Source organism: Oceanimonas marisflavi (genome assembly GCF_003049725.1).
GTDB lineage: Bacteria > Pseudomonadota > Gammaproteobacteria > Enterobacterales > Aeromonadaceae > Oceanimonas > Oceanimonas marisflavi.
Window position 1 is genome coordinate 56901 of sequence record NZ_QAGM01000010.1, and the last position, 57671, is coordinate 114571.

The 57671-nt window shown below is 61.0% G+C and carries 46 protein-coding genes, 1 tRNA gene and 1 pseudogene (1 of these 48 only partly in view); 17 read left to right on the forward strand and 31 right to left on the reverse strand.

Annotated elements, in window-relative coordinates; genetic code table 11:
• The first annotated feature begins 216 nt into the window (after positions 1-216).
• The 3 genes from puuE to DA373_RS08255 all read left to right on the forward strand — a co-directional run bounded on the left by puuE (position 217) and on the right by DA373_RS08255 (position 2220).
• A complete protein-coding gene (gene puuE / locus DA373_RS08245) occupies positions 217-1137 on the forward strand; it encodes an allantoinase PuuE (RefSeq protein ID WP_107851835.1) in 921 nt (306 codons plus the stop codon).
• On the forward strand, positions 1137-1652 hold the full coding sequence (gene uraD / locus DA373_RS08250; RefSeq protein WP_107851836.1) for a 2-oxo-4-hydroxy-4-carboxy-5-ureidoimidazoline decarboxylase: 516 nt from the start codon (positions 1137-1139) through the stop codon (positions 1650-1652). The genes puuE and uraD overlap by 1 nt, the downstream gene beginning before the upstream one ends.
• 61 nt (positions 1653-1713) lie before the next feature.
• Positions 1714-2220, forward strand: coding sequence for an ureidoglycolate lyase (locus DA373_RS08255; RefSeq protein ID WP_107851837.1), 507 nt, complete (start codon positions 1714-1716; stop codon positions 2218-2220).
• A gap of 54 nt (positions 2221-2274) precedes the next feature.
• Here the strand turns inward: DA373_RS08255 and DA373_RS08260 are convergent, their stop codons facing one another.
• Positions 2275-3318 carry an AI-2E family transporter gene (locus tag DA373_RS08260; protein ID WP_107851838.1) on the reverse strand — a complete coding sequence of 348 codons (1044 nt, stop codon included), beginning with the start codon at positions 3316-3318 and terminating at the stop codon, positions 2275-2277.
• A gap of 180 nt (positions 3319-3498) precedes the next feature.
• Between DA373_RS08260 and DA373_RS08265 the strand changes: the two genes are divergently transcribed.
• On the forward strand, positions 3499-5427 hold the full coding sequence (locus DA373_RS08265) for a metallophosphoesterase family protein (RefSeq protein ID WP_107851839.1): 1929 nt from the start codon (positions 3499-3501) through the stop codon (positions 5425-5427).
• Here DA373_RS08265 and DA373_RS08270 read toward each other — a convergent pair.
• The gene (locus DA373_RS08270) at positions 5390-5809 is read right to left on the reverse strand and encodes a VOC family protein (RefSeq protein ID WP_107851889.1); all 420 of its coding nucleotides are present in this window, start codon (positions 5807-5809) and stop codon (positions 5390-5392) included. The two genes, DA373_RS08265 and DA373_RS08270, sit on opposite strands and share 38 nt — an antisense overlap.
• 118 nt (positions 5810-5927) lie before the next feature.
• Between DA373_RS08270 and DA373_RS08275 the strand changes: the two genes are divergently transcribed.
• Entirely contained in the window at positions 5928-6746 is an 819-nt protein-coding gene (locus DA373_RS08275; RefSeq protein WP_107851840.1) for a DUF2797 domain-containing protein, read from the forward strand.
• Positions 6747-6807: 61 nt separating this feature from the next.
• Here DA373_RS08275 and DA373_RS08280 read toward each other — a convergent pair whose 3' ends face one another.
• The 4 genes from DA373_RS08280 to DA373_RS08295 form a co-directional block, all read right to left on the reverse strand.
• Complete coding sequence (locus tag DA373_RS08280; protein ID WP_107851841.1) at positions 6808-8244, reverse strand: carbon starvation CstA family protein; 1437 nt, start codon at positions 8242-8244, stop codon at positions 6808-6810.
• 133 nt (positions 8245-8377) lie between these two features.
• Complete coding sequence (gene btsR / locus DA373_RS08285; RefSeq protein ID WP_107851842.1) at positions 8378-9088, reverse strand: two-component system response regulator BtsR; 711 nt, start codon at positions 9086-9088, stop codon at positions 8378-8380.
• Positions 9085-10761, reverse strand: coding sequence for a sensor histidine kinase (locus DA373_RS08290; protein ID WP_107851843.1), 1677 nt, complete (start codon positions 10759-10761; stop codon positions 9085-9087). Before DA373_RS08290 ends, btsR begins: the two co-directional genes overlap by 4 nt.
• A gap of 95 nt (positions 10762-10856) precedes the next feature.
• Positions 10857-11690, reverse strand: a complete 834-nt coding sequence (locus DA373_RS08295) for an NAD-dependent protein deacetylase (protein WP_107851844.1) — start codon at positions 11688-11690, stop codon at positions 10857-10859.
• A gap of 177 nt (positions 11691-11867) precedes the next feature.
• Between DA373_RS08295 and DA373_RS08300 the strand changes: the two genes are divergently transcribed.
• From DA373_RS08300 to DA373_RS08315, 4 genes are all read left to right on the forward strand, one after another.
• The gene (locus DA373_RS08300) at positions 11868-13844 is read left to right on the forward strand and encodes a type I restriction-modification system subunit M (RefSeq protein WP_107851845.1); all 1977 of its coding nucleotides are present in this window, start codon (positions 11868-11870) and stop codon (positions 13842-13844) included.
• Complete coding sequence (locus DA373_RS08305; RefSeq protein WP_107851846.1) at positions 13841-14857, forward strand: PDDEXK nuclease domain-containing protein; 1017 nt, start codon at positions 13841-13843, stop codon at positions 14855-14857. Before DA373_RS08300 ends, DA373_RS08305 begins: the two co-directional genes overlap by 4 nt.
• On the forward strand, positions 14847-16352 hold the full coding sequence (locus DA373_RS08310; protein WP_107851890.1) for a restriction endonuclease subunit S: 1506 nt from the start codon (positions 14847-14849) through the stop codon (positions 16350-16352). The genes DA373_RS08305 and DA373_RS08310 overlap by 11 nt, the downstream gene beginning before the upstream one ends.
• A 131-nt stretch (positions 16353-16483) precedes the next feature.
• The gene (locus tag DA373_RS08315) at positions 16484-19651 is read left to right on the forward strand and encodes a type I restriction endonuclease subunit R (protein ID WP_107851847.1); all 3168 of its coding nucleotides are present in this window, start codon (positions 16484-16486) and stop codon (positions 19649-19651) included.
• A gap of 87 nt (positions 19652-19738) precedes the next feature.
• Here the strand turns inward: DA373_RS08315 and DA373_RS08320 are convergent.
• The 5 genes from DA373_RS08320 to rpsU all read right to left on the reverse strand — a co-directional run bounded on the left by DA373_RS08320 (position 19739) and on the right by rpsU (position 24648).
• Positions 19739-19815: transfer RNA gene (locus DA373_RS08320), tRNA-Ile, on the reverse strand.
• 237 nt (positions 19816-20052) lie between these two features.
• Positions 20053-21948 (reverse strand): RNA polymerase sigma factor RpoD, encoded by a 1896-nt coding sequence (rpoD, locus tag DA373_RS08325; RefSeq protein WP_107851848.1) that lies wholly within the window; start codon positions 21946-21948, stop codon positions 20053-20055.
• A gap of 170 nt (positions 21949-22118) precedes the next feature.
• A complete protein-coding gene (dnaG, locus tag DA373_RS08330) occupies positions 22119-23897 on the reverse strand; it encodes a DNA primase (RefSeq protein WP_107851849.1) in 1779 nt (592 codons plus the stop codon).
• 76 nt (positions 23898-23973) lie between these two features.
• Positions 23974-24417, reverse strand: coding sequence for a GatB/YqeY domain-containing protein (locus DA373_RS08335; protein ID WP_107851850.1), 444 nt, complete (start codon positions 24415-24417; stop codon positions 23974-23976).
• 15 nt (positions 24418-24432) lie between these two features.
• On the reverse strand, positions 24433-24648 hold the full coding sequence (gene rpsU, locus DA373_RS08340; protein ID WP_014293599.1) for a 30S ribosomal protein S21: 216 nt from the start codon (positions 24646-24648) through the stop codon (positions 24433-24435).
• A gap of 174 nt (positions 24649-24822) precedes the next feature.
• Here rpsU and tsaD point away from each other — a divergent pair, with 174 nt between their 5' ends.
• Complete coding sequence (gene tsaD, locus DA373_RS08345) at positions 24823-25839, forward strand: tRNA (adenosine(37)-N6)-threonylcarbamoyltransferase complex transferase subunit TsaD (protein ID WP_107851851.1); 1017 nt, start codon at positions 24823-24825, stop codon at positions 25837-25839.
• Positions 25840-25923: 84 nt separating this feature from the next.
• On the opposite strand, the gene plsY is transcribed toward tsaD, so the two are convergent.
• Positions 25924-26532, reverse strand: coding sequence for a glycerol-3-phosphate 1-O-acyltransferase PlsY (plsY, locus tag DA373_RS08350; RefSeq protein ID WP_107851852.1), 609 nt, complete (start codon positions 26530-26532; stop codon positions 25924-25926).
• Between the two features lie 103 nt (positions 26533-26635).
• On the opposite strand from plsY, the gene folB reads away from it, so the two are divergent.
• Together folB and DA373_RS08360 are read left to right on the forward strand one after the other, a co-directional pair.
• Positions 26636-27004, forward strand: a complete 369-nt coding sequence (gene folB / locus DA373_RS08355; RefSeq protein ID WP_107851853.1) for a dihydroneopterin aldolase — start codon at positions 26636-26638, stop codon at positions 27002-27004.
• Between the two features lie 63 nt (positions 27005-27067).
• A complete protein-coding gene (locus DA373_RS08360; RefSeq protein WP_107851854.1) occupies positions 27068-27868 on the forward strand; it encodes an undecaprenyl-diphosphate phosphatase in 801 nt (266 codons plus the stop codon).
• Here the strand turns inward: DA373_RS08360 and DA373_RS08365 are convergent.
• Together DA373_RS08365 and putA are read right to left on the reverse strand one after the other, a co-directional pair.
• A complete protein-coding gene (locus DA373_RS08365) occupies positions 27859-29088 on the reverse strand; it encodes a multifunctional CCA addition/repair protein (protein ID WP_107851855.1) in 1230 nt (409 codons plus the stop codon). The two genes, DA373_RS08360 and DA373_RS08365, sit on opposite strands and share 10 nt — an antisense overlap.
• Positions 29089-29211: 123 nt before the next feature.
• A complete protein-coding gene (gene putA / locus DA373_RS08370) occupies positions 29212-32379 on the reverse strand; it encodes a bifunctional proline dehydrogenase/L-glutamate gamma-semialdehyde dehydrogenase PutA (protein ID WP_107851856.1) in 3168 nt (1055 codons plus the stop codon).
• A gap of 234 nt (positions 32380-32613) precedes the next feature.
• Between putA and DA373_RS08375 the strand changes: the two genes are divergently transcribed.
• Positions 32614-33588: a hypothetical protein gene (locus DA373_RS08375; protein ID WP_107851891.1), complete on the forward strand. Its 975-nt coding sequence runs from the start codon at positions 32614-32616 to the stop codon at positions 33586-33588.
• A 223-nt stretch (positions 33589-33811) separates the two neighbouring features.
• Here the strand turns inward: DA373_RS08375 and DA373_RS08380 are convergent, their stop codons facing one another.
• From DA373_RS08380 to DA373_RS08390, 3 genes are all read right to left on the reverse strand, one after another.
• A complete protein-coding gene (locus DA373_RS08380; protein ID WP_107851857.1) occupies positions 33812-34429 on the reverse strand; it encodes a TIGR04211 family SH3 domain-containing protein in 618 nt (205 codons plus the stop codon).
• Positions 34430-34528: 99 nt separating this feature from the next.
• Positions 34529-35794 carry an inorganic phosphate transporter gene (locus DA373_RS08385; protein ID WP_107851858.1) on the reverse strand — a complete coding sequence of 422 codons (1266 nt, stop codon included), beginning with the start codon at positions 35792-35794 and terminating at the stop codon, positions 34529-34531.
• A gap of 22 nt (positions 35795-35816) precedes the next feature.
• Complete coding sequence (locus tag DA373_RS08390) at positions 35817-36497, reverse strand: TIGR00153 family protein (RefSeq protein WP_107851859.1); 681 nt, start codon at positions 36495-36497, stop codon at positions 35817-35819.
• A 168-nt stretch (positions 36498-36665) separates the two neighbouring features.
• Here DA373_RS08390 and DA373_RS08395 point away from each other — a divergent pair, with 168 nt between their 5' ends.
• The gene (locus DA373_RS08395; protein ID WP_107851860.1) at positions 36666-38177 is read left to right on the forward strand and encodes a CYTH and CHAD domain-containing protein; all 1512 of its coding nucleotides are present in this window, start codon (positions 36666-36668) and stop codon (positions 38175-38177) included.
• A gap of 52 nt (positions 38178-38229) precedes the next feature.
• On the opposite strand, the gene DA373_RS08400 is transcribed toward DA373_RS08395, so the two are convergent.
• The 3 genes from DA373_RS08400 to DA373_RS08410 are packed head-to-tail and all read right to left on the reverse strand — an operon-like array spanning position 38230 to position 39600.
• Positions 38230-38556, reverse strand: a complete 327-nt coding sequence (locus DA373_RS08400; protein ID WP_107851861.1) for a hypothetical protein — start codon at positions 38554-38556, stop codon at positions 38230-38232.
• Positions 38553-39176 carry a hypothetical protein gene (locus DA373_RS08405; RefSeq protein ID WP_198650274.1) on the reverse strand — a complete coding sequence of 208 codons (624 nt, stop codon included), beginning with the start codon at positions 39174-39176 and terminating at the stop codon, positions 38553-38555. The genes DA373_RS08400 and DA373_RS08405 overlap by 4 nt, the downstream gene beginning before the upstream one ends.
• Before the next feature lie 10 nt (positions 39177-39186).
• On the reverse strand, positions 39187-39600 hold the full coding sequence (locus tag DA373_RS08410) for a YjfI family protein (protein ID WP_107851862.1): 414 nt from the start codon (positions 39598-39600) through the stop codon (positions 39187-39189).
• Positions 39601-39744: 144 nt separating this feature from the next.
• On the opposite strand from DA373_RS08410, the gene glnE reads away from it, so the two are divergent.
• Complete coding sequence (gene glnE, locus DA373_RS08415) at positions 39745-42615, forward strand: bifunctional [glutamate--ammonia ligase]-adenylyl-L-tyrosine phosphorylase/[glutamate--ammonia-ligase] adenylyltransferase (protein WP_107851863.1); 2871 nt, start codon at positions 39745-39747, stop codon at positions 42613-42615.
• Between the two features lie 30 nt (positions 42616-42645).
• Entirely contained in the window at positions 42646-43005 is a 360-nt protein-coding gene (locus DA373_RS08420) for a four helix bundle protein (RefSeq protein ID WP_107851864.1), read from the forward strand.
• 47 nt (positions 43006-43052) lie between these two features.
• Here DA373_RS08420 and lpxL read toward each other — a convergent pair whose 3' ends face one another.
• Entirely contained in the window at positions 43053-43979 is a 927-nt protein-coding gene (gene lpxL, locus DA373_RS08425) for an LpxL/LpxP family Kdo(2)-lipid IV(A) lauroyl/palmitoleoyl acyltransferase (protein ID WP_107851865.1), read from the reverse strand.
• A 129-nt stretch (positions 43980-44108) separates the two neighbouring features.
• Here lpxL and hldE point away from each other — a divergent pair, with 129 nt between their 5' ends.
• A complete protein-coding gene (hldE, locus tag DA373_RS08430) occupies positions 44109-45533 on the forward strand; it encodes a bifunctional D-glycero-beta-D-manno-heptose-7-phosphate kinase/D-glycero-beta-D-manno-heptose 1-phosphate adenylyltransferase HldE (RefSeq protein WP_107851866.1) in 1425 nt (474 codons plus the stop codon).
• A 40-nt stretch (positions 45534-45573) separates the two neighbouring features.
• Here hldE and nirD read toward each other — a convergent pair whose 3' ends face one another.
• The 10 genes and pseudogenes from nirD to DA373_RS08480 form a co-directional block, all read right to left on the reverse strand.
• Positions 45574-45909: a nitrite reductase small subunit NirD gene (gene nirD, locus DA373_RS08435; RefSeq protein ID WP_107851867.1), complete on the reverse strand. Its 336-nt coding sequence runs from the start codon at positions 45907-45909 to the stop codon at positions 45574-45576.
• A pseudogene (locus DA373_RS08440) lies at positions 45906-48309 on the reverse strand (FAD-dependent oxidoreductase). The gene nirD and the pseudogene DA373_RS08440 overlap by 4 nt, the downstream one beginning before the upstream one ends.
• A 222-nt stretch (positions 48310-48531) precedes the next feature.
• Positions 48532-49293: a uroporphyrinogen-III C-methyltransferase gene (gene cobA, locus DA373_RS08445; RefSeq protein WP_232821231.1), complete on the reverse strand. Its 762-nt coding sequence runs from the start codon at positions 49291-49293 to the stop codon at positions 48532-48534.
• Positions 49294-49339: 46 nt separating this feature from the next.
• Positions 49340-50155, reverse strand: coding sequence for an ABC transporter ATP-binding protein (locus DA373_RS08450; RefSeq protein ID WP_198650275.1), 816 nt, complete (start codon positions 50153-50155; stop codon positions 49340-49342).
• 11 nt (positions 50156-50166) lie between these two features.
• Complete coding sequence (locus DA373_RS08455; protein WP_107851870.1) at positions 50167-51138, reverse strand: ABC transporter permease; 972 nt, start codon at positions 51136-51138, stop codon at positions 50167-50169.
• Positions 51139-51155: 17 nt separating this feature from the next.
• Positions 51156-52523 (reverse strand): CmpA/NrtA family ABC transporter substrate-binding protein, encoded by a 1368-nt coding sequence (locus DA373_RS08460; protein WP_107851871.1) that lies wholly within the window; start codon positions 52521-52523, stop codon positions 51156-51158.
• A 282-nt stretch (positions 52524-52805) separates the two neighbouring features.
• Entirely contained in the window at positions 52806-55415 is a 2610-nt protein-coding gene (locus DA373_RS08465) for a nitrate reductase (RefSeq protein WP_107851893.1), read from the reverse strand.
• 152 nt (positions 55416-55567) lie between these two features.
• On the reverse strand, positions 55568-56431 hold the full coding sequence (locus DA373_RS08470) for an MBL fold metallo-hydrolase (RefSeq protein ID WP_107851872.1): 864 nt from the start codon (positions 56429-56431) through the stop codon (positions 55568-55570).
• Between the two features lie 138 nt (positions 56432-56569).
• A complete protein-coding gene (locus DA373_RS08475; protein WP_107851873.1) occupies positions 56570-57598 on the reverse strand; it encodes an ABC transporter substrate-binding protein in 1029 nt (342 codons plus the stop codon).
• On the reverse strand, positions 57595-57671 hold the final stretch of the coding sequence (locus DA373_RS08480; RefSeq protein WP_107851874.1) for a sensor histidine kinase. 1327 nt of this gene lie beyond the right edge of the window; the window shows 77 of its 1404 coding nt (coding positions 1328-1404); its start codon lies off the right edge, out of view — the gene reads right to left on this strand; its stop codon occupies positions 57595-57597. The genes DA373_RS08475 and DA373_RS08480 overlap by 4 nt, the downstream gene beginning before the upstream one ends.

The window sequence follows — 57671 nt, forward strand, 5'->3', positions numbered from 1 at the left end:
CACTTTTCAATGTGGAGGTCTTGATTCATTGCCGATTGTCTTTCCTTTGGCGCCGCAAAGCAAGAATTCCGGACCGCTCCCGATACAAAAACTAAACCAGTCATTTACATAAGTTGATTTTATTGTATACAATGGGAAGATTGTGACGACCGTCAAACTCTCTCTTCCGGCTGTTCTCGGTCGGTATATAACCCGTTGTTTTTTAGGAGTTTTCCGATGAGCCAAAACAAAGACTACCCGCGCGACCTGGTCGGGTATGGTGCCAACCCTCCTCATCCCAAGTGGCCCGGTGATGCCCGTATCGCCATCAACTTTGTACTGAACTACGAAGAGGGCGGTGAGCGTAACGTGTTGCACGGCGACGGTGAGTCTGAAGCCTTCCTGTCCGAAATGCCGGCAGCCGTAGCTTTCCCCGATGCTCGTCACATGAGCATGGAGTCCATCTACGAATACGGCAGCCGCGCCGGTGTATGGCGCCTGCTGCGTCTGTTCAAGCGCTACGACATTCCGCTGACCATCTTCGCCGTGGCTACTGCCATCGAGCGTTATCCGGAAATCGCCAAGGTATTTATGGATGAAGGTCATGAGATCTGCTCTCACGCCTACAAGTGGATTACCTACCAGTTCATGAGCGAAGAAGAAGAGCGCGAGCATTACCATAAAGCGATGGAAATCTTCGAACGCGTCTGCGGCCAGCGCCCGCAGGGCTGGTATACCGGTCGTGACAGCCCCAACACCCGCAAGATTGTGATGGAAGACGAAGGCATTCTGTATGACTCCGATTCCTACGGCGACGACCTGCCTTACTGGGTAGACAACAATGGCAAAGGCCACCTGGTGATCCCCTATGTAATGGACACCAACGACATGCGCTTTGGCCAGGGTTGCTACAACAACGGTGAAGAGTTCTATCAGTACCTGAAAGACGCCTTTGACGTACTGTATGAAGAAGGCGCCGAAGCGCCCAAGATGCTGTCCATCGGCATGCACTGCCGCCTGCTGGGCCGTCCGGGCCGTATGGCCGGTCTGGAGCGTTTCATCAAGTACGCCCGCAGCCATGACAAGGTGTGGTTCACCCGCCGCATCGACATCGCCAAGCACTGGCACGAGCACCATCCCTACAAAGGAAACAAGTAATGAGCCTGTTCAAAACCTGCAAGCCCAGTGCCATGGGCCGCGACGAATTCGTCAAGACGTTCGCCGACATCTATGAGCACTCCCCCTGGGTGGCCGAGCAGACCTTTGACCAGGGCCTGACCGAGGCCGACAACGAGATCGAAAAACTGCACGCCCGCATGAGTGGTGTGCTGCTGAACGCCGACAAGCAGGCCCAGCTCGATCTGATCAATGCTCACCCGGATCTGGCCGGCAAGGCCGCTCAGCGCGGCGAGCTGACCGAAGCCTCCACCAACGAGCAGGCCGGCGCCGGCATCAGCGAATGCACCGCGGAAGAGTTTGAGCGCTTCACTTACCTGAACAACGCCTACAAGGAAAAATTCCAGTTTCCTTTCATCATGGCGGTAAAAGGTTCCAACCGTCACCAGATCCTGGCGGCGTTTGAAGAGCGTATTCACAACGACTACGACACCGAGTTTGATCGCGCCGTTAAAGAGATCAACAAGATTGCCATGTTCCGCCTGAGCGACATGTAATCCAACCGGCGGGGCGCGTTCGTGCCTCGCCTTTCTTTCTTCTTCTCTGCAGGAGGCAGCAATGATCAAAACTCTCCAGATCGAGCCGCTGACCAAGGAAGCCTTTGCTCCCTTTGGTGATGTGATCGAATCCGAAGGTCGTGATTATTTCATGATCAACAACGGCTCCACTCAGCGTTATCACAAGCTGGGTGAGGTGCAGCTGGACGAACAGGGCCAGGGCATTATCAATATCTTCCGTGCCGAGACGCTGGAATACCCGCTGCAGATCAAAATGCTGGAGCGTCATCCGTTCGGCTCCCAGTCTTTTATTCCGCTGTTTGGTCACGATTTCCTGCTGGTGGTTGCCCCGGTTGGCGACGGCAGCCTGAACATAGACCCGTCTACCGTGCGCGCCTTCCGCGCCACCGGTCGCCAGGGCGTGAACTACCACAGAGGCGTATGGCACCATCCGATCATGGCGCTGCGCGACAACGACGAGTTTCTGGTGGTGGATCGCAGCGGTCCGGGCAACAACTGTGACGAGTTCTACTTCGACGAGTCCATTCAGCTGACCGTTGAGCTCTGATAAATAAAAGGGGTCGGAGTCATTTTTTAAAAATGACTCCGACCCCTTTTTTATTCACTCGCCGTTAAATTCCCGCATAAAGATATCCCAGAACACCAGAAACAGGGCCGCCACCAGCGGGCCGATGACAAAGCCGTTGACTCCCATCAGGCTGATGCCGCCAAGGGTGGAAAACAGCACCAGATAGTCGGGCAGCTTGGTGTCCCGGCCCACCAGCAGTGGCCGCAGCACGTTGTCGGCCAGGCCGATCACCAGGGCGCCAAAGGCCACCAGCACAGTGCCCGAAATCCACTCCCCGGTGGCAAACAGGTAGATGGCTACCGGCAGCCACACCAGGGCCGCCCCGATGGCCGGGATCAGCGACAGAAACGCCATTACCACACCCCACAGCAGCGGGCCGGGAATGCCCAGTGCCCAGAAAATAAAGCCGCCCAGGGCCCCCTGGGCCATGGCCACCAGAATATTGCCCTTCACCGTGGCCCGGGTGACTTCCGAAAATTTGGCAAACAGCTTGCGTTCGCGATCGTCGCCCAGGGGCAGTGCCCGCACCATCAGCTCGGTCAGCTGGTGGCCGTCGCGCAGCAGAAAAAACGCCAGATACAGCATCAGCGCCACGTCCACCACAAAGGTAAAGGTGCTCTGGCCGGCGGTGAGCGCCTTGCCCGCCAGCAGCTTGCTGGCGGCCACCGCTGTTTCTGACAGCCGGGCGCGTACGCTTTCCAGATCGATACCCAGCCGTCCAAGCAGATCGGGCAGCAGTGGAAAGGCGGTGCGTACCTGCTCCAGCAAATCACCCGGGCTGATCTCGCCCTTGTCGATACGCTGATACAGCAGTAACCCCTCCTGCACGAAAGAGCCGGCGATAAACAGCACCGGCAGCACCACGATCACCGCACAGATCAGCAGCGTCAGCAGGGCGGCCCGGTTGGGCTTGGGACCAATGCGTTTCAGTATGCGCTGCTGCAGGGGCGAGAAAATCACGGTAATGGCGCAGGCCCAGAAAATGGCCCCCCAGAAAGGCTTGAGCACCAGTCCGAACAGCAGACTGACCAGCAGCAGGGTAAACAGAAAGGAGCGTTGTTCGAGTTTTTCGCGCATGGCGGAGACTTCCTCAATCGGGACTGCCACCAGTCTAAAGAAGGGGACTGTCACTGACCAGAGCTGAATGCCGAAGGGCAGTTTACAGCGGCAGTCTGCGACCGGCTCCGTGCCCGCCGGCTTTCAAGGCAAGACGGCAGTGGTTATCATGGCCGTGTTGATTTAACCACCGGATTTTTCATGGATTCCACCATTATCGCCGGCCCTTTGCTGCGCCGCGCCAGCAGCGAACGCCTGGTATTCTGGCTGGCCAGCCGCGAAGCGCTGAGCTTTCGGTTGTGCCTGCCCGGGCGCGACCCCCTGCCGTTTTCCGGTGACGGGCACCGGCAACTACGGGTGGGTGAGTCGTGCTTTATTCAGCTGCTTGACCTGCGGCTGGATCAGCCCCTGCCCACCGACACGCGGTTGCCCTACGATCTGCAGTGGCAGCGCCCGGGCGAGCCGCACTGGCAGGGCATGGCCGAGTGGGGCAGTGAACTGTGCTATCCGGGCGAATCCCTGCCCAGCCTGGTGATTCAAGGCAAGCTCGATGCCATGCTGCACGGCTCCTGCAGAAAGCCGCACCACGCTGCCCCCGATGGTCTGGTGGCGGCCGATAGCTGGCTGAGTGAACGGCACCAGCAGCCGGCCCAGCGGCCGGCGCTGCTGATGATGAGTGGTGATCAGATCTACGCCGACGACGTGGCCGGCCCCATGCTCACCGCCATACACCAGCTGATCCGCGAGCTGGGACTTTATGACGAACAGCTGGAAGGGGCCACGGTGGCCAACAGCGACGAGCTCTTTGCCAGCCCGCTCAATTATTACCGGCGCAATGAGCTGCTGCCCGACACTCGTGCCAACGTGCCGCTGCAGAAGCGCTTTTTTGAAGGGGCGCGCAAGCCCATCTTTACCACCAGCAGTGCCGCCAACCACCTGATCACCCTGGCCGAGGTGCTGGCCATGTATCTGCTGGTGTGGTCGCCGGTGCCCTGGCGGCTGCTGCCCGATGACAGACCGAAGCTGGAAGGAGAGCTGGCCGAGTGTTACCAGCGCGAGCGGGAGCGGCTGGCCGCCTTTGTGGATGGTCTGCCGGCGGTGCGCCGGCTGCTGGCGCACTTGCCCACCCTGATGATCTTTGACGATCACGATGTCACCGACGACTGGAACCTGACCGCCGCCTGGGAAGAAAGCGCCTACGGCCATCCGTTCTCCCGGCGGATCATCGGTAATGCCCTGACCGCCTATATGATCTGTCAGGGCTGGGGCAATGATCCCGATGCCTTTACCGGCGATCCCATGGATCGGTTACAGGCCTGGAGCGAGCGGCCCGGCAGCGAGCAGCAGGATCGGCTGATCGACACTCTGCTGAAATTTGACGGCTGGCAATATCAGCTCGATACCCAGCCCCGGCTGCTGGTGCTCGACACCCGCACAAGGCGCTGGCGTTCCGAGTCCAATTTTAACCGGCCTTCAGGGCTGATGGACTGGGAAGCGCTGACCGAACTGCAGGGGGAGATGCTGAATCAGGAATCGGTGGTGGTGGTCTCGCCGACGCCGGTATTCGGGGTGAAGCTTATCGAGGTGATCCAGAAGATCTTTACCTGGCTGGGCAAGCCGCTGCTGGTGGATGCGGAGAACTGGATGGCTCACAAGGGCACCGCCAATGTGATCGTCAATATCTTTCGTCATGCCCGTACGCCCGCCAACTATGTGATCCTCTCCGGCGATGTGCATTACTCCTTTATGTATGACATTCGCGTGCGCCACCGGGGCGGCGAGCCCCATATCTGGCAGATCACCAGCAGCGGCATCAAGAATGAATTTCCGCGCCGGCTGCTGGATGTGCTCGACCGGCTCAACCGCTGGCTTTATGCGCCGCGCTCGCCACTGAACTGGTTTACCCGCCGGCGGCGGCTGGAAATCACGCCCCACTCACCGGTGGGGGCATCAAGGGGCGAGCGGCTGCTGAACCGGGCCGGCATCGGCTATGTGCGCTTTAACGCAAATGGGGAGCCGGTGTGCGTGCAGCAGATCACCAGTGAGGGCACCGTGGACTTTATTGAGCCGGCGACCAGCACAGAGACGGCGCTCAGCTCTCGACCGGACCGAGAGGCTGACCAAAGCTGAACTCCACCTGATTGCCGTTCGGGTCTTTCACACCGCAGTAATAACCCACCGGAAAGGGCTCGTCCCGGGGTGGCCACAGCAGGCAGCCCGCCTGCCCGGCCCGCTCGGCCAGGGCGTCCACCGCGGCACGGCTTTGCAGGGCAAAGCCGAAGTGGCGGTAGTCCCGCTCTCCCAGGTGCAGATCCTCGCCACCGTTCATCAGCACAAACACAAAGTCCCGCTCCCGGCCCGGCTCCGCCAGCCAGACGATGGTCTGGGGGCCGCTTTCCCGCCGGTGGGTTTCTTTCATGCCGCAGAAATCATGGTAAAACTGCAGGCAGGCGTCGAGATCCCGCACATGCAGGGCCAGGTGGGTAAGGCGGGGGTAGTGAATGTGGGTCATGGAGTCTTCCTCGGACAGATCTGACATGCTGCTGAGTATGGCCGCCATTCCCGGGAAAGGCACATCGCTGCCACGGCTGGTAGAATGGTGCTCATAACATAATGACACAGAAGCGAGCATGAGCAATCTCACCGGAACCCTGATCAAGATGCCGGCGCGGCTTGAGGCCCTCGTGGCCTATGAGCTGGCGCTGGGCGAGCACCGCACCAGCCTGAACGCCTTTCTGGGCCAGCCCCTTAAGCTGACCTTTACCGGCAACATTTACTGCGATGCCTGTGGCCGCAAAACCAAAAAAAGCTACTCTCAGGGACACTGTTTTCCCTGCATGAAAAAACTGGCCCGCTGCGACATGTGCGTGATGAAGCCGGAAACCTGCCACTATTTTGAAGGCACCTGTCGCGAGCCCGAGTGGGGCGATCGCAACTGCATGGTGCAGCACATCGTCTATCTGGCCAACACCTCCGGGCTGAAGGTGGGCATTACCCGCCATACTCAGGTGCCGACCCGCTGGATTGACCAGGGCGCCACCCAGGCGCTGCCGCTGCTGCGGGTAGCTACCCGCCAGCTCTCCGGTTTTGTGGAAGTGGCCCTGGCCAGCATGGTGGCCGACAAAACCAACTGGCGCGCCATGCTCAAGGGCGACGAAGCGCCCTTGAATCTCAAGGCCGAAGGCGAGCGTCTGCTGCCGGAAATAAAGGAAAAACTGGCCGAACTCACTCTTAAATACGGCGACGACGCCATTACCGTGCTCGACGAGCCGGTGGTCGAGCTCAGCTACCCGGTGCTGGAATATCCGACCAAAATCGTCAGCCATAATTTCGACAAGAACCCCGAGGTGGCCGGCACCCTGCTTGGCATCAAGGGCCAGTACCTGATCCTCGACACCGGGGTGATTAATCTGCGCAAGTTCACCGGTTATGAGGTGACCCTGGACTGAGGTTGCCAGACAACAAAAAGCCGGCCCACAAGGCCGGCTTTTGCATATCAGGCGTGAGCAATCAGGCTTCGTCGGCCAGCAGGTGCTCGTTGCGGCCCTTGATGCGGGTAATGAGCAGGGCGGTGATCACCAGGGTGAGCACTATGCCGGTGACGGTGGACAGGGTCATCGGCAGACCGGCGCCCAGGGTGGCGGAGTTCAGCAAAAAGCTGATAACGACCGTGGTCATAAACATGGCCGGCACGGTGGCAATCCAGTGCAGCTTGTTGTGGCGCAGCAGGTAGGCCGAGGCGGTCCACAGCATCATCACCGCGGTGGCCTGGTTGGCCACGCCGAAGTAGCGCCAGATAATGCCGAAGTCCACCTGAGTCAGCACGGCGCCAATCACGAACAGCGGAATGGCCAGCAGCAAACGCTTGGGCAGGCGGTTTTGCGGCATATTGAAATACTCGGCCAGGATCAGGCGGGCGGAGCGGAAGGCGGTGTCGCCGGAGGTAATGGGCAGCACAATCACGCCCAGCACCGCCATAAAGCCGCCCACGGCGCCCAGCAGGCCGGTAGACGCCTCATACACCAGATTGGCCGGGTTGCCGCCCATGCCGGTGTTCAGGCCTTCCACGCCACCGAAGAAGGACAGGGCAATGGCGCACCAGATAAGGGCAATAATGCCTTCGCCGATCATGGCGCCGTAAAACACAAAGCGGCCATTGCTTTCATTTTCCACGCAGCGGGCCATCAGCGGCGATTGGGTGGCGTGAAAGCCGGACACGGCGCCACAGGCGATGGTGATAAACAGTGCCGGCCACAGCGGCATGTCGTTGGGGTTCAGGTTCTGGAAGAAGTCGCCCGCTTCAAAGCCCGGCAGCATGGTGTGCTCGCTGGACATCACCAGCGCCACGGTCAGGCCCACCGACATAAAGATCAGCAGGGCGCCAAAGAAGGGATAAAGACGGCCGATAATCTTGTCTACCGGCACTATGGTGGCCAGCAGGTAATACACGAAGATCACGCCCACAAACACCGACACGCTCACGCCGGTGATCTTGGCCAGCAGGCCGGCGGGGGCGGAGATGAACACCACACCCACCAGCAGCAGCAGCACAATGGCGAACACGTTCATAAAGTTTTTGGCGCCCCGGCCCAGGTATTTACCCGCCAGGTTGGGCACCGACTGACCGCCGTTACGCACCGACAGCATGCCCGAGAAGTAGTCGTGCACCGCGCCGGCGAAGATACAGCCCAGCACAATCCACAGCATGGCGGCGGGGCCATAGAGCGCACCCAGAATGGGGCCGAAGATGGGGCCGACACCGGCGATATTGAGCAGCTGAATGAGGTAGACCTTGCCTTTGGACATGGGCACATAGTCCACGCCATCGCCCTGGGCATAGGCCGGCGTCTGACGCTGAGGCTTGATACCAAATACCCTTTCAACAAAGGTGCCGTAAATAAAATAGCCGCCAATCAGCAGGCCGACGCAGAGCAAAAACCAGGTCATCACATCATCCCTCTTGTATAGATTGCCGCCAGTGTAGGCGGTAAAAAAGACGGGAAAAGTGCTACCTGAGTGAGCGGTTGAATGGGCGGGGTAAGCGGTCGCCAGCAGGGCTGAACGATCGCTCACTTTGCTGCTAGTGAAAGCCGAACAACTGCTTCAGGGGCTTGAGGTAGCGGCGCGACACCGGCACCCGGGCGCCGGCGCGGGTAAGGATCTCGCCGCCGGCGTCCAGCATCTCGATTTCGGCAATGGCGCCGGGCGTCACCAGATATTGCCGGTGGCAGCGTACCAGCGGGGTTTTTTCCTCTATGACCTTCAGGGTCATTTGAGTGTGTACCTTCTCGCTGGCGGTGGCCACATGCACCCCGCCGAGATCGCTGAACACATATTCCACCTCGGCCACCGGCACTACCCTGAGGCGCTGACCACTGTAGCAGGGCAGGTGTTCCAGCCGGCTGGGGGCGATGGTTTCCACCGGCTGCGGACGCAGATCCCGGCGCACCCTGTTCAGGGTTTGTTGCAGCCGCCGCTCGTCCACCGGCTTGAGCAGATAGTCAAAGGCGTGACGCTCAAAGGCCTGCACCGCAAACTCGTCAAAGGCGGTGACGAACACCACCCTGGGCATGGTATCGGGGTCCAGCATGGCGATCAGCTCCATGCCGCTGATGCGGGGCATCTGAATATCCAGAAACACCAGATCGGGACTGAGCCGGCTGATGGCCTGCATGGCCTCGATGGCATTGCCGCACTGACCCACTATCTCGATGTCGGGGGCGTCGGCCAGTTGGGCCGCCAGCTCGTCCCGGGCAAAGGGTTCGTCGTCGACGATCAGGCAGGTGATCATGATAAGGACTCCGTGATCGGCAGGGTGATTTCAACCTGAGTATATTCACCGGGCTCGCAGTGAACCTGCAGGCCGTAATCGGACCCGAACAGGTTCTGAATGCGTTTGTGCACCAGGTTCATGCCCAGGCCGTCCGAGTGCTCGGGAGGGCGGTACAGCCCGGCGTTATCTGTAACGTCAAGGCGCAGTGTGGTGCCTTGCCGAGTGGCACTGACCCGTATATGGCCGGTGTCCAGCAGGTGGGAAGTGCCGTGCTTGACCGCATTTTCAATAACGGGCTGCAGGGTAAAAGCCGGTACCGGCAGACCATGCAGTGCCTCGGGAATATTCAGCTCCACTTGCAACTTGTCGGCAAAGCGGGCCTTTTCAATGGTCAGATAGGCGTCAATGTGCTCCAGCTCATCCCCCAGCGTGACCAGGCCGGTGGTGCGCTTGAGGTTGATGCGCAGAAACTGGCTGAGGTGCTGCAACAATTGCCGCGCCCGGTTGGGATCCCGCCGGGTAATGGCCCCTATGGTGCTCAGGGCGTTGAACAGAAAATGCGGATTGACCTGGGCCTGCAGCAGCTTCAGTTCGGTCTGGGTAAGCAGGCTGCGCTGCTCCAGAAAGCGGCCAAACAGGATCTGGCTCGACAACAGCCGGGCAATGCCTTCCCCAAGAGTACGGTTGATATTGAGAAACAGCTTGTTCTTGGGCTCGTAGAGCTTGATGGCGCCCACCACCTCGTTGTCGCTGCGCAGCGGGATCACCAGGCTGGAGCCAAGGGTACAGTGCGGCGACATGGAGCAGGCGTAGGGGGTTTCCACCCCGTCGGCAAACATCACCTTGTTTTGCTGCATGGCATCCAGGGTCATCTGTGAAGAGATGGGCGCGCCGGGCAGATGATGATCGGCGCCGATACCAATAAAGGCCAGCAGCTTTTCTCTGTCGGTAATGGCCACGGCGCCGACTTTGGTTTCTTCGATTAATATGCGCGCCACCTGGGCGCTGGTTTCCTCGTTAAAGCCCTTGCTGAGCAGACCCACACTGCGCTCGGCAATTTTCAGCGCCTTGGTGGAAAAGGCGGACGACTGCTTGTCGAACATGGTTTTCTGATCCCGAATCATGCTCATAAACAGGGCCGCGCCCACCGAGTTGACCAGCAGCATGGAAGGCGCAATCTGCAGCACCAGCTCCAGCGCCTGATCAAAGGGGCGGGCCAGCAGCAGAATAATGGCCATTTGCATGATCTCGGCGAACAGGGTCAGCAGACACACCCGCAGGGGGTTGAAAATCAGCTCGCTTCTGCCGGTGCGGCGCAGATACAGGCTGACCAGACCGGCACTCAGCCCCTCAAGGGTAGTGGACACGGCGCAGGCCAGATTGGTAAAGCCGCCCAGGCTGTAGCGGTGCAGACCGCCAGTGAGTCCCACCAGAGTGCCGGTCACCGGGCCGCCGAGCAGGCCGCCCAGCACGGCTCCCATGGCGCGGGTATTGGCAATGGCACCGTGAGTTTGCTCCCCGAAAGAGGTGGCCATAATGCAAAAGCCGGAAAACACCAGATAAATAAAGACCTTGTGGGGCAGCCGGGTAGAGGCCTCGGTCAGCAGCCGGAACAGCGGGGTTTTGCTGACCAGATAGACAATGACCAGATACAGGCACATCTGCTGAATAAGCAGCAGCACAAGCGACATGGCGGATCCTTGAGGGCTAGGGGGCTGGTGCTGATTTTATAACATTCGGAGCGGCCGCACACCGCGACAGTCTTTCGAGCGCCGTCTGCTGAAGACTATTGGGACAGTGAGGCCAGCTCGTTCAGCGCCGACTGCAACAGCGGAGTAATGGGCTCATTCAGTTTCAGGCTGAGCAGCTCATCGGCGCGGGTTTTGCCAAGGGTGAGGGCGGCAATGGGCTTGTTCCACTCCTGTGCCTTGCGGCAGAAGCGGTAGCCGGAGTACACCATCAGCGACGAGCCGATCACCAGCAGGCCGTCGGCCGCTTCAAGCGCATTCAGTGAGTCCTGCACTTTTTGCTTGGGCACATTGTCACCAAAAAACACCACATCGGGTTTAAGAATGCCGCCGCAACGGTCACATTCAGGAACCTGAAAGCGGCTGAAGTCCACTTCCAGATCCGCGTCACCATCCGGGGCGGCGCTGGCGGTGTAGTGAATAAAGTCCGGGTTCAGCTCGGCGCTGCGCCGGTGGGTTTCATCCCGGCTGCAGCGGTAGTCGCAGCTCATGCACACCACCCGATCGGAGCGACCGTGCAGATCCACCACCTTTTCACTGCCGGCGCGCTGGTGCAGGCCGTCCACATTCTGGGTGACCAGCAGGCTGATATGGCCCAGCCGCTCCAGTTGTGCCAGGGCGCTGTGCGCCGGGTTGGGGCGAGCATCGCGCATCACCGGCCAGCCCACCAGGCTGCGGCCCCAGTAGCGTTTGCGGGTATGCTCGCAGCCCATAAAGTCCGGGTGCTGCACCGGCTGCTGGCGCTTCCACTGGCCCTGCTGATCCCGGTAGTCGGGAATGCCTGAGTCGGTGCTGATGCCGGCACCGGTCAGCACCAGCAGGCGCGGGTATTGGTGAATAAACTCAAGCAGTTTGGTATGGGCTTCGGTCATGGTGCAGGCTTCCCTGAACAGTGCAGTAAACAGTATTCAATATATTCAGAGAGCCGGCCAGGGGAGAAGGAATTTCACAAATGAGCCGTGGTGCGGTTACTGTGTTGCGAAAGTGCTAGAATCCGGAGCAATTCAATTGCCGCCTGTAATGGCTATAACAAGAGCACGATAACAACCATGACATCCAATATCTCTACTCTCGCCAGTCTTATCTGGTCGGTGGCCGACCTGCTGCGCGGCGACTTCAAACAGTCTCAATATGGCCGCATTATTCTGCCCTTTACCGTGCTGCGCCGGCTGGAGTGCGTGCTGGCCCCCACCAAGGAGCGAGTGCTGGCCATGGTGGAAACCACCAAAACCATGCCGGACGCCGCCCGAGAAAAGCTGCTGCTCAACACCAGCGGCCAGAGCTTTTACAACACCTCCAAGCTCAGCCTCAGCCTGCTGGGTGAAAACCATGTGGGCGACAACTTGGATGCCTATGTGCGGGCCTTCTCCCGGGATGCCTTTGAGATATTTGAGCACTTCAACTTCGACGGCACCATCAACCTGCTGGAAGACGCCGATCTGCTCTACAAGGTAGCGCAGAAGTTCGCCAAGGTGGATCTCTCCCCCCAGGCGGTCGACAACTACCACATGGGCCTGGTGTTTGAAGAGCTGATCCGCCGCTTTGCGGAAAGCTCCAACGAAACTGCCGGTGAGCACTTTACCCCCCGCGACATAGTGCGGCTGACCACCTCACTGGTGTTTACCGACGACGACGAGGCCCTCACCAAACCCGGCATAGTACGCTCCGTGTACGACCCCACCGCCGGCACCGGTGGCTTTCTGTCCTGCGGCATGGAATATCTGCATGAGCTGAACGAGCACGCCCGCCTGGCCACCTTTGGCCAGGAGCTGAACGCCGAGTCCTACGCCATCTGCAAGGCCGACATGCTGATCAAGGGCCAGGACATCAGCAACATCAAGCTGGGCAACACCCTGTCGGACGATCAGCTCAAGCACAACCGCTTTGACTACTGCCTGTCCAACCCGCCCTTTGGCGTGGACTGGAAAAAGGTGGAAAAAATTGTGCGTGACGAACACCAGCGGGCCGGCTTTAACGGCCGCTTTGGCCCCGGCCTGCCGCGGGTGTCCGACGGCTCCTTGCTGTTTTTGCTGCACCTTATCAGCAAAATGCAGGCCCCCTCCGCCGACTGCGCCGGCTCGCGCATAGGCATTATTCTTAACGGCTCGCCGCTGTTTACCGGTGGTGCCGGCAGCGGTGAAAGCGAAATTCGCCGCTACATTCTGGAGCACGATCTGCTGGATGCCCTGGTGGCTCTGCCCACCGACATGTTCTACAACACCGGCATTGCCACCTACATCTGGGTGCTCTCCAACCACAAGCCGGCAGAGCGCAAGGGCAAGGTGCTGTTGATTAACGCCAGTGATCTGCACAGCCTCATGCGCAAGTCCCTCGGCTCCAAGCGCAAATACCTCAATGATGAGGCCATCAGGCAGATAGTGGAGCTGTACAGCCGCTATCAGCAAAGCCCCATTGCCAAACTGTTCCCCACCACCGCCTTTGGCTACCGGCGCATTACCGTGGAGCGTCCGCTCAAGCTGGCCTTTTACCCCCAGGATGCCGACCGGCTGGCCGCCCTGCAGGACGACAAGGCCTGGGCCAGGCTGGATGGCACCCTGCAAAGCGCCATACTTTCTGCCCTCGGCCAGTTTGAACAAGACAAGCTGCTCTCCCGCGACCGCTTTAAAAAGCAACTGACCGCACTGCTGGAAGGCACCAAGCTGCCCGCGCCGGCGTTCAAGCTGCTGTGCAAGCACCTGGCCGAGCAGGATGATGAAGCCGAGGTATGCAAGACCAGGGGCATGCCGGAAGCCAACCCGGATCTGCGGGATAACGAAAACGTGCCCCTGGGTGAGGACATTCACGCGTACTTTCAGCGGGAAGTGCTGCCCCATGTGCCCGATGCCTGGATAGACGAAAGCAAGACCGATCCCCTCGATGGTCAGGTGGGCCTGGTGGGCTACGAAATTCCCTTTAACCGCCACTTCTACCAGTATCAGCCGCCCCGGCCGCTGGAAGAAATAGACGCCGATCTGGATGCCGTCGCCAAAGAGATAATGCAGCTGCTGGCGGAGGTGCATTCGTGAGCGGAGTTCAGCCACAGCCGCACTTCAAGGAAGTGCTGACGCTTATCGAGCAGGCACGGCAGCGGGCCACTCAGGCGGTCAACACCCAGCTGGTTGAGCTCTACTGGCAGGTAGGAGCCTATATCAGTCACAAACTGGAGCAGGCCGAATGGGGTGACGCCGTGGTTGGCCAGCTGGCGGAATACTTGGCGCAAACCCAGCCGGGGCTGCGCGGCTTTACTCGCCGTAACCTGTTTCGTATGCGTCAGTTTTTCGAAACCTACCGTCATGATGAAAAAGTGACAGCACTGCTGACACAATTGCCCTGGACCCATAACCTGAGCATTCTCAGCCAGTGTAAGCGACCGGAAGAGCGCGAGTTTTACCTGCGCATGGCCATTCAGGAGAAGTGGTCCAGCCGTGAGCTGGACCGTCAGCTGAAAACCGCCTTGTTTGAGCGCAGCGTGATGCAGCCTGTAAAAGTCTCACCAGCGGTGAGACAAGCCCACCCCGGTGCACTGGATGTATTTCGCGATGCCTATATGGTGGAGTTTCTCGACCTGCCCCCCGGCCACGCCGAGGCTGACCTGCATCAGGGGCTGCTGCAGCGTTTAAAGGACTTTCTGATTGAGCTGGGCCGGGACTTTTGCTTTGTGGGCTCTGAATATCCGCTGCAGGTGGGTGGCCGCGACTTTGCGCTGGACTTGCTGTTTTTTCACCGTGGCCTCAACTGCCTGGTGGCCATCGAGCTGAAAGTCGGCCGCTTCGAGCCGGAATACCTGGGCAAGCTGGACTTTTATCTGGAAGCCCTCGATCGTGACGAACGCAAACCGCACGAAAACCCCGCCATTGGCGTGCTGCTCTGTGCCAGCAAAGACGATGAAGTGGTGGAGTATGCCCTTAACCGCTCTTTGTCTCCGGCACTGATTGCCGAATATCAGACTCAGCTGCCCGACAAGGCGCTGCTGCAGGCCAAGCTGCATGAGTTTTATACCCTGAATGCGATGGAAGGGAGCAATGGCCATGAACTATAAGGTGGAAGGTGGAAACGAACAGACAGCCAGTGAACAGAAAGCTGTCAGCTATAAGCTGGAAGCTGTAAGTGAACAGCAAGCTATAAGCTGTAAGCCGTCAGCTATAAGTGGTGTGGCCGGCAAGTATCAGCCCTATCCGGAATATAAGGACTCGGGGGTGGAGTGGTTGGGTGAGATTCCATCTCATTGGGCGATTCATTCATTAAAACGGGCGGTAGATGGCTGCACAAATGGAATTTGGGGCAGTGAACCTGATGAACTGAATGATATTACTGTACTCCGTGTTGCAGATTTCGACCGTAACCAGCTTGAAGTGCGAGACGACAAACTGACCACACGTTCTATTCCGGAGAAGGATCGTAGAAACAGACTGCTTCAAAAAGGTGATCTGCTAATTGAAAAATCAGGTGGTGGTGAAAAGACACTAGTCGGGTGCGTTGTTATTTTTGATAAAGACTATGACGCCGTTACGTCAAACTTTGTTGCCAAAATGACCCCAAGAGCTGGGTTTGACAGTGTTTTTTTAAAGTATGCATTCGCTAAACTGTATGCGGGGCGTGTGAATTACCCTTCAGTAAAGCAAACGACAGGTATACAAAACCTTGATTCGGATGCATATCTGATGGAGCGGTTTGTTTTTCCCTGTGAACAAGAACAACGCACCATCGCCGCCTTTCTCGATTATGAAACCGCCCGAATCGATACGCTGATCGCCAGGCAGCAGCGGCTGATTGAGTTGCTGAAGGAAAAGCGTCAGGCGGTGATCTCCCATGCCGTGACCAAGGGCCTGAACCCGAATGTGCCGATGAAGGATTCCGGTGTGGAATGGCTGGGACAAGTGCCGGCGCATTGGGTTATCAGTCAGCCGAGATACTTGTGTCAATTTTTAGGTGGAGGAACACCATCAAAAGACAACCCAAAATTTTGGGATGGAGATATACCATGGGTATCCCCGAAAGATATGAAGCGAGATATCATCAACTCATCTATTGACTCAATTACAATGGATGCTGTTCTTCATTCCTCAACAAAGTTAATCCCAACGGGCTCTGTTTTGATCGTTGTCAGAGGAATGATATTAGCCCATTCTGTGCCTGTGGCCATCACATCAGTCCCTGTAACCATTAACCAGGATATGAAGGCCATGGTTAGTGGTGAACAGATCGACGGAGACTATTTACTTCTTTGTTTACAGGGGCTCAAACAACCTGTATTGGATTTGGTTGATAGTTCTGCACACGGCACAAAGTGCTTGCGAACGGATCAGTTTGAAGTGCTTCCAATTCCTTTGCCTCCGCGAAGCGAACAGCATTACATTGTTGAGCAAGTACAGAAAAAATTGGACCGAATAGACAGAAGCATAACTGTAGCCAGCCACTCCATCAGTTTATCTAAGGAACGCCGCACCGCGCTAATTTCCGCTGCGGTTACCGGCAAGATTGATGTGCGGGGCTGGCAGCCACCGGCTGAGGAAAAAACTGCCGAACAAGAGTAATGCCTTGCTGTCCCGGCTACGTGCCGGGCCTGCCTTTGTGGAGGTAATCTGCTTCCAGTAAACTGCCAGACAGTAACTGAATACCGTGCGCTAAAGACACGGAAGTAACAGAACAACAAGGAGCCTGAGTAATGCAGGACAACAAAGCACGGGAACAGGTTTTTCAGGATCATATTATTCACGCCCTGGCGGCCCAGGGCTGGCTGGTGGGGGAGTCGGCAAAATACGACCGGGAGCGGGCGCTCTACCCGGAAGACCTGCTGGCCTTTGTACAGGAAACTCAGCCCGACGCCTGGCAAAAATACTGCAAGCTCTATGGCGAGCAGCCGGAGCAGCACCTGCTGAATGCCGCCGTGCGCCAGCTGGGGCACCCGGGCAAAGGGGCGCTGTGGCTGCTGCGCAACCAGATTGAAGACAGGGGCCACCGCCTCAAGGTGGCCAGCTTCAGGCCCGATCATGACCTTAACCCCGAGCTGCTGGCGCGCTACCGGATCAACCGGTTGCGGGTGGTGCCCGAGCTGGTATACAGCCCTCATGGTTACGAGGGCCGGCTCGATCTCACTTTGTTCCTTAATGGCATTCCGGTGGCGACCCTGGAGCTGAAGTCCTGTTTCAAGCAGTCTCTGGAAAACGCCAAAAACCAGTACCGGTTCGACAGGCAGCCCAAAACCCTGGGCAAGGCCGAGCCGCTGCTCACCTTTCGCCGGGGGGCCCTGGTGCATTTTGCGGTCAACCAGTTTGAAGTGGCCATGACCACCAAGCTTGCCGGCAAAGGCACCTTCTTTCTGCCCTTTAACAAGGGCACAAGCGAAGGCGGGGCCGGCAACGATCAGCCGCCGGTGGTGAACGGCCAGGGCGGTTATGCCACCGAGTATCTGTGGCAGGAAATTCTGCAGCCCGACAACTTTCTGCGCATTCTCGGCCGTTACCTGCATCTTGAAGTCAAAACCGAGGAAGACGCCCTTGGCCGGGTGAATAAAAAAGAAACCCTGATCTTTCCCCGTTATCACCAGTGGAGTGCGGTGCAGCAACTGCTGGGAGCGGTCACCGAAGAAGGACCGGGCCAGAAATACCTGATCCAGCACTCCGCTGGCTCCGGCAAGTCCAACTCCATCGCCTGGCTGGCCCATCAACTGGCCTCGCTCTATCGGGAAGGCGGCCACAAGCTGTTTCAGTCGGTGATAGTGATCACCGACCGCACCGTGCTCGACAGCCAGTTGCAGGAGACCATTGCCCAGTTTGAGCATGCCGATGGCGTGGTCAGCCGCATCAGCCGGGAAGACGGCGAGGGCAGCAAGTCGGCCCAGCTTGCCGAGGCTCTGGCCAGCGGCACGCCCATTATCATCGTTACCATTCAGACCTTCCCCCATGTGCTCAAGGCCATTCAGGAGTCCACCTCGCTCAAGGCTTCCACCTTTGCGGTGATTGCCGATGAGGCCCACTCCAGCCAGACCGGCAGCACCGCCCGTCAGCTGCGGGAAGTGCTGATGGCCGAGCAGCTCGACGGCGATGACGAGCTGTCGGCGGAAGACGTGATGAACCTGACTCTGGCGGCCCGGGGCGGCAGCAGCAATATCAGCTATTTCGCCTTTACCGCCACTCCCAAGGGCAAAACCCTGGAGCTGTTTGGCCGCCCGCCCAAGGCCAATATGCCCCTTGGCCCGGACAACAAGCCGCTGCCCTTTCATGTGTACAGCATGCGCCAGGCCATTGAAGAGGGCTTTATTCTCGATGTGCTGAAGAACTACACCAACTACAGCCTGGCCTACAAGCTGGCGATGCAGGCGGAAGAGGACGACCGCGAGGTGGACGCCAAAAAGGCGCGCATTCGGCTGTCCCGCTGGGTGCGGCTGCACCCCCACAACATTGGCCAGAAGGTGCAGATCATCATTGAGCACTTTCGCGAGAACGTGGCGCACCTGCTGGGGCATCAGGCCAAGGCCATGGTGGTGACTTCCAGCCGGCTGGAGGCGGTGCGCTACAAGCTGGCGTTCGATAAATACGTGGCGGAAAAAGGCTACGACGCCATTCGCGCCATGGTGGCCTTTTCCGGCGAGGTGAGCGACGAGGGCGTGGGCTATACCGAGCGCAACATGAACCCGGAGCTCAATGGCCGGGACATGCGCAAGGCCTTCGACACCCCCGATTATCAGGTGATGCTGGTGGCCAACAAGTTTCAGACCGGCTTCGACCAGCCCAAGCTGTGCGCCATGTATGTGGACAAAAAGCTCACCGGCGTAGACTGCATTCAGACCCTGTCCCGGCTCAACCGCACCTATCCCGGCAAGGAGAGCACCTTTGTGCTCGACTTCGTCAATGATCCTCAGGATGTGCTGGAGGAGTTTCAGAAATACTTTGAGACCGCCACCCTGGATACGGTCTCCGATCCCAACCTGGTGTATGACCTGCAGCACAAGCTGCGGGCAGCGGGCATTTTCAACTGGAACGAGGTGGTGGCCTTTGCCGATGCCTACTTCGACCCCAAACGGGGTCAGGAGGCCATGCTGAGCTATGCCAGGCCGGCGCTGGAACGTTTTAAGCGGCGTTATACCCTGGCCACCGAAAGCCTGCGGGAGTGCCGGCGCATGCTTAAACTGATTGAGCGTGAAGGAGGCAGCGCCACCGACAAGACCAATGCCGAACGGCGGGTGAAAGAGGCCGAAGAAGCCCGTTCCGAGCTGGATATCTTCAAGAAGGATCTCAACAGCTATGTGCGCTTCTACGAGTTTGTATCGCAAATCACCCCGTTCGACGATGCCGAGCTGGAGCAGCTGTGTGTCTATGCCCGTCACCTGTTACCGCTGCTGCGCCAGGAGCAGCTGGAAGAAGACGAGATCGACTTGTCTTCCGTGGTGCTCAGTCACTACAACCTCAAGGCCCGGCGCACTCAGGATCTCAAGCTCAGGGAAGACGCCGGCGGCTACGGCCTGAAAGGGGTGTCGGCAGTGGGCAGCGCCACGCCCAAGGAAGAGAAAAAGGATTACCTCTCCCACATTCTGGAACAGCTCAATGACCTGTTCGGCCTGGAAACCACCGACGGCGACAAGCTCACCCTGCTGCAGGGGGCCATGGCCAAGATCAGCGAGAACGAAACCGTGATGGCCCAGGTGCGCAACAACTCCAGCGAGCAGATTATGCTGGGCGATTTTCCCAAAGCCATGGAGCAGGCCATGATCGACAGCATGGGCTCCTATCAGAACCTGTCGATGCAATACCTCTCCGATCCCGACGTGGCCAAAGGCTTCAACCAGCTGGTGCTGGGCATGCTGCTCAAAGGGCTGCAGGAGGGAGCGAGATAGAATTTTTTACTCGTGCGCAAAGCGGCACATAAGCGGCACAAAAAAAAGCCAGCGCATTGATGCAGCTGGCTTTTCTCGGTGTCTGTATGGTGGCCCCTCCCAGACTTGAACTGGGGACCTAACGATTATGAGTCGTGTGCTCTAACCAACTGAGCTAAGGGGCCAAAAGTGGGCTGATTATAGGGGAAGGGACGGTGGCCTGTCCAGTTGTGGTGGTGAGTTAGGTGGCTGATTTTTAAGCGGTTGGAAGTGCCGGGACTGTGGTTATCGCGTTGCTTTTTGTTGGGATTCGCTTCGCTCATCGCCAACCTACGGATCGCCAGGCTGAAGCCGGTTGGTGTGGAAGCGAACAAAGAAAAAGGGCGCCGTAGCGCCCTTTAAATCTTGTGTTGCGGTGGTGCTTACTCGTCGAGGAAGCTGCGCAGCACTTCGGAGCGGCTGGGGTGGCGCAGTTTGCGCAGGGCCTTGGCTTCAATCTGGCGAATACGCTCACGGGTAACGTCGAACTGCTTGCCCACTTCCTCAAGGGTGTGGTCGGTGTTCATGTCGATACCAAAGCGCATGCGCAGTACCTTGGCTTCCCGGGCGGTCAGGCCGGCCAGCACGTCGTGGGTGGCGTTACGCAGGCTCTCGCTGGTGGCGGAGTCCGCCGGCAGGGAGAGGGTGGTGTCCTCGATAAAATCGCCCAGATGGGAGTCTTCGTCGTCACCGATGGGGGTTTCCATCGAGATCGGCTCCTTGGCGATTTTCAGCACCTTGCGGATCTTGTCTTCCGGCATGGCCATGCGGTGGGCCAGCTCTTCCGGGGTGGGCTCGCGGCCCATTTCCTGCAGCATCTGGCGGGAAATCCGGTTGAGCTTGTTGATGGTCTCGATCATGTGCACCGGAATACGGATGGTGCGGGCCTGATCCGCAATGGAGCGGGTAATGGCCTGACGGATCCACCAGGTGGCGTAGGTCGAGAACTTGTAGCCACGGCGATATTCAAACTTGTCTACCGCCTTCATCAGACCGATGTTGCCTTCCTGGATCAGATCCAGGAACTGCAGGCCACGGTTGGTGTATTTCTTGGCGATGGAGATCACCAGACGCAGGTTGGCTTCCACCATTTCCTTCTTGGCACGGCGGGCCTTGGCCTCACCAATGCTCATGCGGCGGTTGATGTCCTTGATCTGGGAGATGGTGAGGCCGGTTTCCTCTTCCACTACCTTGAGCTTGCCAATGGCACGGCGCACGTCTTCGGCCACATCTTCCAGCCGGGAAGACCAGGTCTTGCCGGCGGCTAGCTGGGCGTCAAACCAGGCCTGTTCGCTCTCGTGGTGGGCAAAGGCCTGCACAAAGGTCTTTTTGGGCATCTTGCACTGTTCAACGCAGAGCTTCATGATGATGCGCTCCTGCACCCGAACGCGCTCCATCATGTCGCGCATGCTGTTCACCAGGCGGTCGAACTGCTTGGGTACCAGGCGGAACTGACGGAACACATCGGCCAGGGCGGTGATCTGCTCGGCAGCTTCTTTTGAGCTGCGGCCCTTGGCGGCAATAGTGCTTCTTACCAGCTCGTATTGTTCGCGCAGCTGGCCGAATTTCTCCCGGGCGACTTCCGGATCCGGGCCGTTGTCACCATCGGAATCGTCGTCCTCGTCTTCGTCTTCATCCTCGTCGTCGTCTTCGTCGTCGAGGTCCTTTTCGCTCAGCTCGGAGCCAATGTGAGTGGCGGTGGGGGCCACGTCTTCGGCTTCTTCCAGATCGACAAAGCCGGAGATGATATCGCTCAGCTTGATGTCGCCGGCTTCAAAACGGTCGAACTGATCCAGCAGCGAGGTAATGGTTTCCGGATATTCGGAAACCGAGCTCTGCACCTGGTTGATGCCGTCTTCAATGCGCTTGGCGATATCGATTTCGCCTTCGCGGGTCAGCAGCTCCACGGTGCCCATTTCACGCATGTACATGCGTACCGGGTCTGTGGTGCGGCCAATTTCAGATTCAACAGACGCCAGCGCCTGGGCGGCGGCCTCGGCGGCGTCTTCGTCGGCGGTGGTTTCCGACATCATCAGATCATCGGCATCGGGGGCGTTTTCCACCACCTGAATGCCCATGTCGTTGATCATCTGGATAATGTCTTCGATCTGATCGGAGTCGACAATATCCTGAGGAAGATGATCATTTACCTCGGCATAGGTCAGGTAGCCCTGTTCTTTACCTTTGGCAACGAGAAGCTTAAGCTGTGACTGCGGGGTTTGCTCCATAGAACTCGTCCGGTTAGATGTTGCAAGAGGGTGGGTACTAGAGGCACTCATTTCTGGCGCGCAAGTAGCCGATTATAACAAAATTTGACCAGTCTGGCTAACTGGTCCGAGCTTGCCAACACCTCGCCCTTGAGCCGAGCGTGCTGCAGCGTTCAATGGTTTATCTTCTACCCGTGTCCGGGCCTTCACTACAATCTTGGGGCAGGTTGCCCGTTTTTCAATTATAAGACCGTGCCGCCCTTGCTTTCTGTCAGCAGCAGCAGTAATTCCTGTTTTTCCGATGGTGTCAGTCCGTCGCGGCTGCGGCTTTTTTGTTGCAGCAGCTCAATGCGCCGGGACAGGTAGTCGTTGATGAGTACCACGAAAATGTCCTGCAGCTCCTGCTCGATATTGTCGCCGGCAAAGGCGTTTTCCGCCATGGCAAGCCGGGACAGGGCCGGCTCGGACGGATGACCACGCCAGTGCTCCAGCAACTGGGCGGTGCTCATTCCGGGCTGCTGGCGCACCATGCCCAGCAGTGCCAGCAGCAGTTCCATGCCCGGCATGGACAGCTCTTCCAGCGCCGGCATATCCGGCAGCCGGGCCGCGGCAGCCGGATATTGTAGCACAAGGGCAATGGCCCGTCGAAGCGGGGTCAGCTTCAATTTTTGCGGGCGCGCAGCGGGGGCTTTTTCCTGGCCTTCGGCGGGCTTTAAGCGCGCAAACAGCTCCTTTACCCGGCGCTCGTTCTCGCCCCAGTTAAGCTGGCGCGACAGCCGGGTCACCAGGCCTTCCCGGGTAAAACCTTCGGGCACCCGCATAATGGCTTCGGCGGCCTTGTGGGCCAGCTCGTGCTGGCCGGCGTCGCCGTCCATGCTGTCCTGGGCCAGGCGCTCAAACAGAAAGTCGCCAAAGTCCTGGGCGTTATTCAGCAGCCGTTCAAAGGCGTCCTTGCCCTGGCTGCGCACCAGGCTGTCGGGGTCTTCGCCGTCGGGCACAAACACAAAGCGCAGGCTGCGGCCGTCCTGCATCAGTGGCAGGGCATTTTCCAGCGCCCGCCAGGCGGCCTCGCGGCCGGCGCGGTCGCCGTCGTAGCAACAGATCACCTCGCGGGTGGTGCGATAGAGCAGCTGCAGCTGGTCACTGGTGGTGGAGGTGCCGAGGCTGGCCACGCCATAGTCGATGCCAAACTGGGCCAGAGCCACCACGTCCATATAGCCTTCCACCACCAGCACCCGCTCCGGGTTGCGGTGGGCCTGGCGCACTTCATAGAGGCCATAGAGCTCGCGGCCCTTGTGAAACACCGGGGTTTCCGGCGAGTTCAGGTATTTGGGCGTGCCGTCCCCCAGCACCCGGCCGCCAAAGCCGATGGTGCGGCCGCGTCTGTCCCGAATGGGAAACATGATGCGATCGCGAAAGCGGTCATAAACCCGGCCCTTGTCGTTTTGCAGCAGCATGCCGCCGTCGATCAGCTGGCGTTCGCTGTCGCGGTCTTGGCCAAAGCGGCGCTTGACGCTGTCCCACTGATCCGGCACATAGCCGATGCCAAAGCGCTTCACCACTTCGCCGCTGAGCCCTCTGCCCTTGAGGTAATCGATGGCCGCCGGCGCACTGCGCAGCTGCTGCTGGTAAAAGTGGCTGATGTCATTCAGCAGGCCGTAGAGATCCTGGCGCTCGGCCCGGGCCGCCGCCTGTTGCTGGGGCGAGCCGCCGCCGGTGTTTTCCCGGGGCACGGTGAGGCCATGCATCGCCGCCATTTCGTCGATGGCGTCGAGAAATTCCAGGCCGTCGTATTCCATCAGAAAGCCAAGGGCGGTGCCGTGGGCGCCACAGCCAAAGCAGTGATAGAACTGTTTATCGGGGCTGACGGTAAAAGAAGGGCTTTTTTCGTTATGAAAGGGGCAGCAGGCCTGGTAGTTTTTGCCGGCCTTTTTGAGACGCACCCGTTGATCGATCAAATCGACAATGTCGGTACGGGCGAGGAGATCATCAATAAATTGTTGGGGGATTCTGCCAGCCATGATTCACCGTTAAAGCAAAAAACAAAGCCGTGCATTCTCGCGAAGCACGGCCCGTTGGCAGTTCAGCGGCGGTTTATCAGGCCAGTTTGGCCTTGATGGTGGCGCTGACCTTGCCCATGTCTGCACGGCCCTGGATTTGCGGCTTGAGCGCCGCCATTACCTTGCCCATGTCCTGCATGCCGGTGGCGCCGGTATCGGCGATGGCCTGCGTGAGCAAAGCGTCCAGCTCGTCTTCGGTCAGGGGTTGCGGCAGGAATTCCTGCAGCACCGCAATTTCCTGGCGTTCACCGTCGGCCAGTTCCTGACGACCGGCCTGTTCGAACTGGCTGGCGGCATCCTTGCGCTGTTTCACCATCTTGGTGATCACCGCGATGATGCCGTCATCGTCCAGGGTTTCGCGGCTGTCGATCTCTTTTTGCTTGATCTCGGCCATCAGCATGCGCAGGGTGCCCAGGCGTGCCTTGTCTTTGGCGCGCATGGCATTTTTCTGCTGTTCCGACAGCTGGTCTTTCAAAGACATGAGATCAACAGCGCCTTAGTACAGACGAGTGCGACGTGCGTTTTCGCGAGCCAGCTTCTTGGCGTGACGCTTAACAGCGGCAGCCTTGGCGCGCTTGCGCTCGGTAGTCGGCTTCTCGTAGTGCTCGCGGCGACGTACTTCAGACAGGATACCGGCCTTTTCGCAGGAACGCTTGAAGCGACGCAGGGCTACGTCGAAGGGCTCGTTTTCACGTACTTTAATTACTGGCATGTGCCTCTCACCTCGGTTAACTGGCCTGTTACCAACCAGTATGACAATAAAATGGTGCGAAATTCTACTATTAACCGGGCCCGGCTGTAAAGTCCGGCAACCCTTTACTGGTTAAAAAAGCGCGGGCAGGGTAACATGACTGCCTATTTTTCGACAGCGTTATTCATTAATCCCATGCGTGTACTTGGCATCGAAACCTCCTGCGATGAAACCGGCATCGCCATCTATGACGACCGGCTTGGCATTCTCTCTCACCAGCTGTACAGCCAGGTGAAGCTGCACGCCGATTATGGCGGCGTGGTGCCCGAGCTGGCCAGCCGGGATCATGTGCGCAAGACCATTCCGCTGATTGAGGCGGCGCTGAAAGAGGCCGGCTGCAGCAAGGACGATATCGACGGCGTGGCCTACACCGCCGGCCCCGGCCTGATGGGCGCGCTGCTGGTGGGGGCCACCATTGGCCGCAGCCTGGCCTTTGCCTGGGGCAAGCCGGCGGTGGCGGTGCACCATATGGAAGGGCACCTGCTGGCCCCCATGCTGGAAGAGCGCATGCCCGCCTTTCCCTTTGTGGCGCTGCTGGTGTCCGGCGGCCACACCCTGCTGGTGCGGGTGGACGGCATTGGCCGTTACGAGATCCTCGGCGAGTCCATCGACGACGCCGCCGGCGAAGCCTTTGACAAAACCGCCAAGCTGATGGGGCTCGACTACCCGGGCGGCCCACGCCTGGCCAAACTGGCCGAAAGCGGCGTGCCCGGACGCTTTAAGTTCCCCCGGCCCATGACCGACCGACCCGGGCTGGACTTCAGTTTCTCCGGGCTTAAAACCGCCACCGCCACTACCATTGCCGCCGAAGGCGACGATGAGCAGACCCGGGCCGATATTGCCCACGCCTTTCAGCAGGCGGTGGTCGATACCCTGGCCATCAAGTGCAAACGGGCACTGGAACAGACCGGGCTCAACCGGCTGGTGGTGGCCGGCGGCGTCAGCGCCAATGTGTCGCTGCGCGAGCAGCTGGAAGCGTTAATGAAAGGGCTCAAGGGGGAGGTGTTCTATCCGCGCAATGAATACTGCACCGACAATGGCGCCATGATCGCCTACGCCGGCCTGCAACGGCTGAAGGCCCGCCAGATTGAGCCGTTGCTGGTTCGTGCCCGCCCGCGCTGGCCGCTGGACGAACTGCCGCCGGTTGAGTGACGGTGAGGTGAGAGGGGACAGGAGTGAGGAGAGAGCGGAATGCGAGGGTTTACCTTACGCCTCACTCCTCACCCCTCACGAAGTTTACTCTTCCCGGTTTCGCTTGAGCCGGTTGAGGATGGGTGTTTCCTCGTGATGATACAGCCGGCTGATATTACGATGGTGGCGCATAATGATAAGACAGGACAGCAGCGCCACCGCCAGGGTGTATTCGGGCTTGATAAAGTAGACGAACAAGGGCGCAAACAGGGCGGTAATGAGCGAGGCCAGCGACGAATAGCCGAACAGCCCCAGACTCAGCAGCCAGGTGATCAGCAGCAGGCCGGCCATGTCCATACCCAGGGGCAGCAGTGCGCCCAGGGCCGTGGCCACGCCCTTGCCGCCGCGAAAGTGAAAAAACAGCGGAAACATGTGCCCCAGGCAGGCGGCCATGGCAATCAGTGCCAGATAAAAGGGGCTGATGCCGAGAAACCAGCCCAGGTACACCGGCAGAGTGCCCTTGAGCATGTCGAGCAGCAGCACCCACACCGCCGCACTGCGGTTGCCGGTGCGCAGCACATTGGTGGCGCCGGGGTTGCCGGAGCCATGGGAACGGGGATCGGGGAGGCGGTAGAGGCGCGAGATCAGTACGGCGCTGGACACAGAGCCGCCCAGGTAAGCCAGTATGATCATGAACAGCGTTAGGGCGGTCATCTCGCGGTTTATACCCCGGGTTCAATCCGTTATGATTGCGCGCTGATAAGGCCTCGCGGCCAGCTCGCCAAAGACAGCCACAGCTTAACAGAAGACGAAGACGATGGATAAAGTGTTTGTGCAAGGCCTTGAGGTATTGACCACCATAGGCGTTTACGAGTGGGAAAAAGGCATTCGCCAGAAGATTCGGTTCGATCTGGAAATGGGCTTTGACAACCAGCCTGCGGCGGCAGGTGACGACATTAATTACGCACTGGACTATGCCACTCTGTCGCAGAAAGTCACCGCCTATGCCGAACAGAATCATGTTGAGCTGGTGGAAACCATGGCCGAACACATTGCGCGACTGATCCTGACCGAGTTTCCGGTGCTGTCGGTCAAGGTGCGGCTCACCAAGCCCGCCGCCGTGCCCAATGCCGCCGGCGTGGGAGTGGAAATCGAACGCTTTGCCAGCCGAAGTCTTAACGGTTGACGTCATGTTATTGTCACCGGGAGTGGGTACAATGATCCCACTCTTTTGTCAGAGAACCCATAAATGGAAGTTCATGCCATTCTGCTGGCCCTGATCCAGGGGCTGACCGAGTTTTTACCCGTATCCAGCTCCGCTCATCTGGTGCTGCCTTCCGTGCTGCTGGGCTGGCCCGATCAGGGCATGGCTTTTGACGTGGCGGTGCATCTGGGCAGCTTGCTGGCGGTGCTTTACTACTTTCGGCGAGAGGTGGTGACCCTGGCGCTGAGCTGGTGGACATCGCTGCGGGGCGGGGGCCACAGTGCCGAGTCGAAGCTTGCCTGGGGCATCATACTGGCCACCGTGCCCGCCTGTGTGGCGGGGCTGCTGCTGGGGGATATGATAGGGGCCTACCTGCGCTCGGGCTGGGTGATTGCCACCGCCACCATTGTATTCGGGCTGCTGCTGTGGTGGGCGGATCGCATCGCTCACCAGTGCAAGAATGAATACCAGGCCGGCTGGCGTGGCGCCCTGATCCTGGGCTGCGCTCAGGCACTGGCCCTGATCCCCGGCACCTCGCGCAGCGGCATTACCCTCACCGCCGGCCTGATGCTGGGGCTGACCCGCCAGGCGGCGGCGCGTTTTTCCTTTCTGATGTCAATTCCGGTGATCCTGCTGGCGGGCAGCCATCAGGCCAGCGGCCTGGTGGGCAGCGGTGCCGTGATGTCCTGGCCGGCGGTTTCACTGGGTGTGCTGGTGTCGTTCGCCAGCGCCCTGGCCTGTATTCACCTGTTTCTGAGTCTGCTCAATCGCCTGGGCGTGCTGCCCTTTGTGCTGTACCGGCTGGCGCTGGGCGCCGTGCTGATCGCGGTGCTGAGTCAGGCCTGAAGCAGTTGCTTCAGTCGCTCCAGCCTCGCCTCACGAATGGCCTCGCCAATGGCGGGGCCTTTCAGCCCCTGCGCCACAAAAGGCGTTGCGGTAATTTGCTTCAGATCCTGCAGCCATTGCCATAACCGCTCCCGCTGGGGATAGGGGCGGTTTTCAAAGCCGGTGCGGCCCTGCAGATCGGCCTGAGCGCACAGCAACAGCTCGGCAAAGCGAGCCGGCTTGCGCCAGGCGTCGGTGTGATCCAGCAGTTCCAGCACGGTGTGCGCCTGCTGCGGCGCCGGCTCGGCCAGCCGGTGCAGGCAGATATGCCAGCGGCTCATCAATATGGCCAGCTCTCTGTGCTCGCTGGGTACCTTTATCCTTTCGCTCAGGGCGCGAATGGGCGCCACGCCCAGCTCGCCATGATGGTGATGGCTGGGCCAGTGATCGGGGGGCGTCAGTGCCTTGCCCAGATCGTGACACAGGGCGGCAAAGCGGCAGGGCAGGCTGGCGCCCAGATCGGCGGCGCGCTTAAGCACCATCATGGTATGCAGGCCGGTGTCGATCTCCGGGTGCCAGGCTTTGGGGCCGGGCACGCCAAACAGGGCGTCCACTTCCGGAAACAGCACCGCCAGGGCACCGCACTCGCGCAGCACCTCAAAAAATACCTGAGGGTTGTCGCTGGCCAGGGCCTTTTCGGTTTCCTTCCATACCCGCTCGGGGGTGAGGGCGGTGAGCTCGCCGCTGGCGGCCATCTCGCGCATCAGGGCCTGGGTTTCCCGGGCAAGAGTAAAGCCCAGGTTATGAAAACGGGCGGCAAAGCGGGCCACCCGCAGCACCCGCAGCGGATCTTCGGCAAAGGCCTCGGACACATGGCGCAGCACCCGGGCCTCGATATCGGCCACGCCGCCATAGGGGTCGATCAGTTCACCCTGATCATTTTGCGCAATGGCGTTAATGGTGAGATCCCGCCGGCGCAGATCTTCTTCCAGGGTGACCTCGGGACCGAAGTCGCAGATAAAGCCGGTATAACCGGAGCCGGCCTTGCGCTCGGTGCGGGCGAGGGCGTATTCCTCTTTGCTTTGGGGGTGCAAAAATACCGGAAAGTCCTTGCCTACCTGGGTGTAGCCAAGTTCGAGTAACTGCGTCGGTGTGGCACCCACCACCATGTAGTCCCGCTCTTTTACCCTCAGACCCAGCAGTGTATCCCTGACTGCGCCACCTACCAGATAGATTCTCAACGCCAGCTCCCCCCGAATACAAAACGGTCATTATAACGGCTGAAAATAAAAAAGGCGCCTCAGCGCCTTTGAGAATCATTTTCGGTTGTGTTTCCCTCCCCTTGTTAAGGGGAGGGGTTGTATTTACCCTTCTCCCAGCGACAGCAGAGTGGCATTGCCGCCGATGGCGGTGGTGTTGTTGGTAATGGTCTTTTCGGTAATGAACCGGGTCAGGTAATGAGGGCCGCCGGCCTTGGGGCCGGTGCCGGACAGCCCGCGACCGCCAAAGGGCTGCACGCCCACCATGGCACCAATCTGATCCCGGTTAATGTAGACATTGCCCACCTCGGCCCGCTTGGCCACATGGGCGGCGAACGACTCGTTGCGGCTGTGCACACCCAGGGTCAGGCCATAACCGGTGGCATTGATATCGTCGATCACCTTGTCGATGTCTTTTGCCTTGAAGCGCACCACATGCAGTATGGGACCGAATTGCTCCTTGCTGAGCTCACCGATACTGCCAACCTCCAGTGCCGTGGGGCAAATATAGAAGCCGTTGGCGCAGGCATCCGTCATGGGAGCCTCGGCAATCACACGGTGGCCGGCGGCCTTCATGGCGTCCAGGTGAGCCTGCAGCCCGGCCTGGGCATCAGCGTCGATCACCGGGCCCACGTCGGTGGACCAGAGCGCCGGATCGGCGACGCTCAGCTCCTGCATGGCACCTTCAAGGATTTCCAGTGCCCGGTCGGCAATGTCGTCCTGTAAATACAGCACCCGCAGTGCCGAGCAGCGCTGGCCGGCGCTCTGAAAGGCAGCGCGCAGTACATCCCGTACCACCTGCTCGGGCAGGGCGGTGGAGTCCACGATCATGGCGTTCTGGCCGCCGGTCTCGGCCACCAGCGGCACGATGGCGCCATTGCGCTTGGCCAGGGTCATATTGATAAGCTGGGCGGTGTCGGTGGAGCCGGTAAAGCAGACCCCGGCAATACGCGGATCCCCGGTCAGCGCCGCGCCTGTGGTAGCACCGTCGCCGGGCAGCAGTTGCAGCACGTCACCGGGAATGCCGGCCTGGTGAGCCAGGGTCACCGCCAGATGGGCGATCAGACTGGTCTGCTCGGCGGGTTTGGCCAGCACGGTATTGCCGGTCATCAGGGCGGCGCTCACTTGGCCGAGAAAGATCGCCAGCGGAAAGTTCCACGGGCTGATGCACACAAAGGGGCCACGCCCCTGAGCCTGCAGCAGGTTGAGTTCGCCGGTGTAGCCGGGCAGTTTTTCGGGCTCGGCCATCAGCCGGCGGCCCTCATTGGCGTAATACCGGCAGAAGTCCACCGCCTCACGCACCTCGTCGATACCGTCCTGCAGCAGTTTGCCCGCTTCTTGAGTACACAGAGAAATAAATTCGGCACTGTGCTCCTCAAGCAGGTCCGCCAGTTTTTCCAGCGCCTGAGCCCGGATCTCGGCCGGGGTGTCGCGCCAGTCCCGAAAGGCGTTTTCGGCGTGAGTGATGGCCTGCTCCACCGTGGCCTTGTCGGCGAACACCACGTCACCGACCTTATGTTCCCTGTTCTGTGGACTGATCACCGGGCGCTTGTCACCGCTCACGGCCTTGCCGCCCACCAGGGGGGCGGCCTGCCAGTGTTTGCCGGCAAGTTGCTCCAGTTTCTGAAACAGGGGCGCGCGCACGGCCTCGATATTCAGGTTGAAACCGGCGGAGTTTTTGCGGTCGTCAAAAATGTTCCGGGGCAGGGGGATCCTGTCGTTGGCCAGGCTGTGGCATTCCCGCAGGCTGGTCACCGGGTGAGTGATCAGGGTTTCGATGGGGGTATCCGGATCCACCAGCTTGTGTACAAAGGAGGTATTGGCGCCGTTTTCCAGCAGCCGGCGTACCAGATAGGGCAGCAAATCCTTGTGGGCGCCCACCGGGGCGTAAATACGACAGTCAAGGCTCGGGTTTTCCGCCAGCACGGCGTCGTAAAGCTCTTCGCCCATGCCGTGCAGGCGCTGGAATTCAAAGCGCCGTTCACCGGCCATATCGAGCACGGCCACCACCGTATGGGCATTGTGGGTGGCAAACTGAGGATAGATGGCCCCTTCGGTGGCCTTGCTCAGCAGGTAGCGGGCACAGGCCAGGTAGGCCACATCGGTGCCGGCCTTGCGGGTATAGACTGGGTAGCCGTCGAGCCCGGCCTGCTGGCTGTGCTTGATTTCGCTGTCCCAGTAGGCGCCTTTTACCAGTCGTACCGGCACTTCGTCACCCTGTTCCCGGGCCAGGGCGGTGAGCCAGCACAGTACCGGCAGGGCCCGTTTGGAATAGGCCTGAACCACCAGTCCCAGGCCGCCCCAGCCCTTGTTCACCTCGCTGCGATAGAGTTTCTCGAACAGATCGAGAGACAGCTCCAGCCGATCCATTTCTTCCGCGTCTATGGTGATAAACACATTCAGTTTACGGGCGCTTTTCAGCAGCTCTGTTACGGTGGCGTGCAGCTCTGTGAGTACCCGCCCGCGGCTGGCTTCTTCATAGCGAGGGTGCAGGGCCGACAGCTTGATGGAAATGGACGGGCGCGGTACGTCCGGGTTGTTGAGTTTCTCGGCGCCCACGGCGGCGATGGCGCTGGCGTAGTCGGCCCGGTATTTTTCGGCATCGGCGGCGGTCAGGGCGGCTTCACCGAGCATGTCGTAGGAGTGGGTGTAGCCCTGCTCCCGGGACTTGCGGCTGGCCTTGAGTGCTTCAGAGATGGTGCGGCCCAGCACAAACTGCTTGCCCATGATTTTCATGGCGGCATACATGGCCGAGCGCACTACCGGCTCGCCCAGCCGGTTGATCATGCGGCTCAGCACATTGGCCGGGTTGCCGTCTAGCTTTTTGTCCATGCGCACAATGCGCCCGGTGAGCATCAGTCCCCAGGTGGAAGCGTTAACCAGGGTGGAGTCACTCTGGCGAAAGTGCCTGGCCCAGTCGGCGCCGGAGAGTTTGTCCTTAATCAGCTCATCGGCGGTGTGGCTGTCGGGAATGCGCAGCAGTGCCTCGGCCAGACACATCAGAATGATGCCTTCCTGAGTATCCAGGCTGTATTGCTGCAAAAAGGCATCGATGCCATCGCCACCGTCGCTTTCCTTTCGTACCCGGGTAACCAGCCGGTGAGCCTTTTCACCCAGCCTTGCCAGTGTTGGCTCATCGGCAGGCACCTGCTCCAGCAGCCGGGCCAGCCAGGCGCTTTCGTCCACGGCATAGTTGTGGGTTATGTCCTGACGCAGCGCGGCCAGATCGGACGGGTGATAACCGGGGGCAAACACATTGGCGACGGTAAACATGGCAAGTGTCCTGATGTTGTGTCTAAAAAGGTGTGATGACAGGTGGCCGGCCCTTGTTTTGTTGGTGGTGAGCAGATAAAACAAAGACCGCCTTGCTGCAATGAATATAGTTCAAACCGTTGCCGCCGGGCCCGGCGAGGGGTGTGGTGATAGTGACCGATAGTGCAGCTCTGCCTTGCCTGTGGATCAACGCACTCTATAATGCTCGCTCGTTTTGTTTCTGGTATTCAGCCCGTGCGCTATCAACGTCTTCCCAAAGGGCCCTTTGCCCTGTCCGTGATTTACCTGATCACCGGTGCTTCCATTGCCGCTTCCATGGTGTTTTCCCTGTTATTGTTTTTGTCTCTGGAGCAGGGGCCGCTGATGAAGGCGATGTTTGGTGGCCTGGCGCTGGTCTTTGAGGTGGGCAAGTTCTACATCTGGTACGAAATGGGGGAGCGGCTCAATCGCCGGGACCGGCTGGGCGCCGGCAAGGCCTTCTGTTTTTATGGCATTCTGGCGGCCCTGTCCATCGCCGGCAGTGTGGGGGGCATTAACGCCGCCACCAATACCCTGCTGCAGGGAGACGAGGCCAAAGCCGCCCTGGTGCAGAGTTATAACGACAAGATCACGGCACTGGATCGGGAAATTGAAATCAACGAGCAGGCGGCTCAGGCCTATATCGAGATGAACCGCATCGCCAATGGCATGACCCGTATGCTGGCGCGCAACAAGGAGCTGATGGCCCGCCAGGACGAGCTGCGCCGGGAGCGGGATCGGGTGGCGGTGGAAAGCCAGAGTTCGCTGATGGGGCTGATGAGCAGTCTGGCGGACGGACTGGGCTGGCCTCTGTCCCGGGTGCAGTTTGGCATAGTGGCGGCGCTGTCGATGCTGCTCGACTTCTTCGCCGCCTTCTTTATCTCCTTGCTGGGTGAAGAGATCCGCTTTCGTCGCAGTCACCGCCAAAATGGTGCCCAGCCCACGGCGGTGCCGCTGCACCCCGAGCCGGTCCCCGACACAGCCACCCCCTCAGAGCCGGTACAACGGCCCGACTATTATCACGAGCTGGTTGAACGGCTGAAGGCGGGCGAGCTGCGTTGCGCCAAGAGTGCGGTGTCGGCGCTGCTGAACAAGTCAAAGGAAGAGGTGGAAGACATCTTTCACTGGCTGCAGCAGGACGGCGTGGTCTACCGCAAGCCTAACCGGCACTTCGCGCTGAATGACGACTGATCCCCTGCGGGGAGCTGTAAGCTGTCAGCTGTAAGTGGTGTGTTTTTTTAGCCGTCGGCTCCCTTGTTGGGATTCGCTTCGCTCATCGCCAACCTACCGATCATCGTCTGGTTGTTTCGAGCTATCCGCATAAACAAAAAAGTCTGCAGGCACTGTGATGCACCTGCAGACTTCCTAATCCCTAATCCCTAATCCCTAATCCCTAATCCCTAATCCCCGGGGTTTAGTTCATCCACCTGTCCTGACGGCGCCGCCGGCGCAGGGGGATCATCGGCAATACAAAGCCCAGCAGGGCACCCACGCCGGCCACCAGACCGCCGTGCACCAGCCAGTCCAGGCGCATCTGGTGTTCCTTGTTGTCCATCAGGCTGGTCAGGCGCTCATTTTCGCTGGAAAGCCGCTGGTGACTGCTGTTCAGTTCATTCAGCCGGACCTTGAGGGTGGCCAGCTCCTGCTGCTGACGTTCAATCAGGTTGACCTTGTCGGCCACATCCTGGGCGTGACGCTCATCCAAAGTGTCCAGCTGATCCCGGGCATCGCTCAGCGCCTTTTCCAGCGCCGGCAGGCGGGATCGAAAGCTTTCCTCGGTTTGCAGAAAACGGCCGTCAATCCAGCCGGTGCGGCCGTCGATGTCCTTGATCTGCACATACTCGGTGTCATTATTACGGCCGAGAAACTCCACCGCTTCACCGGAATTGATGGAGCCGATAATGCGGTACTGGTTGCTGGGGCCCGCATGCAGAAAGGCGTAGACATCATCGGAAATATAACGGGTGGCGGCGCCGGCCTGACTCACCCACAGCAGGCTGCACAGCAGCGGCAGCAGAAGTTTTGCGTTCACCTGATAATCCTTGGGGCTTTGGTAGTAACGCCATGGTAATGGCGGGGGGCGGGGAGGACAAGAACAAGGGGGCCGCAGCCCCCTTGTTGTCGAGTGGTATCAGGTAAACATCCACTGAATGGCATAGAAGAACACAATGGCCAGTATGGCGCCGGCGGGCAGGGTGACTACCCAGGAAACCGCGATATTACGCACCACATTGAGGTTCAGGGCGGCAATACCCCGGGCCATGCCGACACCGATCACCGCCCCCACCAGAGTCTGGGTGGTGGAAATGGGCAGACCGGTACCCGATGCGATCACCACTGTCGCAGCGGTAGCCAACTGAGCCGCAAAGCCCCGGCTGGGGGTAAGGTGGGTAATGCCGGTGCCCACGGTGGCCATGACCTTGTGGCCGAGGGAGGCCAGACCGATCACGATGCCGATGCCGCCCAGAGGCAGTATCCACCAGGCAATGGACGCCTTGCCGGCAATCTGCCCGGCATTTTCCACCGTGCTGACCACGGCCGACAGCGGACCGATGGCATTGGCCACGTCGTTGGAGCCATGGGCAAAGGCCATGGCACAGGCGGTAATCACCATCAGAATGCCAAATACCTTCTCCACGTTGGAGAAATGCATGTCCTTGTCATCCTGGGGATTGTAGCGCTGGCGCTTGATATAAACGGCGCTCAGAGCGGCCAGGACCAGGGAAGCCAGTACCGACAGGCCCCAGCTCTGCACGTCGGTCAGCTCCAGACCCACGTGCTTGAGGCCTTTCTTCAGGGTCACCAGGCAGATCACCATGGCGGTCAGGAAGATATAGGCCGGCACGTATTTTTTGGCGGCGTCGAGCGGGCTGTCGGCGTTGAAAATCAGCCGCTGCACGCTGACAAAGGTAAAGTAGGCCAGCAGACCCGACAGCGCGGGAGTAATGATCCAGGAGCCGACGATGCCCAGCACCATGGTCCACTGAATCGCTTCCGAGCCCAGGGAAACCAGGGCAAAACCGATAATGGCGCCGATAATGGAGTGGGTGGTGGACACCGGCCAGCCGAAGCAGGAGGCCAGCAGCAGCCAGGCACCGGCGGCCAGCAGTGAGGCAATCATGCCAAACACCAGCAGATCCGGGTGACCGTCAAAGGCCCCCACATCAATGATGCCCTTGCGAATGGTGGAAGTGACCTCGCCGCCGGCCAGATAGGCACCGGCAAACTCGAAGATCATGGCGATAATGATCGCCTGTTTGATGGTCAGTGAACGGGTACCGACGGAGGTGCCCATGGCGTTGGCCACGTCGTTGGCGCCAATGCCCCAGGCCATGAAAAAGCCGAAGACGGCCGCCACCAGGATCAGCGTGGTGCCGTAGTTAGCGATGATATCCATTTATTTACCTTGGTTGTTTCACTCAGGAACGGGACAGCATCAGTTCCAGGCGGGAGCCTACCCGCTCGGCCTGATCTGCCAGATCGCCGACCCATTCAAGGATCTTGTAGAGAAACATGATGTCGATGGGATTGTAGCTGTCTTCAATGGCCTGCAGCTGCTTGCGCAGTTTGGCCTGCATGACGTCGGTATCGTCCTCGATGAGGTCGAGCTGATGGATCATGTCGGTAACCAGATCCATTTCCCGGCCCTTGAAACCGGTTTCCAGCAGTTCGTCGAGTTCGTCAATGGCCTTGGCCGCCTGGGCGGTGGCGTCGATGCAGCGGTTGAGGTAATCCATGAAGGCGGATTTGAGCTCGACCGGAATGGCCATCTGGCGGCCGACGATGCGTCCGGAGATGTCTTTCGCCTTGTTGGCGATCTTGTCCTGCTGGGTAAGCAGCTCCAGCATGTCGGTGCGTTCAACCGGCATAAAGAGACCGCGGGGGAGTTTGAGGCGGATTTCCCGCTTCAGCGCATCGGCTTCCCGTTCCAGCTGGGAAATGCGACGCTGAATGCGTTCGGCGTTTTCCCAGTCCTGCTCCCACATGGCGTCGAAGAAGGGAACCAATTGCTGCGCAGCTTCATGGACCTTCATCACATGCTTCTGCAGGGGCTTGATAGGAGACTTGGCAAAGAGTCCCAAAATAGTATTAACTGGCATAGCCAACCCTGTGTCGGTGAAAAAACACTCGATACGTCAATGTGGCGCGAATGGTAACTTAACTACCCAGGCAAGAAAACAGCATTTTTCATAAAACTGTCATGCCAGTGTGCTAGCAGTTTTCGCTTTTAACTATCAAATCAGAAGGTTGGTTTTCCGGACACCCTTATGGATACAGAAATCGAGATCAAGTTTCTTGTCTCACGCGAAATCAATGGCAACCTGCCCGACCTGCTGCCATCCTGCCGAATTCTTGAACACAACCGCCAGCATCTGGCCAATACCTATTTCGACACCGCCGATCTCGGCCTGCGCCGGCTGGGCGCCGGCCTGCGCATTCGCAGCCAGAACGGCGAGCTGGAGCAGACCGTCAAGCTCGCCGGCAGCCAGGTGGGTGGTCTGCATCAGCGGCCGGAATATAACGTGAAGCTGGGCGTGCACAACCCGGACTTGTCGTTGTTCCCCGCTTCAATCTGGCCAGCAGGAGCGGATCCCGAGGCTCTGCAACAGGGACTTCAGCCCCTGTTCTGCACCGATTTTGTGCGTCACCGCTGGCTGGTAGAGCTGAACGGAACTGAAATTGAGCTGGCGCTGGATGAAGGTGAGGTACAGGCCGGCGAACATCGTGAAACCATACGCGAGCTGGAACTGGAACTGGTGCGTGGCGATGCCTCGGTACTGTTTGAGCTGGCTGAGCAGCTGGTGCAGCAGGGAGGATTGCGTCTGGGCGCCGTGTCCAAGGCGCAGCGCGGCTACCGGCTGGCGGGGCTCAGCCCCATGCCGGAGCTGCAGGCGCTGGAGCCGGCCGCCCTGGATCCCGGTGAATCCTGCGAGCAGGCCATGGTGAGCCTGCTGCATCAGGCCCTGGCGCACTGGCAGCATCACGAGGAAGGCTGGCTGACCCGCTCCGATATCGACTGGCTGGTGCAATTGCGGGAAGGAGCATCACTGGTGCACCAGATATTGCTGATGTTCGGTGAACGGGTATCGCTTCGGGTCAACAGTGGCTGGGTGGATGATCTGCTGTGGCTGCAGCAGCAGCTGTCCTGGCTGGACCGGGCCCAGATGCTGGCCCACCTCACCGCCGACAAGGGCCATTACCTGCGCCGGCTCGACTGCCGCAAAAGCCTGCTCCGGCTGCTGGCCGAACAGCAGCAGAGCCTGCCCGGTGAAGCGGCCCTGCGCGAGCTGTTGCACAGCCCTCGCTATGGCCGCCTGGTACTGGGCCTGACCCACTGGCTCTATCGCCAGGACTGGCGCGCCGGGCTGACCCGGGAGCAGCAGGCGCTGCTGTCGGCGCCGGTGGCCAGCCTGGCCAGCCCTTTGCTGGAAGACAGCTGGCAGACCCTGCGTCACAGCGCGCTGGGAGCCGACGAGCTGAGCGTGGAGCAGTATATTCAGCAAAAGGGCAAGCTGCGCCGCAACCTGATGGTGGGGCTGTGTTTCAGCAAGTTGTTTGCGGAGGCGGAGCGGCTCGGCTTTCGCATGCCCTGGCTCGACATATTACGCGGCATTGAGGATCTGGACATGCTGTCCCCGCTGCCCGAGCTGGTGGACAAACTGGAAGCAGACGAGGCCGACGAGCTGGAGCAGTGGCTGGATCGCAAGCAGGGCTTTTTGCTGGAAGCCCTGGAGCAGTCCCGCCGCCAGGCCCTGGAGCTGACGCCCTACTGGCGCTGAATGTTTGGAGCGCGGGCGGCCCGCCCGCATGAGCGCCGCCGGCGCTCCCCATTCACCCCTTGGATTTACTGTATTCCAGCAGTTCGTCCATGACCTTGTGCTTGATCTCCAGCTGCTGCTCCGGCTGCAGGCCGTAACGCTCGGCCAGGCGCTCGTAATCGTCCGGGCTCAGCGACACCGTCAGCCGGGGCCGCTTGGGCTTGGCCGAGGTGGGCAGGCTCAGAATATGCCTTATCTGATCCGAAGGGCTCAGGCCATTGTCCAGCGCCTCGCGGCGTATGCGGTATTGCAGCTGCTCATCCATGTCAAAGGCCACCTGCACCGCCCGGGCGGCGCGCACCGAACTCTGCCACTTCTCCGGCAGCTTGCGTTGCGTCATGAGCGGCTATTCCGTTGTTGCCGCAGCCGGGCCAGCACCTCGTCGGCACTGTGGCGGCGGGGCTCGCTGCCGGCGGGGGCCGGCTCGTCATCGGCCTGTTGTCGCTCCCGGGCGCGAATATCCGCCAGGGCCTGCTTGGCATTGACCAGAGTAACCGCCGGATGTTCGCGAATGGCGGCCATGGTCTGGCGCACACAGCGGGTGGTGTTGGCCATGGCCAGCTGCCGGCAAAGATCGTGGTAGTGGCGTTCGGCTTCCAGCCAGCGACGGCGGTAATGGGCCAGGCGCTTTTCATCATAAGCCCGTTGCACGGCCAGCCCTTCCTGCTCGTTTTCCAGCCGGGCCAGCGCCTCGGCCAGGGTGTGAGCCTGTTGGTCATCGCTGTCCAGTGCCGCCAGTACGGCCTGCTCCAGCCCGGCCTGCTGTTCGGCCAGCCGCTGTTGTTGTATGGTGACGGCGGCCAGCTCGCCTTTAAGCTGATCGCACTGGCGCGCCAGCCCCTGCATGTGCTGCTCCCCATGGCGGCAGTCCTGCACCAGTTGCACGCATACCCGTTCCGAATCCAGGCCGCCGTCTTCGGCATCCTGCAGGCTGCGCAGAACCTGACCCAATACGCTCATCGTGGCGTCCTCACAACAAAAATTCCGCCATGTCTTCGATCACTTCCAGACAGTTGTCGCTCAGCACCGCCAGTTCGTGCTCGATGTCGGCCAGGGCCGAGTTGAGCGACAGGGCGCCGAACACCACATACCAGTCGTCGAGCCGGGCAAAGGCCGACAGCGGCATGGGAATGTTCATGTCGAGCATGGCTTCCAGCATGGCCTGGCGCCGTGCCGGGTTGACCTGACTCTCGTCCCACAGGTAGCTGATGCACAGAATTTGATCGTCAGACACGGAAATAAACAGGGGCAGCTCTTCCCGCCCTTCCACCGTCACCCGCAGTACTTCCACCTCGCCGGGAATGGGATAGCACTGAAAGGCAAAGCCGGTGGTTGAGGCCTCGCCCAGCTGCTCCAGATGACGGCCGATAACTGATAGTTCCATGAAGTATCCTGACATAATAAGTCGGCTACAGACTAATTCAGCCGGCCCCGCCTTCGCAAGCGCGGCATAATTTGCGCTGGCCCGCTGTGCCCCGGTGCCAAGGGTGGTAGTCTGAGCCCTATCGCCGAACAGAAGGAATTGCCGATGTCTGCATTGCCCGCCCCGCTCGCCGTCCAGGCCGACAAACACTGGTCCCACTTTGAAGAACGCGCCGCCGAATGGCTGCCCCGACTCGACAATGAGCGCATTGAGCGGCTGAAGCGGCTGTTTGCCTGCAGTGACTTTGCCGCCGACAGCCTGTGTCGTCAGCCCGAGCTGGCTCTGGAGCTGGATGACCAACGGGATCTGTTTAACGCCGACCGGGCCGGCCGCTATCAGCCCGAGCTGGCCGCGATGCTGGGTGAGGTCAATGACGAGCCGACCATGATGCGCGTGCTGCGCCAGTACCGGCGCCGGGAGCTGTTGCTGATCGCCTGGCGGGAAATGCTGCTGGGGGCCGAGGTGGAAGAGAGCTTTGTGCATATTTCGGCCCTGGCCGACGCCCTGATCGTGGAAAGCTACCGCTGGCTGTACCGCCGCCAGTGTGCCGAGCTGGGCACTCCCACCGACGCCGAAGGCAACGCCGTGCCCATGCTGATTCTTGGGATGGGCAAGCTGGGGGGCAATGAGCTTAATTTTTCTTCCGACATCGATCTTATCTTCACCTTTCCTCACAACGGCGTGACCAGGGGCGGACGGCGGGAGCTGGCCAACCAGCAGTTCTTTATTCGTCTGGGGCAAAAGCTGGTCAATGCCCTCAATCAGACCACCATAGACGGCCAGGTATATCGGGTGGACATGCGGCTGCGGCCCTTTGGCGAGTCCGGGCCGCTGGCGGTGAGCTTTACCGCCATGGAAGACTACTACCAGCACCATGGCCGCACCTGGGAGCGCTACGCCATGGTCAAGGCGCGCATTCTCAACGACGAGGGGGAATACACCGCCGAGCTGCGGGCCATGCTCAAGCCCTTTGTGTTTCGCCGCTATATCGACTTTGGCGTCATCGACTCCCTGCGCCAGATGAAGGCGATGATCGCCGCCGAGGTGCGGCGCAAGGGCCTGAAAGACAACATCAAGCTGGGCGCCGGCGGCATTCGCGAGGTGGAATTTATCGCTCAGGTGTTTCAGCTTATTCGCGGCGGCCGGGAGCCGGCGCTGCAGGTGCGCCACCTGCCCGAGGCGCTGGCGGCGGCCTGTGAGTCCGGCGCCCTTGAAAAAGAGGTAACCGGACAGCTGCACGCCAGCTACCGCTTTTTGCGCAAGGTGGAAAACTACCTGCAGGCCTTTGCGGATCGGCAGACCCAGACCCTGCCTCAGGACGATCTCAACCAGATCCGGCTGGCCTGGCTCACCGGCCATGATGACTGGAACGGGTTTCTGACCACGCTGCATAACGCCATGGACGGGGTGCACCGTCAGTTTGAGCTGCTCATTGGCGACAGCACCGAGGCCGAGGAAGAAGGCGTGGCCCAGATCTGGTCCGATATCTGGCAGACCGACTGGGAGGATGAAAGCGAGCTGGCGACCCTGCTGGAAGAGCAGGGCATGGCCGCCGACAAGGCGGCGCGGCTGGCCGGTGCCCTGAATACCTTCAAGGAAGAATGCCCGCGCCGGGCCATGGGTCCCCAGGGGCGGCAGGCGCTGGAAAAACTGATGCCGGTGCTGCTGGAAAAAGTCAGCCAGTCCGACACCCCCGGCATTCTGTTTGCCCGGCTGCAGAAGCTGCTGCTGCAAATCGCCACCCGTACCGCCTACCTGCAGTTGCTGGTGGAAAACGCCGGCGCGTTAACCCAGCTGATTCGCCTGTGCGAGGCCAGCTCCCTGGTGGCCGAGCAGCTGGCGCGTTTTCCCATTCTGCTGGACGAGCTGCTGGTGCCCCAGGTGCTGTACAACCCCATTCCGCTGGACGCCTACAAGGACGAGCTGCGCCAGTTTCTGCTGCGGGTGCCGGAAGAGGACGTGGAGCAGCAAATGGAGGCGCTACGCCAGTTCAAGCAGATTCAGCTGCTGCGCATTGCCGCCGCCGACATTGCCGGCGCCCTGCCGCTGATGAAGGTCAGCGATCACCTCACCTGGCTGGCGGAAGCCATTGTGGAAGAAGTGGTCAATCAGGCCTGGGCCCAGATCAGCGCCCGCCACGGCGTGCCGGCCCAGCTGGCGGACAGCGGCGATAAGGGGTTTGGGGTGGTGGCCTACGGCAAGCTGGGCGGCATAGAGCTGGCCTACAGCTCGGATCTGGATCTGGTGTTTGTACACCGCAGCGGCATCAGCGGCCAGACCAACGGTGACAAGCCCCTGGACAGCCGCCAGTTCTACCTGCGTCTGGCCCAGCGCATTATTCATCTGTTCAGCACCCGCACCGCCAGTGGCGTGCTCTATGAGCTGGACATGCGCCTGCGCCCCAGCGGCAACGCCGGGCTGATGGTGACCCCCCTCGATGCCTACGGTCATTATCTTGAGAAAGACGCCTGGACCTGGGAGCACCAGGCCCTGGTGCGCAGCCGCATGATAGTGGGCGAGCCGGTCCTGTTTGACGAGTTTGCCCGTATTCGCGCCGGCATGCTGAGCCAGCCCCGGGATCACGGCGAGCTGGCCAGAGAGGTGGTGACCATGCGCGAGAAGATGCGCGAGCACCTGATCAAGGCCGGACCGGGGGAGTTTCACCTCAAGCAGTCGGTGGGGGGGCTGGCCGATATCGAGTTTCTGACCCAGTACCTGGTGCTGGTTCACAGTGAGCAGCATCCGGAGCTGACCCGCTGGTCCGACAATATGCGTATTCTGGAAACCGCGGTGGAAGTGGATCTGCTCGAAGAAGACGAATCCCTGCGCCTGCGCCAGGCCTATTGCGCCATTCGTGACCGGGGCCATCGCCTCAGCCTCTCGGATCAACCCGGCCGGGTACCCGACACCGAGCTCACCCAGGAGCGGGAGTGGGTGGTGGCAAGCTGGAAAAAATGGCTCAACAGCGGGGACTAGGGAATAGGGAACAGGGACTGGAGGGCAAATATGAAGACGCACAAGCGACTGGATGTCTGGCGTGAATCCATGCTGCTGGTCAAGCTGACTTATGAGGTATCGGCGTCATTTCCCCGAGCCGAGTTGTTTGGTCTCACGTCCCAGATGCGCAGAGCCGCCATTTCAGTGCCTTCGAACATTGCCGAAGGTGTGGCCAGAGCGAGTACCCGTGAATACGCTCATTTCCTGAGCATTGCCAGAGGCTCGCTGAATGAGCTCGACACTCAGATGGAGATCGCGTGTATGCTTGGCCTGCTGCCGGAAACTCATGATGTCTTTCGGCAGTTGGACCACACATTTCGCTTGCTTAACGGGTTGCAGCGCAGCATCAAACGGAAACTCGAGACCTGACGATGTTACCAGTCCCTAATCCCTGATCCCCAGTCCCTGACTTTAAGTCAGTACCGTGACGGCATGCCCTTCTCGGGCAGGGTCTTGAACCGGCGGTGCAGCCACATGTACTGCTCCGGGGCGTGGCGAATGGCGGCCTCGATTACCTTGTTGCCGGTAATGGCGTCGGTCTCGTCGTCGCCCACCGGAAAGTTCTCCAGCGGCGCCTGGATCACCAGTCGGTAGCCCTGTTTCTCCCGCAGGGTAAAGCAAGGCAGGGTAACGGTGTTTTTCACTCGCGCCAGGGTGGCGGTGCCGGTGATGGTGGCGGCCTTGTCGACGGCAAAGAAGGGCACAAACACGCTGGCGTGACGGCCATAGTCGTGATCCGGCGCGTACCAGAGCGCATCGCCGGCACGCAGCGCCCGAAGCATGCCCTTGATGTCGAGCCGGTCCACCAGGTACTTGTTGGAGCGGCAGCGGCCGTGCACCTGAGCGTATTCCAGCACCGGATTGGTGTTGGGCCGGTAGACCCCCACGCCGGGGCGGTACAGGCCAAACTGGCGGGCGTTCAGCTCCAGGGTGAGAAAGTGGGCCGACAGCAGCAGCATGCCCCGGCCCTTTGCCACCGCAGTGTCTACATGCTCGGTACCGTCCATGGTGGTGAGGGCGCCCATGCGCCAGTGGGGCCAGAACCAGGCCATGCCGGTTTCAAAAATGGCGCAGCCCACGCTTTCAAAGTTGGCCTTCAGCAGCCGTTCGCGCTCGGATTCTTCCCGCTCCGGCAACGCCAGCTCCAGGTTGCGCCGGGCCACCTTTACCCTGGATTTAAGCAGCCTCATCGACAGCCGCCCCAGGGCCCGGCCCAGCGCCATCTGGGCACGCCAGGGCAGCAGGGTCACCAGCAGCCAGAGCAGACCCAGCCCCAGCCAGGCGGGCCAGAAGCGCGGGTGCAGCAGGGCTGCGCGAAAGGAAGGAAGCCGGTGGTCTTGCATGGTTTAACGCCAGTAAAGGTGAATGGCCGGATTCTAAATAACTCCGGCGGCAATGACCACCCGCACACCCACCGTTGGCTCAGGCTGTGATATTATTTGCCCTTTCCATGTGTCAAAGAGTCGGAAGCTATGAAGATCAAGTTGCCGGAATTCGATAACGCCAGGGTGCTGGTGGTCGGGGATGTGATGCTGGACCGTTACTGGTCGGGCCCTACCGGACGCATCTCGCCCGAGGCCCCGGTGCCTGTGGTTAAGGTTGAGCACAATGAAGAACGTCCGGGCGGCGCCGCCAACGTGGCCCTGAACGCCGCCGCCCTGGGCGCCAGTGCCCGTTTGCTGGGGCTGACCGGCAACGACGGGGCCGCCAATGCTCTGCAGGAACGCATGCAGGCGGTGGGGGTGGACTGCGATTTCGTGCGCCACGCCACCCATCCCACCATCACCAAGCTGCGGGTAATGAGCCGCAACCAGCAGTTGCTGCGACTGGATTTTGAAGACGGCTTTGATGCCGAAGACGCCGCCCCCCTGAGTGCAAAGCACGCCGCCGCCCTGAGCGCGGCCGGTGTGGTGGTGCTGTCCGACTACGCCAAGGGCGCCCTGGCCCGGGTGCAGGAGCTGATCCAGGCCGCCAATCAGGCCGGTGTGCCTGTGCTGGTTGACCCGAAAGGTACCGAATTTGAGAAATACCGCGGCGCCACCCTGCTCACCCCCAATATGAGCGAATTTGAAGCCGTGGTGGGCAAGGTGAAAGACGAGCAGGAGCTGGTGGCCCGGGGCCGGGAGCTGGTGGAACGCTTTGAACTGCAGGCGCTGCTGGTGACTCGCTCCGAGCACGGCATGACCCTGATCCGCCGGGAAGAAGATGAGTTGCACCTGCCGGCCCGGGCCCACGAGGTGTATGACGTCACCGGTGCCGGCGATACCGTTATCGCTACCCTGGCCACCAGCCTGGCCGCCGGCCTGGCGCTGGAAGAAGCCTGCGCCCTGGCCAACGTGGCTGCCGGCATCGTCGTCGGCAAGCTGGGTACCTCCACCGTGTCCGCCATCGAGCTGGCCAATGAGCTCTACGGCGGCCCCGAGTCGGGCATGGGCGTGGTGAGCGAGCAGCAGCTAAAATACGTGGTGGATGCGGCCCGCCGCCGGGGCGAGAAAATCGTGATGACCAACGGCTGTTTCGACATTCTGCACGCCGGCCATGTGTCCTACCTGAACAACGCCCGCAAGCTGGGTGACCGGCTGATCGTGGCGGTGAACACCGACGAGTCGGTGCGTGCTCTCAAGGGCGAAGGACGGCCGGTGAATACCGTGGATCGGCGCATGGCGGTGCTGGCGGCGCTGGGCGCGGTAGACTGGGTGGTGCCCTTTGCCGAAGACACGCCCCAGCGGCTGATTGCCGGCGTGCTGCCGGACATTCTGGTCAAGGGCGGCGACTACCAGCCGGAAGACATTGCCGGCTATGAGGAAGTGACTGCCAACGGCGGCGAGGTGAAAGTACTCAACTTTGAGGACGGTTGCTCCACCACCGCCATTATCGAGGCCATTCGCACCCGCTGAGGGGTGTTGGCACAAAAACGGGGCCTGTCGGCCCCGTTGTTTATTCCTTCAGGCTGGCTGCCTCCAGCCACAGCTGATCCTGCTGGGTGATCAGCGGCCATACCCGCACCTTGACGTCTTCCTGCTCCAGGCAGCGGCCGTCTTTCAGGGAATAGTGATGCTTGTACAGGGGCGAGGCCACACAGGGCTCGCCCTTGAGGTCGCCCACTATGCCCCGGGCCAGTACCTGAGCACGGCCGATGGGATCCCAGTTGTCGAGGGCGAAAAAGCCGAGCCCGGGCAGATTGAACAGGGCCAGCTGCCGGCCCGCCACCAGGGCAGCCCTGCCGCTGTGTTCGGGAATGTCGGCGACGTGGCAAAGACGAACAAGACTCATGATACCTCCTTGATTTCAATGGTGTCGGCCGGGCGGATCTGGCCGCGTTTGCGCTCGAAAACGATGCTGTGGTCGGCCTCGTCGGTGTTGACGAAGCTTCTGAAACGCTTGAGTTTTTCCGGATCTTCCAGGGTAGCTTTCCATTCACACCGGTAGCTGGCGATCACATGGGCCATGCGCCCCTCCAGCTCGTCGGCCAGGCGCAGGGAATCGTCGATAATGACCTGGCGCAGGTAGTCCAGGCCGCCTTCCAGGCTTTCCATCCATACCGAGGTGCGTTGCAGCCGGTCGGCGGTGGCCACATAGAACATCAGCAGGCGGTCGATGTAGCGGATCAGGGTATCGGTATCCAGATCGGTGGCGAACAGATCGGCGTGACGCGGGCGCATGCCGCCGTTGCCGGCGAAATAGAGATTCCAGCCCTTGTCGGTAGCGATCACCCCTACGTCCTTGCTCTGGGCTTCGGCGCACTCCCGGGTGCAGCCGGACACCGCGAATTTCAGCTTGTGAGGCGAGCGCAGGCCCTTGTATCTGTGCTCCAGGGCCACCGCCAGATCCAGGGAATCCTGCACGCCATAACGGCACCAGCTGGAGCCTACGCAGGACTTGACGGTGCGCAGCGACTTGCCATAGGCGTGGCCGGTTTCAAAGCCGGCGTCGATCAGCTCCTGCCAGATCAAGGGCAGCTGCTCCAGGCGGGCGCCGAACAGGTCGATGCGCTGGCCACCGGTGACCTTGGTGTAGAGATCGTAGCGTTTGGCCACCCGGCCCAGCACGATCAGCTGTTCCGGGGTGATCTCGCCGCCCGGTACCCGCGGCACCACCGAATAGGTGCCGTTTTTCTGCATATTGGCGAGAAAGGTGTCGTTGGTATCCTGCAGCGGCTGGTGCTCGGGCGACAGCACGTGCTCGTTCCACAGGGAAGCGAAAATGGAGGCCGCCGCCGGTTTGCAGATATCGCAACCCAGGCCGGTGCCGTGCTGGTGCAGCAGTTCGTCGAAATGCCTGATGTTGCCCACCTTGATCAGATGAAACAGCTCCTGGCGGCTGTAGCCGAAGTGCTCGCACAGCCCCTTGTCGGCGCTGATGCCCTGCTCTTCCAGGCTCTGGTTCACCACCTGGGTCAGCAGCCCGGTGCAGCCGGTGGCGCTGGCCGGCAGAGCCGCCTTGGAGGCGCCACCGGAGGCGTCTTCCGGCACCAGCAGGGCCAGGGGATGGGCCGGCAGCGGCAGGTCGTTGAGGTAGGTCTGCAGCAGGATGTCGTAGTCACCGGTATCGCCCACCAGCACGGCCCCCAGCAGGCGATCGCCGGCGTCGTTCAGTACCAGCTTCTTGTACAGATCCTTGCTGCGATCCAGCAGCAGTACCTCCTGGCTGCCCGGGGTCTGGCCATGGGCGTCGCCGATGGCGCCCACGTCCACCCCCAGCAGCTTGAGCTTGGTGCTCATGTCGGCACCCTGAAAGGCGGCCTCATTGCCCAGCAGCTGGCTGGCTACGGTGCGGGCCATCTGGTAGCCCGGGGCCACCAGGCCAAACAGCCTGCCCTGCCACAGGGCGCATTCACCGATGGCGTAGATGTCGGCATCCGAGGTCCGGCACTGATCGTCTATGCAGATGCCGCCCCGTTCGCCCAGGGTCAGGCCGGCCTCGCGGCCCAGGCTGTCCTGAGGCCGAATGCCGGCGCTGAACACCAGCACATCGGCTTCCAGCTGTTCGCCGTCGTCGAATTTGAGGCGATGACTGGCGCTTTCACCGTCAATAATGCACTGGGTGGCCTTGCGGGTGTGTACCTTGAGCCCCAGCCGCTCGATTTTCTCCTTGAGCAGGTCGCCGCCCCGCTCGTCCAGCTGCACCGGCATCAGCCGGGGGGGCGAACTCCACCACATGGGTTTCCAGGCCGAGCAGGCGCAGGGCGTTGGCGGCTTCCAGACCGAGCAGGCCGCCGCCGATCACCACGCCGGTGCGGGCCCCCTGGCAGGCGTCCTGAATGGCGGCCAAATCCTCCAGGGTGCGGTAAACGAAGCAGCGCTGCCGCTCCCGGCCGGGAATGGGGGGCACAAAGGGCACCGAGCCGGTAGCCAGCACCAGGCGGTCGTAGGCCAGTACGGCGCCGGTGGCGGTAGTCAGGGTGCGGGCGGTGCGGTCGATGGCGGTGACCGCCTCGTTCAGGCGCAGTGTGATGCCGTTGTCGCCATACCACTCGGTGCCGGCCATCAGCAGCTCATCGGGCGCCTTGCCGCCGAAGACCTCGGACAGGTGCACCCTGTCGTAGGCGGCGTGCTTTTCGGCGCCGAACACTGTGATGTCGTACCGGTCCGTGCCGTTCTGCTCCACCAGCTGTTGCAGCAGATGGTGTCCTACCATGCCGTTACCAACGACGATCAGTTTCTGTTTCATCATTGCTATCCTTAAGCCACCCAGGACTTGCTTGCGGGTTGATGTATTCGGCGGCCGTGGTGTGGCCCCATTCCTTGTGCGACTGGCGCGTACATGGGTATCTACAACATCCGTGCCAGTTTTTAATTTATTGATAATTCAGCTTTTATTCTTATTCCTCATCAACGCCTGCCCGTTTTAACAGCAGGGGCTTCCCCATCATGATGCAAATGTCGCCGCACCGGCTCAGGCCACGGCGAGGGCCTCCAGGGTCGCGGTGAGCCCGGCGCGAAGCGCCACCACTTCACCCATGATCATCAATACCGGGCCGCTCGGGGTGAGACCGGCGGCGGTGGCCGAGAGCCGGCCCAGCTCCGTGGTGGTGATGTGCTGGGCGGCGGTGGTTCCGGATTCAATCAGTGCCACCGGCAGCGAGGCCGGGCAGTCTGCGGCCAGCAGCTGCTGCTGAATGACGGCGGCCTGCTCCAGCCCCATGTAAAACACCAGGGTCTGGCCGGCCCGGGCCAGGGCGGACCAGCCTTGAAATTCGCCACCCCGCTGCAGATGACCGGTTACCAGGGTCACGGCCCGGGCCACGCCCCTGTGGGTCAGGGGCACCAGGGCCGAGGCGGCGCAGCCCAGGGCGGCGGTAATGCCGGGCACCACGGTAAAGGGAATGTCGTGCCGGCGCAGGACAAGCGCCTCTTCGCCGCCGCGTCCGAAAATAAAGGGATCGCCGCCCTTCAGCCGCACCACCCGGTTGCCGGCCCGGGCCAGGCGCACCAGCAGGGCGCAGATGTCTTCCTGGCGGGCGCTGGTGCGGCCGCAGCGTTTACCCATTTCAATGCGTTTGATTCCGGCCGGGATCAGCGCCAGTATGTCGGGGCTGACCAGGCTGTCGTAGACCACCACATCGGCCTGCTCGATGGCGCGCAGGGCCTTTAGGGTCAGCAGCTCGGGGTCGCCGGGGCCGGCGCCCACCAGGGAGACGTGCATGGGGGTTGTCATGGTTTCCTCCCGGGGGCCTGTCCGGCCCCCTCTGGTAATATGGGGATCAGGCCACTCTGGCCTTTTTATCCAGGGGGCTGACCTTGTGGTGACCTTCATAGAGGAAGCTCAGCACGCGCCGGCGCAGCTGGTGATAATGGGCATCGTCGCTGAGGGCCACCCGGTTGCGCGGCCGTGCCAGGCTGATGGGCAGGATCTCGCCAATGGTGGCGGACGGGCCATTGGTCATCATCACGATGCGGTCCGACAGCAACACGGCCTCGTCCACGTCGTGGGTGATCATGATGACGGTGTTGCCAAGCTCGGCCTGAATCTCCATCAGCGAGTCCTGCAGGTGGGCCCGGGTGAGGGCGTCGAGGGCGCCAAAGGGCTCGTCCATCAGCAGCACCTTGGGATCCACCGACAGCGCCCGGGCGATGCCCACCCGCTGCTTCATGCCCCCGGAGATTTCGCCGGGCAACTTGTGAGCGGCGTGCCCCATGTGCACCAGTTCCAGAAAGTGCCGCACCCGCTCCCGGCGCTCCGCCTTGTCCTGGCGGGGAAAGGTATTGTCTACCGCCAGGGCGATGTTTTGCTCTACCGTCAGCCAGGGCAGCAGGGCGTGGTTCTGGAACACCACGGCTCGCTCCGGGCCGGGGCCGTCTACTTCCCGCCCATCCAGGATCACGCCGCCGCTGCTGGGTTCATGCAGCCCGGCCACCAGGTTGAGCACCGTGCTCTTGCCGCAGCCGGAGTGGCCGATGAGCGACACAAACTCGCCCTTTTTCAGCCGCAGGTTGACGTTTTTCAGGGCCTCGAATTCTCCCTTGTCGGTGCGAAAACGCATGTCGACACCGCTCAGTTCCAGGTAATGTTTGCTCATGATTGCGCTCCTCAGCGGTGGTTGCTGTTTTTGTCCCAGGACAGGCGTTGCTGCAGACCCAGCATCAGGCGGTCAAGCAGGTAGCCAATCAGGCCGATGACCACCACCGCCACCATGATGCGCGCCATGGAGTCGCTGCTGCCGTTCTGGAATTCATCCCACACGAATTTGCCCAGGCCCGGGTTCTGGGCCAGCATTTCGGCGGCGATCAGCACCATCCAGGCCACCCCCAGGGACAGCCGCAGGCCGGTGAAGATCATGGGAATGGCGCTCGGCAGCACGATTTTGCGCACATGGGTCAGGTTGCCCAGACGCAGCATTTTGCTGACGTTGTTCAGGTCCTGGTCCAGATTGGCCACGCCCACGGCGGTATTGATCAGGGTGGGCCACAGGCAGCACAGGGTGACGGTGAACAGCGAGATCAGAAACGATTTGGACACCAGCGGATCCGGGCTCACATAGAGTGCGCTCACCACTATGGTCACCAGCGGCAGCCAGGCCAGGGGCGATACCGGCTTGAGCAGCTGTACCAGCGGGTTGATTGCCTGGTGCAGGGTTTTGTTCAGGCCCAGGGCAATGCCTGCCGGAATGGCGATGGCGGTGGCCAGCAGAAAGCCGGCGGCCACGGTTTTCAGGCTGGTCACAATCTGGTCAAGAAAGGTGGGGCGACCGTTGAAGGTGCGAATGCGCACCTCGGCCTCGGGGTCTTTTGCCAGCAGGGCCTGATTGCGGTCGTGCTGGCGCTGATAGAACCCCTGCTCCCGTTCCCGTTCCTTTTGGTGCTCCTGCACCAGGTTCGCCACTTGCTGGCCGGTTTCTACCGGGCCGGGCAGGGTGCCGAGGGAGGTTTGTACCTGGCCCGCCAGCAGGTGCCACAGCAGCAGAAACACGCCGAGGCCAAGAATGGGGGTGAGGGCGGTTGACCAGCTTCGGGGCGAGGTCAGCCGTGACCAGTGGGTCAGTGAAATTACCTTGATGCTCATCTTGCTCTCCTCGTCGCTTACAGCCGGGTGTCGCCGGTCAGGCCGATGGCGAACTGGTCGATATAGTCATTGGGCTTGCGGCCGTCGAAGGTGGCGCCGTCGATAAAGGCGCTGGTCACCGGGCGAAAACCGTCCCGTTGCTTCAGGCCGGGAAAGTCGTCGGCACTCAGCCTGCCTTCGGCAATCAGTGCGTTGGCGGCCTGCACATAGATATCGGGGCGATAGATGCGTCTGGCCTGTTCCAGATACCAGTCGTCGCTTTTGGGCTCGGCAATCTGGCCCCAGCGGCGCATCTGGGTCATGAACCAGATGGCGTCGCTGTACCAGGGGTAGGTGGCGTCGTGGCGAAAGAACACATTGAAGTCGGGGGCCGGGCGCACGTCGCCAGATTCGTACTCAAAGGAGCCGGTCATGCTGGCGGCAATCACCTGTTGGTCCGCTCCCACGTAATAGGGCTGGGACAGTATCTCCACCGCCTCTTTCCGGTTGGTGTTGTCATCCCGGTCCAGCCAGTGAGCGGCGCGCAGCAGGGCCTTGAGCAGCCGCAGGTGGGTGTTGGGATGCTGCTCGGTCCAGGCCTGGCTGACCCCGAATACCTTTTCCGGGTTGTGGGGCCAGATATCGTGGTTGGTGATCACCGGCACTCCGATTTTCTTTCGCACCGCCTGTTGGTTCCAGGGCTCGCCCACGCTGTAACCGGCAATGGTGCCGGCTTCCAGGGTGGCCGGCATCTGGGGCGGCGGGGTCACCGAGAGCAGCACCTCGGCCTGGCGCTGACCGCTGTTGTCGCCCTGATGAGGAGCATAGTAGCCGGGGTGAATGCCACCGGCGGCGAGCCAGTAGCGCAGCTCATAGTTGTGGCTGGACACCGGAAATACCATGCTCAGGTTCAGGCTTTTGCCATCCTGCTGGTATTGCTCCAGCACCGGTCTGAGCGCGGAAGCGGAAATGGGGTGCAGCGGCTTGCCGGCGATATCGTGTTCCAGGTGCGGCTTCATGGTTGACCACACCTGATTGGCCACGGTAATGGCATTGCCGTTCAGATCCATGCTGAAGGCGGTGATGATATCGGCCTGGGTGCCGATGCCGAGGGAGGCCCCGATGGGCTGGCCGGCCAGCATGTGGGCGCCATCCAGTTCGCCGGAAATGACCCTGTCCAGCAGCACCTTCCAGTTGGCCTGGGCTTCCAGGGTGACATAAAGCCCCTCATCCTCAAAAAAGCCCTTCTCGTAGGCAATGGCCAGGGGGGCCATGTCGGTGAGCTTGATAAAGCCGAGGGTCAGCTCGTCCTTCTCCGCCGGTCCGGGCCCCTCCTGGGCCGCAAGTGGGGCATTCAGGCTCAGGGCGAGGGTGCAGGCCGTTGCTGTGGTTTGCCATAACTTCATGATGATATTCCCTGTGAGGTTGGCTCCGTGCCGGGAAAACCGGTAACTACAGAGAAACAATCAAGATGTGTGCCAACTTTAATTATTTGATTTTGTTGGTTTTTTATTTCTGTTACCAACAAGGGCCGCCTGTTTTCGGGCAAGGATTTCACCACAATGATGCAGTGGTTTTCATCCGGTGCCGGGCGCAAAAAAAAACTCCCATGCAAGCATGGGAGTCGCCAACGGGCAGGAGTGGAGGAAACGCGCCGGGCTGAGCCGGCATAACGGAACAAAGGGTGATCAGGTGCTGGTTTCCCGCGTTTGGGACCGGCACGCCAGCAGCATCTGTTTCAGCTCCGGCACACAGGAGCCGCAGCGGGTGCCGCATTTGAGCTGTTGCTGCAGTTGCTCCAGTTCAGTGATGTCGTGCTGCTCTATGGTGCGCTGGATTTGTGCCTCGCTGACGCTCCAGCAGCTGCACACCAGCCGGCTGTTGCCGGCCAGGGCCAGACCCAGCCGGGTAAGTAACAAACTGGGTTGCAGGGGGGCATCCAGCAGCGTGGCCAGCGGCTCTGCATCGATGTGCCAGGGCGACAACCCCAGCAGCAGCAGGACATTGACCTTGCCTGCTGTCAGTCGAATCAGCAGCCGACCCTGAGGCAGGGGCCAGTCCAGCCAGCTGTCGGTGACGGTCAGCCCGGCCCGCAGCTCCTCGGCGGAGCCCTCGAGTCCGGCCAGACTCCAGCATTCGCCCCGGCTCAGGGGCCGGCGGCTCCACCAGGCCGGCAAGGATGCCGGGGCCTCGCCGGCAATCCAGCAGGCCTGCCAGGCCGGGGTGACCGACCTGGCCTGTACCGTATTTTGCTTGAAGGCGGGCTGGCCGGACAGGGCACAGCCCCGGGCCTCGGTCAGATCGTTGACCCGGCCACCGGCACTGAACTCTCCGCTCCAGTGCATGGGCACAAACACCTGCTCGGGGGCCATGTCGTCGTCGGCCACCGGGCGCACCAGTATGCTGGCTCGCGCGTTGCTGAGGGCCAGCAGATCATTCTGGCCCAGTCCGAGGCGGGCCAGGGTGTCGGGGTGCAGGTGGGCCCGAGGCTCGGTGGCCGCCGCCATCAGCCGCGCCACATGGCCGGTGCGGCTCATGGTGTGCCACTGATCCCGCAGCCGGCCGGTATTGAGCTGCAGGCCGGCCCCCTTGGGGCTGGCAACCGGAGCCGCCACCCGCAGCCGCGCCTTGCCATCGGCAGTGGCAAAGCGGCCCTCGGCAAACAGCCGGGCCGGGCCGCCGAGCTGACCCGCCAGGGGCCAGCTCAACGGGCGCAGGGCGTTGTAGTCGGCATCGCTCAGGGTGCCGAGCGCCCCCAGGTTGAACAGCCGCTCGCCCCGGTTTTCAAAACCGGAAAGGGCGGCGTGTTCACGAAAAATGGCGGCGGGGGAGTCAAATTCAAAGGCACCGGTAAAGCCCATGGCGCGTGCCACCTGGCACAGGGCCCACCAGTCCGGTTTGGCGGCACCCGGGGCCGCGCGAAAGGGGCGCTGGCGGGAAATGATGCGTGTCGAGTTGGTGACGGTGCCGTCCTTTTCGCCCCAGCCGGCGGCGGGCAGCAGCACGTCGGCCAGCCGGGCGGTGTCGGTGGCGGGGCTGATGTCGGAGACGATCAGCAGCTCGCAGCGGGCCAGGGCACGACGGGCCCGGGCACTGTCGGGCAGCGACACCGCCGGGTTGGTGCCCATGATCCACAGCGCCTTGATATCGCCCTGCTCCAGCGCCGTTATCATGTCCATGGCCTTGAGCCCGGGCCCCTGGGCCAGGCGCTTGGTGCCCCAGAAGCGGGCCACCCTGTCCCGGTTGGCGGGGGCAAAGTCCATATGGGCCGCCAGCTGGTTGGCCAGCCCCCCCACCTCGCGTCCGCCCATGGCGTTGGGCTGGCCGGTCAGTGAAAAGGGCGCCGCGCCCGGCTTGCCGATACGGCCGGTGAGCAGGTGACAATTGATGATGGCGCCGGCGTTGTGGGTGCCCTGGAGCGACTGGTTGATGCCCATGCAGAACAGGGTCAGGGTTTGGGGGTGGGCCTGGAACAGGCGATAGAAATGCAGCAGCCGTTCCAGGCTCAGGCCGGTGGCCTCGGCCACCCGTTCGGGATGGTATTCGGGGCCGGAAAGCTGGCGTTGCAGTTCATCCAGGCCCGCCACATGCCGAGTGACGAAATCCCGATCGATGGCCTTCTGGTCGAGCAGATAGCGGGCCAGGCCGTTGAACAGCGCCAGATCCGAGCCCGGGGTGATGGCCAGGTGCAGATCCGCCTGACGGGCGGTGGCGGTGGCCCTGGGGTCGATCACCACCCATTGCTGGCGCGGCTTAGCGGCCCGGGCGGCTTCCAGCCGGCGAAAAAGGACCGGATGGGTCCATGCGGTATTGGCGCCGGCGATCACCACCAGCTCGGCCTCGTCGATGTCGTCGTAGCAGGCGGGCACCGCATCCTCGCCAAAGGCGTACTGGTGGGCGGCGACGGCGGACGACATGCACAGCCGGGAGTTGGTGTCGATATTGGACGAGCCGATAAAGCCCTTCATCAGCTTGTTGGCCACATAGTAGTCTTCGGTCAGCATCTGGCCCGAGCCGTAAAAGGCCACGGCGTCCGGGCCGTGACGGTCAATAATGTCGCTCAGGCGCCGGGCGATGTGCCCGACCGCCGCCGGCCAGTCCGTTTCCTCGCCCTGGATCCTGGGGTAGAGCAAACGGCTGGGTAACTGCTGACTGTCCGTCAGGGCCATGCCCTTCACGCACAGGGCGCCCCGGTTGGCGGGGTGGTGTTCATCGCCCTGCACGGCGCCCTGGTTATCGACCCGTATACCGCAGCCAACGCCGCAATAGGGGCAGGTGGTGTGAGTGGATGCTGTCATGGTGGCCCTGTGCTGAAAGGTGTTTACATGTCTCAAGCAAGGGCCATGCCATGAGATTATTTTATTATAAATCAATAGCTTGAGTTTGTTTTGTGGCCGCCCGCTGCACAATCATCAGGCAGGGGCGCCATGCTGGTGCAGCGGGTAACGGCTCAGAAACGGTTTACCGGCACCTTGAGGTAGACTTGGTCGTTGTTTTCCGCCGGGGGCAGCTCGCCGGCGCGCATATTGACCTGGATTGAGGGCAGCAGCAGCCTGGGGGCCGGCAGCGTGCTGTCCCGCTCCCGGCGCAGGCGCACAAATTCGTCCTGGGTGATGCCCTGGCGCAGGTGCACATTGTGCCGGCGCTGTTCCTCCACCGAGCTCTGGTGCTGGTAGTGATCCCGGTCCGGCCCCTTGTAGTCGTGGCACATAAACAGCCGGGTATCGTTGGGCAGGGCAAAGATGCGCTGCACCGACCGGTAGAGACTGGCCGCATCGCCGCCGGGAAAGTCGCAGCGGGCGCTGCCGTAGTCGGGCATGAACAGGGTGTCGCCCACAAAGGCGGCATCGCCGAACACATAGGTCAGGCAGGCCGGGGTATGGCCAGGGGTGTGCATGGCCCGGCCGGTGAGGGTGCCGATGGTAATGGTGTCGCCGTCTTCAAACAGGGCGTCGAACTGGCTGCCATCGGTGGCAAAGTCCGGCCCGGCGTTGAAACGCTCGCCAAAGATGTTTTGCACCGCCGTGATCTGCGCGCCTATGCCCAGGCGGGCGCCGGTTTGACGGCGCAGGTAGGCGGCCGCCGACAGGTGGTCGGCATGGACATGGGTTTCCAGTATCCACTCGGGCTGCAGCCGGTGTTGCGCGATATGGGCCAGCAGCGCATCGGCCGAGCGGGTGCTGATGGTGCCGCCGGCATACTCGAAGTCGAGCACCGCATCGATAATGGCGCAGCTGGCGGAGGCCGGATCCCGCACGACATAGCTGAAGGTCGAGGTGGCGTCGTCAAAGAAGGGGGTGACCAGGGGGTGCATATAACCTCCGGATTTATTCTCCCAAAAGGAAATCATTAAATGTTAATTTAGGTAAATCTAAATTTATCTGATGCAACGGACTTGGCATAAATAAAGATAGACTGCGAACGCTGTTGGGCGCGTAGCGAGCCCGTTTACTCAGGGCGCCATGGAGCCGGTCCAGATGCGTATAAAACCCTGCTTGTCGAGGGGATCCAGTGCCGGCAGCAGTGCCGGGGTGAGGGGAATGGGGGTGACCGGTCCCTCGGGGCGCACGGTCAGCCCGGCCTCAGGGGTAAACAGCGGCAGCAGGCCACCGTCGGCCAGCGCCGCCTGGCCGGCGGGGGACAGCATAAAGTCGAGCAGCTCGCCCGCCAGTTGTGGCTGCCGGGCATAGCGGGAAATCAGCGCCAGGCGCATCAACAGCAGGCTGTAGTCCCGGGGAGCCACCGCCGCCAGCTGGGGATGTTTGTCGACGGCGGCGGCCACATAAGAGCCCAGCAGGTTATAGCCCAGCACGGCCCGGCCTTCGGCCAGCTCGGTGAGCATTTGGTTGCTGCTTTCACTCAGGCGTACCGACAGGCCGCCAAAGGCTTCCAGCAGCCGGCCGTAGCTTTCCCCCTGCTGGCTGTCCTGGGTGGCCAGCAAATAGCCCACGCCGCTCTGGGTGATGTCATAGGCGCGAATACGGCCCTGAAAACGCGCGGGATCCCGGCGCAGCAGGGCCAGCAGCTCCTGGCGGCTGCGGGGCAGGGCATGAGGGCCCAGCAGATCGCGGTTGAATACCATGACCACCGGCTCCACGGTCAGGGCGAACAGCTCATGGCGCCAGTGCACGCCGGCGGGCAGGGCATCGGTGCGGTCGGAGTGCCAGGGCCGAGCATGGCCGTCGTTGACCAGTTTAAGCTGCAGATCCATGGCCGAGCTCAGCAACAGATCGGCCGGTGAGTCCCTGCCTTCTTCCAGAAAGCGCTGATACAGCTGCTGGGAATTGAAGTCCACAAAGACAATGGCCACGTCGGGCCGGCGACGCTGAAAGGCCTGCAGCAGGGGCGCCATGTGCTGGTAGTCGGTGGCGCTATAGAGCACCAGTTGCGTTTGTTCCACCCCGGTGGCGGGCCGGAGTATTCTTTGTTCCGCCTTCGCCGTCGGCAGCAGGCATAACAGCAGCAGGATCAGCCAGTTCACAGCCAGGCCTCCGTGCCAAAACGAATTTCCACCTTCAGGCCGTGAGGGTGGTTATCGGTGAGGCGAATGCGGG

Excerpts from the sequence above, each read along its gene's own strand:
- puuE (WP_107851835.1), top strand. The coding sequence starts at position 217 with ATGAGCCAAAACAAAGACTACCCGCGCGACCTGGTCGGGTATGGTGCC.
- uraD (WP_107851836.1), top strand. The coding sequence starts at position 1,137 with ATGAGCCTGTTCAAAACCTGCAAGCCCAGTGCCATGGGCCGCGACGAA.
- DA373_RS08255 (WP_107851837.1), top strand. The coding sequence starts at position 1,714 with ATGATCAAAACTCTCCAGATCGAGCCGCTGACCAAGGAAGCCTTTGCT.
- DA373_RS08260 (WP_107851838.1), bottom strand. The coding sequence starts at position 3,318 with ATGCGCGAAAAACTCGAACAACGCTCCTTTCTGTTTACCCTGCTGCTG.
- DA373_RS08265 (WP_107851839.1), top strand. The coding sequence starts at position 3,499 with ATGGATTCCACCATTATCGCCGGCCCTTTGCTGCGCCGCGCCAGCAGC.
- DA373_RS08270 (WP_107851889.1), bottom strand. The coding sequence starts at position 5,809 with ATGACCCACATTCACTACCCCCGCCTTACCCACCTGGCCCTGCATGTG.
- DA373_RS08275 (WP_107851840.1), top strand. The coding sequence starts at position 5,928 with ATGAGCAATCTCACCGGAACCCTGATCAAGATGCCGGCGCGGCTTGAG.
- DA373_RS08280 (WP_107851841.1), bottom strand. The coding sequence starts at position 8,244 with ATGACCTGGTTTTTGCTCTGCGTCGGCCTGCTGATTGGCGGCTATTTT.
- btsR (WP_107851842.1), bottom strand. The coding sequence starts at position 9,088 with ATGATCACCTGCCTGATCGTCGACGACGAACCCTTTGCCCGGGACGAG.
- DA373_RS08290 (WP_107851843.1), bottom strand. The coding sequence starts at position 10,761 with ATGTCGCTTGTGCTGCTGCTTATTCAGCAGATGTGCCTGTATCTGGTC.
- DA373_RS08295 (WP_107851844.1), bottom strand. The coding sequence starts at position 11,690 with ATGACCGAAGCCCATACCAAACTGCTTGAGTTTATTCACCAATACCCG.
- DA373_RS08300 (WP_107851845.1), top strand. The coding sequence starts at position 11,868 with ATGACATCCAATATCTCTACTCTCGCCAGTCTTATCTGGTCGGTGGCC.
- DA373_RS08310 (WP_107851890.1), top strand. The coding sequence starts at position 14,847 with ATGAACTATAAGGTGGAAGGTGGAAACGAACAGACAGCCAGTGAACAG.
- DA373_RS08315 (WP_107851847.1), top strand. The coding sequence starts at position 16,484 with ATGCAGGACAACAAAGCACGGGAACAGGTTTTTCAGGATCATATTATT.
- rpoD (WP_107851848.1), bottom strand. The coding sequence starts at position 21,948 with ATGAGTGCCTCTAGTACCCACCCTCTTGCAACATCTAACCGGACGAGT.
- dnaG (WP_107851849.1), bottom strand. The coding sequence starts at position 23,897 with ATGGCTGGCAGAATCCCCCAACAATTTATTGATGATCTCCTCGCCCGT.
- DA373_RS08335 (WP_107851850.1), bottom strand. The coding sequence starts at position 24,417 with ATGTCTTTGAAAGACCAGCTGTCGGAACAGCAGAAAAATGCCATGCGC.
- rpsU (WP_014293599.1), bottom strand. The coding sequence starts at position 24,648 with ATGCCAGTAATTAAAGTACGTGAAAACGAGCCCTTCGACGTAGCCCTG.
- tsaD (WP_107851851.1), top strand. The coding sequence starts at position 24,823 with ATGCGTGTACTTGGCATCGAAACCTCCTGCGATGAAACCGGCATCGCC.
- plsY (WP_107851852.1), bottom strand. The coding sequence starts at position 26,532 with ATGACCGCCCTAACGCTGTTCATGATCATACTGGCTTACCTGGGCGGC.
- folB (WP_107851853.1), top strand. The coding sequence starts at position 26,636 with ATGGATAAAGTGTTTGTGCAAGGCCTTGAGGTATTGACCACCATAGGC.
- DA373_RS08360 (WP_107851854.1), top strand. The coding sequence starts at position 27,068 with ATGGAAGTTCATGCCATTCTGCTGGCCCTGATCCAGGGGCTGACCGAG.
- putA (WP_107851856.1), bottom strand. The coding sequence starts at position 32,379 with ATGTTTACCGTCGCCAATGTGTTTGCCCCCGGTTATCACCCGTCCGAT.
- DA373_RS08385 (WP_107851858.1), bottom strand. The coding sequence starts at position 35,794 with ATGGATATCATCGCTAACTACGGCACCACGCTGATCCTGGTGGCGGCC.
- DA373_RS08390 (WP_107851859.1), bottom strand. The coding sequence starts at position 36,497 with ATGCCAGTTAATACTATTTTGGGACTCTTTGCCAAGTCTCCTATCAAG.
- DA373_RS08395 (WP_107851860.1), top strand. The coding sequence starts at position 36,666 with ATGGATACAGAAATCGAGATCAAGTTTCTTGTCTCACGCGAAATCAAT.
- DA373_RS08400 (WP_107851861.1), bottom strand. The coding sequence starts at position 38,556 with ATGACGCAACGCAAGCTGCCGGAGAAGTGGCAGAGTTCGGTGCGCGCC.
- DA373_RS08405 (WP_198650274.1), bottom strand. The coding sequence starts at position 39,176 with ATGAGCGTATTGGGTCAGGTTCTGCGCAGCCTGCAGGATGCCGAAGAC.
- DA373_RS08410 (WP_107851862.1), bottom strand. The coding sequence starts at position 39,600 with ATGGAACTATCAGTTATCGGCCGTCATCTGGAGCAGCTGGGCGAGGCC.
- glnE (WP_107851863.1), top strand. The coding sequence starts at position 39,745 with ATGTCTGCATTGCCCGCCCCGCTCGCCGTCCAGGCCGACAAACACTGG.
- DA373_RS08420 (WP_107851864.1), top strand. The coding sequence starts at position 42,646 with ATGAAGACGCACAAGCGACTGGATGTCTGGCGTGAATCCATGCTGCTG.
- lpxL (WP_107851865.1), bottom strand. The coding sequence starts at position 43,979 with ATGCAAGACCACCGGCTTCCTTCCTTTCGCGCAGCCCTGCTGCACCCG.
- hldE (WP_107851866.1), top strand. The coding sequence starts at position 44,109 with ATGAAGATCAAGTTGCCGGAATTCGATAACGCCAGGGTGCTGGTGGTC.
- nirD (WP_107851867.1), bottom strand. The coding sequence starts at position 45,909 with ATGAGTCTTGTTCGTCTTTGCCACGTCGCCGACATTCCCGAACACAGC.
- cobA (WP_232821231.1), bottom strand. The coding sequence starts at position 49,293 with ATGACAACCCCCATGCACGTCTCCCTGGTGGGCGCCGGCCCCGGCGAC.
- DA373_RS08450 (WP_198650275.1), bottom strand. The coding sequence starts at position 50,155 with ATGAGCAAACATTACCTGGAACTGAGCGGTGTCGACATGCGTTTTCGC.
- DA373_RS08455 (WP_107851870.1), bottom strand. The coding sequence starts at position 51,138 with ATGAGCATCAAGGTAATTTCACTGACCCACTGGTCACGGCTGACCTCG.
- DA373_RS08460 (WP_107851871.1), bottom strand. The coding sequence starts at position 52,523 with ATGAAGTTATGGCAAACCACAGCAACGGCCTGCACCCTCGCCCTGAGC.
- DA373_RS08465 (WP_107851893.1), bottom strand. The coding sequence starts at position 55,415 with ATGACAGCATCCACTCACACCACCTGCCCCTATTGCGGCGTTGGCTGC.
- DA373_RS08470 (WP_107851872.1), bottom strand. The coding sequence starts at position 56,431 with ATGCACCCCCTGGTCACCCCCTTCTTTGACGACGCCACCTCGACCTTC.